This window comes from Rhizobium phaseoli, assembly GCF_001664385.1.
GTDB lineage: Bacteria > Pseudomonadota > Alphaproteobacteria > Rhizobiales > Rhizobiaceae > Rhizobium > Rhizobium phaseoli.
In genome coordinates this window covers 230,332-285,405 of sequence record NZ_CP013534.1, presented here as the reverse complement: position 1 = coordinate 285,405, position 55,074 = coordinate 230,332, and the positions used below count along the sequence as shown (strand labels likewise).

At 62.6% G+C, this 55,074-nt stretch carries 57 protein-coding genes, 1 pseudogene and 1 riboswitch (2 of these 59 cut by a window edge); of the genes and pseudogenes, 33 read left to right on the top strand and 25 right to left on the bottom strand.

All coding sequences use genetic code 11. The annotated features are described in order from the left end of the window. From AMC88_RS24680 to AMC88_RS24665, 4 genes are all read right to left on the bottom strand, one after another. Nucleotides 1–92 carry the 5' portion of a RidA family protein gene (locus AMC88_RS24680; RefSeq protein WP_037144659.1) on the bottom strand. The gene continues 421 nt to the left of window position 1, outside the view, so 92 of the gene's 513 nt are visible here — the first part of the coding sequence; the start codon lies at nt 90–92; its stop codon lies beyond the left edge, outside the window. Nucleotides 93–161: 69 nt separating this feature from the next. After that, nucleotides 162–1,031 (bottom strand): ABC transporter permease, encoded by an 870-nt coding sequence (locus AMC88_RS24675; protein ID WP_064823608.1) that lies wholly within the window; start codon nt 1,029–1,031, stop codon nt 162–164. After that, the gene (locus AMC88_RS24670) at nt 1,031–1,972 is read right to left on the bottom strand and encodes an ABC transporter permease (protein ID WP_064823607.1); all 942 of its coding nucleotides are present in this window, start codon (nt 1,970–1,972) and stop codon (nt 1,031–1,033) included. The genes AMC88_RS24675 and AMC88_RS24670 overlap by 1 nt, the downstream gene beginning before the upstream one ends. Nucleotides 1,973–2,194: 222 nt before the next feature. Further along, nucleotides 2,195–3,721 carry an ABC transporter substrate-binding protein gene (locus AMC88_RS24665; protein WP_064826223.1) on the bottom strand — a complete coding sequence of 509 codons (1,527 nt, stop codon included), beginning with the start codon at nt 3,719–3,721 and terminating at the stop codon, nt 2,195–2,197. A gap of 230 nt (nt 3,722–3,951) precedes the next feature. On the opposite strand from AMC88_RS24665, the gene AMC88_RS24660 reads away from it, so the two are divergent. From AMC88_RS24660 to AMC88_RS24605, 12 genes are all read left to right on the top strand, one after another. After that, nucleotides 3,952–4,536, top strand: a complete 585-nt coding sequence (locus tag AMC88_RS24660) for a DUF1349 domain-containing protein (protein WP_064823605.1) — start codon at nt 3,952–3,954, stop codon at nt 4,534–4,536. A 95-nt stretch (nt 4,537–4,631) separates the two neighbouring features. Continuing rightward, nucleotides 4,632–4,728, top strand: a riboswitch (TPP riboswitch). 41 nt (nt 4,729–4,769) lie between these two features. Beyond that, a complete protein-coding gene (thiM, locus tag AMC88_RS24655) occupies nt 4,770–5,573 on the top strand; it encodes a hydroxyethylthiazole kinase (protein ID WP_041683988.1) in 804 nt (267 codons plus the stop codon). Then, nucleotides 5,570–6,205 carry a thiamine phosphate synthase gene (thiE, locus tag AMC88_RS24650; protein ID WP_064823603.1) on the top strand — a complete coding sequence of 212 codons (636 nt, stop codon included), beginning with the start codon at nt 5,570–5,572 and terminating at the stop codon, nt 6,203–6,205. Before thiM ends, thiE begins: the two co-directional genes overlap by 4 nt. Continuing rightward, on the top strand, nt 6,202–7,035 hold the full coding sequence (gene thiD, locus AMC88_RS24645) for a bifunctional hydroxymethylpyrimidine kinase/phosphomethylpyrimidine kinase (RefSeq protein WP_016736701.1): 834 nt from the start codon (nt 6,202–6,204) through the stop codon (nt 7,033–7,035). The genes thiE and thiD overlap by 4 nt, the downstream gene beginning before the upstream one ends. Nucleotides 7,036–7,249: 214 nt before the next feature. Then, the gene (locus AMC88_RS24640; RefSeq protein WP_064812228.1) at nt 7,250–7,729 is read left to right on the top strand and encodes a GNAT family N-acetyltransferase; all 480 of its coding nucleotides are present in this window, start codon (nt 7,250–7,252) and stop codon (nt 7,727–7,729) included. Between the two features lie 24 nt (nt 7,730–7,753). Continuing rightward, nucleotides 7,754–8,776 carry a glycoside hydrolase family 3 N-terminal domain-containing protein gene (locus AMC88_RS24635; protein WP_064823600.1) on the top strand — a complete coding sequence of 341 codons (1,023 nt, stop codon included), beginning with the start codon at nt 7,754–7,756 and terminating at the stop codon, nt 8,774–8,776. A 42-nt stretch (nt 8,777–8,818) separates the two neighbouring features. Then, a complete protein-coding gene (locus AMC88_RS24630) occupies nt 8,819–10,465 on the top strand; it encodes an ABC transporter substrate-binding protein (RefSeq protein ID WP_064823599.1) in 1,647 nt (548 codons plus the stop codon). 108 nt (nt 10,466–10,573) lie between these two features. After that, nucleotides 10,574–11,551 carry an ABC transporter permease gene (locus tag AMC88_RS24625; RefSeq protein ID WP_064823598.1) on the top strand — a complete coding sequence of 326 codons (978 nt, stop codon included), beginning with the start codon at nt 10,574–10,576 and terminating at the stop codon, nt 11,549–11,551. Between the two features lies 1 nt (nt 11,552). Further along, nucleotides 11,553–12,431 (top strand): ABC transporter permease, encoded by an 879-nt coding sequence (locus tag AMC88_RS24620; protein ID WP_064808616.1) that lies wholly within the window; start codon nt 11,553–11,555, stop codon nt 12,429–12,431. Further along, on the top strand, nt 12,428–13,231 hold the full coding sequence (locus tag AMC88_RS24615) for an ABC transporter ATP-binding protein (RefSeq protein WP_064826221.1): 804 nt from the start codon (nt 12,428–12,430) through the stop codon (nt 13,229–13,231). Before AMC88_RS24620 ends, AMC88_RS24615 begins: the two co-directional genes overlap by 4 nt. Further along, nucleotides 13,228–14,127, top strand: coding sequence for an ABC transporter ATP-binding protein (locus tag AMC88_RS24610; RefSeq protein WP_010023431.1), 900 nt, complete (start codon nt 13,228–13,230; stop codon nt 14,125–14,127). The genes AMC88_RS24615 and AMC88_RS24610 overlap by 4 nt, the downstream gene beginning before the upstream one ends. A 69-nt stretch (nt 14,128–14,196) precedes the next feature. After that, entirely contained in the window at nt 14,197–14,874 is a 678-nt protein-coding gene (locus AMC88_RS24605; protein ID WP_064826220.1) for a spermidine synthase, read from the top strand. Nucleotides 14,875–14,880: 6 nt separating this feature from the next. On the opposite strand, the gene AMC88_RS24600 is transcribed toward AMC88_RS24605, so the two are convergent. Then, a complete protein-coding gene (locus tag AMC88_RS24600) occupies nt 14,881–15,675 on the bottom strand; it encodes an HpcH/HpaI aldolase family protein (RefSeq protein WP_012490628.1) in 795 nt (264 codons plus the stop codon). Between the two features lie 62 nt (nt 15,676–15,737). After that, a complete protein-coding gene (locus tag AMC88_RS24595) occupies nt 15,738–15,938 on the bottom strand; it encodes a hypothetical protein (RefSeq protein WP_010014035.1) in 201 nt (66 codons plus the stop codon). A 583-nt stretch (nt 15,939–16,521) separates the two neighbouring features. Here AMC88_RS24595 and AMC88_RS24590 point away from each other — a divergent pair. After that, nucleotides 16,522–17,454, top strand: coding sequence for a methyltransferase domain-containing protein (locus tag AMC88_RS24590; RefSeq protein WP_016736692.1), 933 nt, complete (start codon nt 16,522–16,524; stop codon nt 17,452–17,454). 123 nt (nt 17,455–17,577) lie between these two features. Here the strand turns inward: AMC88_RS24590 and AMC88_RS24585 are convergent, their stop codons facing one another. Further along, nucleotides 17,578–18,483 carry a choline sulfate utilization transcriptional regulator gene (locus AMC88_RS24585; RefSeq protein WP_064826219.1) on the bottom strand — a complete coding sequence of 302 codons (906 nt, stop codon included), beginning with the start codon at nt 18,481–18,483 and terminating at the stop codon, nt 17,578–17,580. A gap of 95 nt (nt 18,484–18,578) precedes the next feature. Between AMC88_RS24585 and betC the strand changes: the two genes are divergently transcribed. Continuing rightward, a complete protein-coding gene (gene betC / locus AMC88_RS24580) occupies nt 18,579–20,093 on the top strand; it encodes a choline-sulfatase (protein ID WP_064826218.1) in 1,515 nt (504 codons plus the stop codon). 15 nt (nt 20,094–20,108) lie between these two features. Here the strand turns inward: betC and AMC88_RS24575 are convergent, their stop codons facing one another. Further along, nucleotides 20,109–20,969 carry a sugar phosphate isomerase/epimerase family protein gene (locus AMC88_RS24575; RefSeq protein ID WP_064826217.1) on the bottom strand — a complete coding sequence of 287 codons (861 nt, stop codon included), beginning with the start codon at nt 20,967–20,969 and terminating at the stop codon, nt 20,109–20,111. A gap of 67 nt (nt 20,970–21,036) precedes the next feature. After that, nucleotides 21,037–22,407: an amidase gene (locus AMC88_RS24570; protein WP_064826216.1), complete on the bottom strand. Its 1,371-nt coding sequence runs from the start codon at nt 22,405–22,407 to the stop codon at nt 21,037–21,039. 270 nt (nt 22,408–22,677) lie between these two features. On the opposite strand from AMC88_RS24570, the gene AMC88_RS24565 reads away from it, so the two are divergent. Together AMC88_RS24565 and AMC88_RS24560 are read left to right on the top strand one after the other, a co-directional pair. After that, a complete protein-coding gene (locus AMC88_RS24565; protein ID WP_012490622.1) occupies nt 22,678–22,956 on the top strand; it encodes a hypothetical protein in 279 nt (92 codons plus the stop codon). A gap of 90 nt (nt 22,957–23,046) precedes the next feature. Then, nucleotides 23,047–23,484, top strand: a complete 438-nt coding sequence (locus AMC88_RS24560) for a DUF1810 domain-containing protein (RefSeq protein WP_064826215.1) — start codon at nt 23,047–23,049, stop codon at nt 23,482–23,484. Here AMC88_RS24560 and AMC88_RS24555 read toward each other — a convergent pair. Together AMC88_RS24555 and AMC88_RS24550 are read right to left on the bottom strand one after the other, a co-directional pair. After that, nucleotides 23,468–23,662, bottom strand: coding sequence for a hypothetical protein (locus tag AMC88_RS24555; RefSeq protein ID WP_004675828.1), 195 nt, complete (start codon nt 23,660–23,662; stop codon nt 23,468–23,470). The genes AMC88_RS24560 and AMC88_RS24555 overlap by 17 nt on opposite strands. A 66-nt stretch (nt 23,663–23,728) precedes the next feature. Beyond that, on the bottom strand, nt 23,729–24,349 hold the full coding sequence (locus AMC88_RS24550; protein ID WP_012490619.1) for a TetR/AcrR family transcriptional regulator: 621 nt from the start codon (nt 24,347–24,349) through the stop codon (nt 23,729–23,731). Between the two features lie 128 nt (nt 24,350–24,477). Here AMC88_RS24550 and AMC88_RS24545 point away from each other — a divergent pair, with 128 nt between their 5' ends. Beyond that, on the top strand, nt 24,478–24,693 hold the full coding sequence (locus AMC88_RS24545; protein ID WP_041683985.1) for a hypothetical protein: 216 nt from the start codon (nt 24,478–24,480) through the stop codon (nt 24,691–24,693). Nucleotides 24,694–24,975: 282 nt separating this feature from the next. Continuing rightward, a pseudogene (locus AMC88_RS34710) lies at nt 24,976–25,154 on the top strand (hydantoinase B/oxoprolinase family protein); the annotation flags it as partial. An 89-nt stretch (nt 25,155–25,243) separates the two neighbouring features. On the opposite strand, the gene AMC88_RS24540 reads toward AMC88_RS34710, so the two are convergent. Then, complete coding sequence (locus AMC88_RS24540; RefSeq protein ID WP_004675831.1) at nt 25,244–26,101, bottom strand: SDR family oxidoreductase; 858 nt, start codon at nt 26,099–26,101, stop codon at nt 25,244–25,246. A gap of 271 nt (nt 26,102–26,372) precedes the next feature. On the opposite strand from AMC88_RS24540, the gene AMC88_RS24535 reads away from it, so the two are divergent. Next, nucleotides 26,373–27,212: an IclR family transcriptional regulator gene (locus tag AMC88_RS24535; RefSeq protein WP_012490616.1), complete on the top strand. Its 840-nt coding sequence runs from the start codon at nt 26,373–26,375 to the stop codon at nt 27,210–27,212. A gap of 18 nt (nt 27,213–27,230) precedes the next feature. Here AMC88_RS24535 and AMC88_RS24530 read toward each other — a convergent pair whose 3' ends face one another. Both AMC88_RS24530 and AMC88_RS24525 read right to left on the bottom strand, forming a co-directional pair. Beyond that, nucleotides 27,231–28,439, bottom strand: coding sequence for an amidohydrolase/deacetylase family metallohydrolase (locus AMC88_RS24530; RefSeq protein WP_012490615.1), 1,209 nt, complete (start codon nt 28,437–28,439; stop codon nt 27,231–27,233). A gap of 242 nt (nt 28,440–28,681) precedes the next feature. Beyond that, a complete protein-coding gene (locus AMC88_RS24525; RefSeq protein ID WP_012490614.1) occupies nt 28,682–29,548 on the bottom strand; it encodes a sigma-70 family RNA polymerase sigma factor in 867 nt (288 codons plus the stop codon). Between the two features lie 108 nt (nt 29,549–29,656). Here AMC88_RS24525 and AMC88_RS24520 point away from each other — a divergent pair, with 108 nt between their 5' ends. Further along, nucleotides 29,657–30,115 (top strand): carboxymuconolactone decarboxylase family protein, encoded by a 459-nt coding sequence (locus AMC88_RS24520; protein WP_004675835.1) that lies wholly within the window; start codon nt 29,657–29,659, stop codon nt 30,113–30,115. 49 nt (nt 30,116–30,164) lie between these two features. On the opposite strand, the gene rhaI is transcribed toward AMC88_RS24520, so the two are convergent. Both rhaI and AMC88_RS24510 read right to left on the bottom strand, forming a co-directional pair. Beyond that, on the bottom strand, nt 30,165–31,457 hold the full coding sequence (gene rhaI, locus AMC88_RS24515) for an L-rhamnose catabolism isomerase (protein ID WP_012490613.1): 1,293 nt from the start codon (nt 31,455–31,457) through the stop codon (nt 30,165–30,167). Nucleotides 31,458–31,684: 227 nt separating this feature from the next. Next, nucleotides 31,685–33,781, bottom strand: coding sequence for a bifunctional rhamnulose-1-phosphate aldolase/short-chain dehydrogenase (locus tag AMC88_RS24510; protein ID WP_012490612.1), 2,097 nt, complete (start codon nt 33,779–33,781; stop codon nt 31,685–31,687). 198 nt (nt 33,782–33,979) lie between these two features. Here AMC88_RS24510 and AMC88_RS24505 point away from each other — a divergent pair, with 198 nt between their 5' ends. From AMC88_RS24505 to AMC88_RS24465, 9 genes are all read left to right on the top strand, one after another. Continuing rightward, nucleotides 33,980–34,792 carry a DeoR/GlpR family DNA-binding transcription regulator gene (locus AMC88_RS24505; protein ID WP_004678031.1) on the top strand — a complete coding sequence of 271 codons (813 nt, stop codon included), beginning with the start codon at nt 33,980–33,982 and terminating at the stop codon, nt 34,790–34,792. Between the two features lie 46 nt (nt 34,793–34,838). Continuing rightward, on the top strand, nt 34,839–35,834 hold the full coding sequence (gene rhaS / locus AMC88_RS24500) for a rhamnose ABC transporter substrate-binding protein (RefSeq protein WP_012490611.1): 996 nt from the start codon (nt 34,839–34,841) through the stop codon (nt 35,832–35,834). Between the two features lie 72 nt (nt 35,835–35,906). Beyond that, a complete protein-coding gene (locus tag AMC88_RS24495; RefSeq protein ID WP_012490610.1) occupies nt 35,907–37,442 on the top strand; it encodes a sugar ABC transporter ATP-binding protein in 1,536 nt (511 codons plus the stop codon). 10 nt (nt 37,443–37,452) lie between these two features. Beyond that, the gene (locus tag AMC88_RS24490) at nt 37,453–38,442 is read left to right on the top strand and encodes an ABC transporter permease (RefSeq protein ID WP_064826303.1); all 990 of its coding nucleotides are present in this window, start codon (nt 37,453–37,455) and stop codon (nt 38,440–38,442) included. Then, a complete protein-coding gene (locus AMC88_RS24485) occupies nt 38,439–39,449 on the top strand; it encodes an ABC transporter permease (protein ID WP_064823589.1) in 1,011 nt (336 codons plus the stop codon). The genes AMC88_RS24490 and AMC88_RS24485 overlap by 4 nt, the downstream gene beginning before the upstream one ends. Continuing rightward, on the top strand, nt 39,446–39,766 hold the full coding sequence (gene rhaM / locus AMC88_RS24480) for an L-rhamnose mutarotase (RefSeq protein ID WP_064823588.1): 321 nt from the start codon (nt 39,446–39,448) through the stop codon (nt 39,764–39,766). Before AMC88_RS24485 ends, rhaM begins: the two co-directional genes overlap by 4 nt. Continuing rightward, nucleotides 39,763–41,142, top strand: a complete 1,380-nt coding sequence (locus AMC88_RS24475; RefSeq protein ID WP_064823587.1) for an FGGY-family carbohydrate kinase — start codon at nt 39,763–39,765, stop codon at nt 41,140–41,142. The genes rhaM and AMC88_RS24475 overlap by 4 nt, the downstream gene beginning before the upstream one ends. Nucleotides 41,143–41,232: 90 nt before the next feature. Continuing rightward, complete coding sequence (locus AMC88_RS24470) at nt 41,233–41,991, top strand: fumarylacetoacetate hydrolase family protein (RefSeq protein WP_064823586.1); 759 nt, start codon at nt 41,233–41,235, stop codon at nt 41,989–41,991. Between the two features lie 134 nt (nt 41,992–42,125). Continuing rightward, complete coding sequence (locus tag AMC88_RS24465; protein ID WP_064823585.1) at nt 42,126–42,905, top strand: ABC transporter ATP-binding protein; 780 nt, start codon at nt 42,126–42,128, stop codon at nt 42,903–42,905. A gap of 10 nt (nt 42,906–42,915) precedes the next feature. Here the strand turns inward: AMC88_RS24465 and mmsB are convergent, their stop codons facing one another. The 8 genes from mmsB to AMC88_RS24425 form a co-directional block, all read right to left on the bottom strand. Continuing rightward, a complete protein-coding gene (gene mmsB, locus AMC88_RS24460) occupies nt 42,916–43,797 on the bottom strand; it encodes a 3-hydroxyisobutyrate dehydrogenase (protein ID WP_064823584.1) in 882 nt (293 codons plus the stop codon). 9 nt (nt 43,798–43,806) lie between these two features. Continuing rightward, entirely contained in the window at nt 43,807–45,402 is a 1,596-nt protein-coding gene (locus AMC88_RS24455; protein WP_064823583.1) for a GMC family oxidoreductase, read from the bottom strand. 134 nt (nt 45,403–45,536) lie between these two features. Continuing rightward, nucleotides 45,537–46,526: a branched-chain amino acid ABC transporter permease gene (locus tag AMC88_RS24450; RefSeq protein WP_037144562.1), complete on the bottom strand. Its 990-nt coding sequence runs from the start codon at nt 46,524–46,526 to the stop codon at nt 45,537–45,539. Nucleotide 46,527: 1 nt separating this feature from the next. After that, nucleotides 46,528–47,415 (bottom strand): branched-chain amino acid ABC transporter permease, encoded by an 888-nt coding sequence (locus AMC88_RS24445; protein ID WP_064823582.1) that lies wholly within the window; start codon nt 47,413–47,415, stop codon nt 46,528–46,530. Nucleotides 47,416–47,419: 4 nt separating this feature from the next. After that, nucleotides 47,420–48,121 carry an ABC transporter ATP-binding protein gene (locus AMC88_RS24440; RefSeq protein WP_064819884.1) on the bottom strand — a complete coding sequence of 234 codons (702 nt, stop codon included), beginning with the start codon at nt 48,119–48,121 and terminating at the stop codon, nt 47,420–47,422. Beyond that, a complete protein-coding gene (locus AMC88_RS24435; protein ID WP_064823581.1) occupies nt 48,121–48,903 on the bottom strand; it encodes an ABC transporter ATP-binding protein in 783 nt (260 codons plus the stop codon). The genes AMC88_RS24440 and AMC88_RS24435 overlap by 1 nt, the downstream gene beginning before the upstream one ends. Before the next feature lie 5 nt (nt 48,904–48,908). Beyond that, complete coding sequence (locus AMC88_RS24430) at nt 48,909–50,114, bottom strand: ABC transporter substrate-binding protein (protein WP_064826213.1); 1,206 nt, start codon at nt 50,112–50,114, stop codon at nt 48,909–48,911. A gap of 332 nt (nt 50,115–50,446) precedes the next feature. After that, on the bottom strand, nt 50,447–50,686 hold the full coding sequence (locus tag AMC88_RS24425) for a hypothetical protein (RefSeq protein ID WP_064826212.1): 240 nt from the start codon (nt 50,684–50,686) through the stop codon (nt 50,447–50,449). A 240-nt stretch (nt 50,687–50,926) separates the two neighbouring features. On the opposite strand from AMC88_RS24425, the gene AMC88_RS24420 reads away from it, so the two are divergent. Then, nucleotides 50,927–51,880, top strand: a complete 954-nt coding sequence (locus AMC88_RS24420) for a LysR family transcriptional regulator (RefSeq protein ID WP_064826302.1) — start codon at nt 50,927–50,929, stop codon at nt 51,878–51,880. Here AMC88_RS24420 and AMC88_RS24415 read toward each other — a convergent pair whose 3' ends face one another. Further along, nucleotides 51,881–52,219, bottom strand: coding sequence for a cupin domain-containing protein (locus tag AMC88_RS24415; RefSeq protein ID WP_064826301.1), 339 nt, complete (start codon nt 52,217–52,219; stop codon nt 51,881–51,883). A gap of 174 nt (nt 52,220–52,393) precedes the next feature. Between AMC88_RS24415 and AMC88_RS24410 the strand changes: the two genes are divergently transcribed. The 3 genes from AMC88_RS24410 to AMC88_RS24400 all read left to right on the top strand — a co-directional run. Next, a complete protein-coding gene (locus tag AMC88_RS24410) occupies nt 52,394–53,581 on the top strand; it encodes an acyl-CoA dehydrogenase (RefSeq protein ID WP_010020213.1) in 1,188 nt (395 codons plus the stop codon). A gap of 90 nt (nt 53,582–53,671) precedes the next feature. Beyond that, the gene (locus AMC88_RS24405) at nt 53,672–54,133 is read left to right on the top strand and encodes a hypothetical protein (protein WP_064826211.1); all 462 of its coding nucleotides are present in this window, start codon (nt 53,672–53,674) and stop codon (nt 54,131–54,133) included. Continuing rightward, nucleotides 54,130–55,074, top strand: the 5' portion of a protein-coding gene (locus tag AMC88_RS24400; RefSeq protein ID WP_064826210.1) for an FAD-containing oxidoreductase. The gene runs 417 nt beyond the window's last position; 945 of the gene's 1,362 nt are visible here — the first part of the coding sequence; it begins with the start codon at nt 54,130–54,132; its stop codon lies off the right edge, out of view. The genes AMC88_RS24405 and AMC88_RS24400 overlap by 4 nt, the downstream gene beginning before the upstream one ends.

The following is a 55,074-nucleotide window of genomic DNA, read 5'->3' as shown; positions in this document are numbered from 1 at the left end:
AGCTTGATGCCGAGGGCGGCTAACCGTTGGTAAGGCGAGTTCTCGACCTTGCCGGCGGCGTTGGGAAATTGATTCACGCAAACTCCTGTCATGCGAATTTTGGATTGGCGAATTTTCGATTGGCGAATTTCGATTTGGATTGGCCGATTTGGGTCGGCGGATTAAAGGTCTTTGCGAAGTCTCGGGTCGAGCATGTCCCTGAGGCCGTCGCCGACCATCTGCAGCGACAGCACCGAAAGGATGATGGCGACACCGGGAAACAGCGTCATCCAGTCGGCCTGGCCGATATATTGCCGGCCGCCGGCGATCATCGTTCCCCAGGTCGGAATCTCCGGGCTGACGCCGAGACCGAGGAAGGAGAGGCCGGCTTCGGCCAGCATGGCGCTGGCGAAGAGGAAGGTGGCCTGCACCAGGATCGGCGACAGCAGGTTGCGCAGCACATGCCGGGTCATGATGTGGAAGGTGGAAATGCCGAGCGCCTTGGCTGCCTCGACATAGGGCAGCTCGCGAATAACCAGCGTCGACGCGCGGACGATGCGGGCAAGACGCGGGGAATAGACGATCGACAGCGCGATGATGACCGTCGTCAATGACGGGCCGAGGGCAGCGACGAGGGCGATCGCCAGCAGAATATCCGGGAACGCCATCATCGCGTCGATCAGCCGGGCAATCGGCGCATCGAGCTTCTGGAAAAAGCCGGCGAGCAGGCCGAGCGTCACGCCGATCACCGCAGACAGGCTGACGACCGCCGCCCCGACCCGCAGCGACAGGCGGCCGGCAAAGATCGTCCGCGAGAAGACGTCGCGGCCGAACTCGTCGGTGCCGAAGAAGAAAGTGCCACTCGGCGGCTTCAGCCGGTTGACGATCGAAAGCTTGGACGGCGAATAGGGCGCGACAACGGGCGCGAAGACCGCCAGCAGCACGAAGATCGCCAGGATCAGCAGGCCGAAGGCCACCGTCTTGCGCTTCAGCAGGCGGCGGAGGAATTTGCTGCCCTCGCTCTCGGCGGGCTTGATTGCGATATCGGCCATCAGTAGCGCACCCTCGGGTCGACCAGCAGATAGAGCATGTCGATCGCAAAATTGATCAGCACGTAGAGGGCGGCGATGACGAGCAGCGCCCCCTGGATGACGGGATAATCGCGGCGCAGTACGGCCGAAACGACGAGATTGCCGACGCCCGGCAGGCCGAAGACGGTCTCGGTGACGACGGCGCCCGAAATCAGCACCGCCGCCGTCAGGCCGAGCACCGTCAGAATCGGGATCAGCGCATTCTTCAGCGCGTGCTTGAGGATGACCTTGCGCTCGACCAGCCCCTTGGCGCGCGCCGTGCGGATATAATCATCGCCGAGCACGTCGAGCATCGAGGCGCGGGTGAAACGCAGGATCAGCGCCGAGGAGACGATGCCGAGCGCAAAGGCCGGCAGCGTCAGATGATACATACGGTCGGCGAAGGTCGAGCCCGGCCCGGCATAGCCCGAGACCGGGAAGAGGCTGAGCCTGACGGCGAAGAACTGCATCAGGATGAGGCCGAGCCAGAAGCTTGGAATGCTGGCGGCAAACATGGCGAGCGTCGTTGCCGCCTGATCGACGAAGGAGCCCCGCCGATAGGCGGCATAGATGCCGATCGGCAGCGCGATGACGCTGGCGATGGCAAGCGAAAACAGCGTCAGGAAGAAGGTCGGCTCGGCCCGGTCGAGCAGTGCCGAGGTGACCGGCATGTTGAGGAAGATCGACTGGCCGAGATCGCCCTTCAGCAGCTGGCCGATATAATAGACATATTGCAGGCCGAGCGACTGATCGAGGCCGAGCCTGCTTCTGAGATCAGCAATATCCTGCGGCGTCGCATCCGGCCCGAGCATGACGGCGGCCGGATCACCCGGCGTCACACGCACGATGACGAAGACGATCGTGACGACGAGAAACATCACGACGATCATGCCGAACAGGCGCTGGAGGATGTAGCGGATCATCCGACTCTTGCTCCTAGGCTCGGTTCATGTGGCACTGTAGTGGAACTTACCGCTCCGCCCTCATTCCTGTGCTTGTCACAGGAATCCAGCCACGGCGCGTCTGCGCCGTGATTGACTTTTATCCGTTCAAGAAGTCCTCCGCGCCCAAGGACTTGGGCGCGCTGGATTCCTGTGACGAGCACAGGAATGAGGGAGCGAGTAGCGACCACCGAAATCACTCCATCACTTCTTGATCGAAGCGTTCCAGAAATACGGCCACGGGGCCGGATCGACGCCGTCGAGCTTGACCGATTTCGCCGAGACGGCGTTGAAATCGCCGATCTTCATGAACGGCGCGTCCGTATAAATGGCCTTCTGGACATTGGCCCAGAGCGCCACCCGCTTCTTCGGATCGACTTCAGCGGTGAAGGCATCGACGGCGGCCTTGCGGGCCGGCGTGTCCCACCAGCCGGGCGAGCTGGTCGAGAGCGAGCCGATCAAGGCCGGCTCCGGCAGGAAGGGGCTGTGGGTGATGTAGATATCCCAGAGTTTCGGATCGGTGCGGCGCTGCGTCAGCGTCGCCCAGTCCACCACCTGCATATCGACGGTGAAGCCGGCAAGCTTCAGATATTCGGCGGCCACCTGCGCCATCTTGTAGTGGAATTCGTACTGGCGGCTGGTCAGGATACGGATCGGCTCGCCATTATAACCGGCCTTCTTGGCGGTCGCCGCCGCCCCTTCCGGATCGGCGACATTATAGGCGCCTTCGACGCCGGCATCGGTCGACCAGGAGAAGGTCTTCGGGTAGATGGCGCCGTCAAGCGCATAAAAATCCTTGCTGCCGAAAGCGGCGGCCAGCATGTCTTCCATGCTGAGCGCCTGGCGGATCGCCTTGCGAACCTCGACATTCCCGGCGACACCTTCCTTCGTGTTGAAGACGAAAACAGGATAGCCGAAGGGCTTCAGCATGACCGGCTGCGAGGCCGTCGAGCCCTTCAGCTTGTCGTAGGATTCGACTGGGATCGAATCGACATAATCATACTGGCCGGAGATAGCGGCCTCGACGCGGGTGTTCGGATCCGGCACCGGCACGAAGCGGATTTCGTCGAGATATTGATGGCGGGCGCCGCCATAACCATTGCTGTCGCCTTCGCGCGACTTGTATCCGTCGAAGCGAACGAGCTGGATATATTGATCGGCCTTGCGCTCCTTCAGCATATAGGGGCCGGTGCCGATGAACTCCTTCATCGGTTCGTCCTGCTTTTCCGACGGGATGATGATCGCCGCCGAATTGTTGAAGGCGAGCAGCGAGGTCAGCGGCGCATAGGGCTGCTTCAGCGTGATGGTCACGGTCGCGGGATCTGCGGCAGCGATCTTGTCGATGAATCCGGCCACCTGCTTGCCGCGCGAGGCGATCTTCATCCAGCGGTTCAGCGAGGCGACGACATCATCCGAGGTCATATCGCTATTGTCGTGGAACTTGATGCCGGTCCGGAGCTTGATCGTATAGGTTTTGCCGTCGGCGCTAATCTCGGGCAGGCTTTCGGCCAGAAGCGGCGTGACATTCCAGCTCTTGTCGAAGGTGTAGAGCGTTTCGAAAATGTGCTGGGTGACGATGCCGACGAGATCGGCCGTCGACGACATCGGATCGAGCGTCGGCGGCTCGCCGATCGTCGCGACATTGATGACGCCGCCTTTTTCCGCAGCAAGCAGGGTCGAAGGCAGGGCGACGAGCGCAGTGCCGAGCAGGAATGCGACAAGCGTTTTCATGTGAGGGCTCCCGAGTTAAGTTCCACAATTATGTAATTCATATTTTTGTAAGAGAATAAGAGATGACGTGATCGTGTCAAGCGCAAGCCGTGGATTATGTCGTGAGACGAGGGTCGCAGCGGCGGAAATGGCATCGAACCGCAAGTGCGGCTGGCCGCCTGCGTGAAGCTCGCGCATTATGCGGCCGCGAAGAATCGGCAGCGCCACGGCTTCAATAGAGCGAGGATGGGATGAACATCGATTTCAACGACGGAAAGTGGCTGAACGAACCGGAAAGCTGGCACGCCGACGCAACCGGCCTGACGCTGACAACAGGCGAAAAGACCGATTTCTGGCGGGAGACCTATTACGGCTTCACCCGCGACAGCGGCCACTTCCTCGCTTTCCCCACCGCCGAGAGCTTCACCGCCCAGATCCGCATCCAGGGCGAGTTCCGCACCCTCTACGACCAGGCCGGCCTGATGGTGCGCCTCGACGAAAACCGCTGGGTCAAAACTGGCGTCGAATTCACCGACGGCGAAGCCTTCCTCAGCACCGTCGTCACCGACGGCCAATCCGACTGGTCGGTGTCGCAGCCGTTCAGGCAACTCGAGGACTTCCACATCCGCGTCACCGTCGCAGGCGGCGCCCTTCGTATCCAGGCCTCCCGCGACGGCAACCGCTGGCCACTGCTGCGGCTAGCGCCCTTCCCGGTTGCCGACCGATACGAGGTCGGCCCGACCGCCTGTACACCGGAGAGGAGTGGATTGACGGTGCGGTTTTCGGAGTTTTCAATCGGGCCCGCGATTGCGACGGATCTGCATGATTTGAGTTGAGGAGCGCTGTGATGCGTTCAACCAGTTTTGTCGGAGGGAACACGGAATGTCATTTTCGGGATGACAGCCGCGCCCTTCTCTGCGAAAAAGGGCGTGATGAGAGACAGGGGCGTTCGTCGACAGACGGGCTGAGAAGAACCCTTCGAACCTGAACCGGATAATGCCGGCGGAGGGAGTCGCTCGGGGATCGCCGTAGACGCCGCCCCGCGCCTGCCCCGCCTGAAAGGGGCGCTATGCAGAGCAAGACCACTTCGGGAGCCATGCTGGAGGCGATGCGCGAAAAGCCGCCGCTCGTCCACTGCATCACCAATTATGTCGCCATGAACATCGCGGCCAACGTCCTGCTGGCATCCGGCGCTTCGCCCGCCATGGTGCATGCGCCTGAGGAAGCCGGCGAATTCGCTGGCATCGCGAGCGCGCTGACCGTCAATATCGGCACGCTGTCGACGCAATGGCTAGACGGCATGCGGGCGGCGGCGAAGGCGGCTGCCTCATCCGGAAAACCCTGGGTGCTCGATCCGGTGGCGCATTATGCGACGGCCTTTCGCCGCCAGGCGGTTGCCGATCTGCTGGCGCTCAAGCCCACGATCATCCGCGGCAATGCCTCCGAGATCATCGCTCTTGCCGGGGGGGAGAGCCGCGGCCAGGGCGTCGACAGCCGCGATCCGGTCGAGCAGGCGGAGGATTCGGCCCGTCGGCTCGCGGAGCGGCAGCAGGCAATCGTCGCCGTCACCGGCGCCGTCGATTTCGTGACCGATGGTAACAGGGCGGTGCGCATCAAGGGCGGATCGGTGCTGATGCCGCAGGTCACTGCCCTCGGCTGCGCGCTCACCTGCCTTGTCGGCGCCTTTGCCGCCACCGCGCCCGAGGATCTGTTCGGCGCGACCGTCGCAGCGCTCGCGACCTTTGCCGTCGCCGGCGAAGATGCCGCGCTCGGGGCGGCCGGCCCCGGCTCGTTCGCCTGGCGCTTCCTCGATGCGCTGGCCGCGCTCGACGGCGAAGCGCTGGATGCGAGAGCCAGGGTATCGATCGCATGAAGGCTTTCGACCTTTCGCTCTACCTCGTCCTCGATCCGGATCTCTGCGCCCGGATCGGCATGGTCGAGACCGCCCGCCTCGCCGTTGCCGGCGGCGCGACGATGGTGCAGCTGCGCGACAAACAGGCGGGGACAGCACGCATGATCGAGACCGGCCGCGCCTTGAAGCAGGCGCTCGGTGGCACCGGCGCCCGCCTCATCGTCAATGATGACGTCGAGGCGGCCATCGCCATCAGCGCCGATGGCTTGCATATCGGCCAGGAGGACATGGATGCGCGCACGGCTCGGGGGTTGATCGGCCCCGACATGATCCTCGGCCTCTCGGTCGAGACCGAGGCGCTCGCGGCTGCCGTCGATCGCGATCTCGTCGATTATACCGGCGTCGGCCCGGTCTTTGCGACGCCGACCAAGGCCGACCACAAGCAGCCGATCGGCTTTGACGGTCTTGCCAGGCTGGTGCAGGTCTCGCCGGTGCCCTCCGTCGCCATCGGCGGGTTGAAAGCGGAGCATGTGGCCGACGTGTTTGCCGCCGGCGCCAAGGGGCTTGCCGTCGTCTCCGCCGTCTGCGGTACGCCGGATCCGGCGGCGGCCACCCGCCGCATCGCCGCAGAAATTCGAAAGGTCCCGGCATGATCCGCAACGTCCTCTCTATCGCCGGCTCCGATCCGTCCGGCGGCGCCGGCATCCAGGCCGACCTCAAGGCCTTTTCAGCCCGCGGCGTCTATGGCATGGCGGTGCTAACCGCGCTGACGGCGCAGAACACGCAAGGGGTCACCGGCGTGCATCTGGTGCCGCCGCAATTCGTTGCCGACCAGATCGATGCCGTCTTTGCCGATGTGCGCGTCGATGCCGTGAAGATCGGCATGATTGCCAATGCCGGCATCGCCGAAGCCGTCGCCGCCGCCCTTTCCGCAGCTCTGGCCGCAGCAACCGCCAAAGGACGCAGCATTCCCGTCGTCCTCGATCCGGTGATGATCGCCAAAGGCGGTGCCGCCCTGCTCGCGCCCGAAGCGGTCGACGTGCTGACGCTGCGGCTGCTGCCGCTCGCCACGATGCTGACCCCGAACCTGCCGGAGGCCGCCGCGCTGCTGCACCAGCCGGTCGCGACGAACCGGGTAGAGATGGCAGCGCAGGCCGAACGGCTGCGCGCCCTCGGCCCGGCCGCCGTGCTGGTCAAAGGCGGTCATCTCGACAGCGACGACAGCCCCGACGTGCTCGCCGCCGCCGACGGGCTGCATTGGTTCGAAGCCCAGCGGGTGCCGACGAAGAACACCCACGGCACCGGCTGCACACTCTCCAGCGCGCTGGCGGCCGAGCTTGCCAAGGGCGCTTCGGCGCGGCAGGCGGTCGCCATCGCCAAGGATTATCTTGCCGGCGCGGTCGCGGCGGCCGGACGCCTCACCGTCGGCTCAGGCCATGGCCCGGTGCAGCACTTTCATGCGCTCTGGAAAGACGGCGCATAAGTACTGAAATCGACGAACAGTCTCCATCGAACGGCCCGGTCTCCCCGGGCCGTTTTCGCCTGTGCCGGCCGCCCTGCGTAGCGAGCGCAGCCAGCGCGGCTGAATCACTGGCGCCGATTGAAAAACCCTGTTGACAAGCCCGGCGAGATGGCCAAGTCTATAACATAAGAGGGGTATATATTCCGTAACAACGGAATAACAGGAGGAATGTCGGGTGCCGGACCTGCTTGTGAGCCTTTACTCCACGCAGCTCGCCGAGCTGAAACAGAGAGCGGACAGCGTCGGCGCCTCCATCCGCCCGGCCCTCCCCCCGGAACTGCATCTCGTCGTCACCTGGGTTCGCGAACGGTTCAGCGAGAACTGGGCAAGCGAGGTCTTGGTCGCTTTCTCCCGCCAGCCCGTCGCCTGCCTGATCGCCATCGAAGGCCGTGAGCTGCTCGGCTTTGCCTGCTACGACACGACGGCGCGCGGCTTCTTCGGGCCGACCGGCGTTGACCCGCAAGTGCGCGGCAAGGGCGTCGGCCTCGCTTTATTTTCCGCCTGCCTTCAGACGATGAAGACGCTCGGCCATGCCTATGCCTTTATCGGCGATGCCGGCCCCGTCGATTTTTACGGCCGAACCGCCGGCGCCATCACCATCCCCGCCCCCGACAAGGGCATTTACGAAGGCATGCTGAGAAGCATGCCGAAATGACCATCTGATACCGGAGCACTAGACTTGTCCTCGACCCCGCTCGCCCTTTTTGTCGGCCTTCCCAATCCCGTACTTTCGGATGACGAATTTGCGTTGTTTCGTGAGACCAATCCGCTCGGCCTCTTCGTCGGCCGGCGCAATCAGCGCGAGCCGGAGCAGACGAAACGGCTGATCGAGCGCTTTCGCGAAGCCGTCGGCCGCGACGACGCCCCCGTCTTCACCGACCAAGAGGGCGGGCGCGTCCAGCACCTCGATGCCGGCCCCTGGCCGCTCTTCCGCAGCTTCGGGCAGTTTGCCGAGCTGGCGCGCCGCGATGTCGAGCTCGGCAAAAAAGCATTGCGCCTTTCCTCCCGGGCCATGGGCGCGATGATGACGGAACTCGGCCTTTCCAGCGGCTGCTCGCCCGTTCTCGACCTCGTCTTCGAGACGACGAGCGCGGTCATCGGCGCCCGTTCCTTCGGCCCCGATCCCGATGTCATCGCCGCCCTCGGCCGCGAGGTGGTCGACGGCCTGCTCGAGACCGGCAACATGCCCGTGATGAAGCATATTCCCGGGCACGGCCGTGCAACGCTCGACTCCCACAAGGAACGCCCGGTCGTCGACGCCAGCCGCGAAACGCTCGCTGCCACCGATTTCAAACCCTTCGTCGCCATGAAGGATACGCCCTGGGCCATGGTCGCCCATGTCGTCTATTCCGCCTACGACAAGGAGTTGCCGGCCTCTGTATCGCCGGTCATGCACGACGTCATCCGCAACGAGCTCGGTTATGACGGCGTGCTGATTTCCGACTGCATCTTCATGGAATCGCTCTCCGGCACCCTGCCGGAACGCGTCAAACAGGTGCTCGACGCCGGCTTCGACATCGCGCTCCATAGCCATGGCGACATCCGGCAAAGCGAAGCAGCCGCCAAGGCGGCGCGCCCGTTGACCGCCGCCGCACTGCAGCGGATCGCCGCCGGCAAGGCCCGCCTCGGCAATCTCAAGATCGACTATCGGGCCGCCCACGCTGAAGTCGAAGACATATTTGCAAGTGCGCTGGTCTCCTGACCGGCGCACCATCTCTCACTTATAAAAGAAGGGGAATAAAACATGAAAAAATATCTTCTTGCCGCCGCCACACTGACACTGCTTTCGGGCTCCGCCGTGGCGCAGACGGTCCTGACGGCCAATATCGAACCGGCGACGACCTGGGTGCGCAACTTCAATCCGTTCAACCAGACATCGGCGCGCCAGTCGACGCTCGATTTCATCTATGAGCCGCTTGTTATTTTCAATCGCTTCGACAGCAACAAGCCGGTCTACCGTCTGGCCGAAAGCTTTAAACTCTCCGACGACCTGAAGAGCATCGATTTCAAGCTGCGCCCCGACCTGAAATGGTCTGATGGCAAGCCGCTGACCTCAGCCGACGTCACCTTCACCTATGCCTATCTGAAGAAATTCCCGGCGCTCGATTTCGTCAGCATCTGGAGCTTCGTCACCGATGTCAAAGCTGTCGATGCCCAGACGGTGCGCTTCACGCTCGCCAACCCGAGCTCGCTCGCCGCCGAGCAGATCTCGCAGCTGCCGATCGTTCCGGAACATGTCTGGAAGGACGTCGCCGATCCCGTCACTTTCGCCAACGAGAACCCGGTCGGCAGCGGACCGCTGACCGAGGTCCCGCGTTTCACCGGCCAGACCTACGACCAATGCCGCAACCCGAACTATTGGGACAATGCGCATCTGAAGGTCGATTGCATGCGCTTCCCGCAGCTGGCCGACAACAATCAGATGCTGACGGCAACGGCCGACGGCACGCTCGACTGGGGCGTCTCCTTCATTCCCGATATCGACAATGTCTATGTCTCCAAGGATCCGGCGCATTTCCACTACTGGTATTCGCCGAGCAGCATGGTCGCCTTCCTGTTCAACCTGGAAACAGCAAACGAGAACAACAAGAAGGCCTTCAACGACCTGAAATTCCGCCGCGCCGTCGGCATGGCGCTCGACCGCAAGACGATGATTGACGTCGCCGGCTACGGCTACCCGACGCTGAACGAAGACCCCGGCCTGATGGGCGAGCTTTACAAGAGCTGGTCGGACCCATCCGTCAAGGCCGACTTCGGCAAGTTCGCGACCTATGACGCCGACGCCGCCAAGGCGCTGCTCGACGAGGCGGGCTACAAGGACAAGGACGGCGACGGCTTCCGCGACAATCCGGACGGCAGCAAGATCGCCTTCTCGATCATCGTCCCGAATTCCTGGACGGACTGGATCGACACCGTCAACATCGCGGTCGAAGGCATGCAGGCGGTCGGCATCGACGCCAAGATCGAGACGCCTGAGGAGGCTGTCTGGACCGGCAACCTCATCAACGGCAGCTTCGATGCGGCAATCAACAGCCTGCCGGCATCGGCCTCGCCCTATTACCCCTATAAGCGCGCCTTCAGCGCCTCGGACAGGGGCAAGACCCGTTTCACCGCGCAGCGCTGGTTCAACCCCGATGTCGAGAAACTCATGACCGAGTTCACCCAGACCGCCGACCTTGCCACGCAGAAAGAGGTGATGAACAAGGCGCAGCGCATCGTCGCCGAAAACATGCCTGTGATTCCGGTGTTCAACAATCCGAACTGGTATCAGTACAACACCAAGCGCTTCACCGGCTGGTCGACCAAGGAAAATCCCTTCGTCAATCCGTCGATCTCGCGGACCAATCCGGCACGCCTCTTGAACCTGCTCGCGCTCGAGCCGGTCAAGTAAGCGTCATTTCCCGGGAGCGGCGTCAGAGCCTGATGCCGAAAAGCGTAAGCGGTTTCGGATGAGATCATCCTCATCCGGAAGCGCCGCTCCCGTCACGACGGAGTTCCCATGGCTTTCCTGCTTCGCCGCCTCGTCTTCTACATGGCAGCCTTCATCGCGGCAGCGACGATCAATTTCTTCCTGCCGCGGCTGATGCCGGGCGACCCCGTGCAGATCATGTTTTCGAGCGCCGGCACCGAATTGCCGCCGGAAAGCCTGCAGGCGCTGAAGCTGACCTTCGGCTTCGTCGACGGGCCGCTCTGGCAGCAATATCTCACCTATCTCGGCAGCATCTTCACCGGCGATCTCGGCCGCTCGATCAAATATTTCCCGCTGCCGGTCACCTCGGTGCTCGGCCATGCCCTCGTCTGGACGGTCGCCCTGATGGGAACGGCGACGATCGTCAGCTTCGCGCTCGGCACCTTCCTCGGCATCCTCGCTGCCTGGCGCCGCGGCAGCCGGTTCGATGTCATCGTTTCCGTCGGCGCGATCTTCGCGACCTCGGTGCCCGCCGTCGTCACCTCGCTGATCGTGCTCTTCATCTTCGGCTTCACGCTCGGCTGGTTCCCGAACGGCTATGCCGCCGATCCCTCGCTCGATCCGGCCTTCAGCCTGCAATATATCGGCAGCGTCGCCTATCACGGCATCCTGCCGATGGTCACCCTCTGCACCGTGCTGATCGGCGGCTTTACCGTCACCATGCGCAACAACATGATCAACCTGCTCGGCGAGGACTATATCGTCATGGCCCGCGCCAAGGGCCTGTCCGACCGGCGTGTGATGCTCTGGTATGCCGCGCGCAACGCCCTGCTGCCGACCGTCTCCAGCCTTGCCATCGCCATCGGCACCATTCTCGGCGGCTCGCTGGTGACCGAGGTCGTCTATAACTATCCCGGCCTCGGCAATATTCTTTACCAGGCGATCCTCGCCCGCGATTATCCCGTCATCCAGGGCCAGTTGCTGATCATGACCGCGACCATGCTGATCGCGAATTTCATCGTCGACGTCAGTTATATCCTGCTCGACCCGCGGCTGAAGGGAGCGTGAGATGAAGAGCCTGCTGCGAAACCGCAAGGCGCTCACCGGCCTCGCCATCATCGCCTTCATCGTCATTGTTGCGGTCGCAGCGCCGCTGCTGACGCAATACGACCCCGCCGCCCGCACCGGGCGGCCGCATCAGCCGCCGTCGCTCGACCATATTCTCGGCACCACCCGCATCGGCCAGGACGTCTTCGCCCGGCTCATCTACGGCGCCCGCACCTCGCTTGCTGTCGGCTTCGGCGCCGGCCTGCTGATCACGCTCGCCGGCACCGCGCTCGGCATCATCGCCGGCTATCGCGGCGGCAAGACCGACGAGATCATCAGCTTCTTCACCAACATGGTGCTCGTCGTTCCCAACCTGCCTTTGCTGCTGGTGCTCGCCGCCTTCATCGGCCAGGCAAGCCCGCTCGTTATCGCGCTGATCCTCGGCGCCACCTCCTGGGCCTGGGGCGCCCGTGTCACCCGCGCCGAGACGCTTTCCGTCAAGCACAAGGATTTCGTCAAATCGGCCGAGATGATGGGCGAGCCGCAATGGCGAATCATGACCTTCGAGATCTTCCCTAATGTGATCTCCATCGTCGGCATCAATTTCATCGGCAGCGTCATCTTCGCTATTATCACCGAGGCGACGCTGGAATTTCTCGGCCTCGGGGATCCCCGCGCGATCTCCTGGGGCACGATGCTCTACAACGCGCAGAAGGCCTCTGCCCTCTCGGTCGGCGCCTGGTGGGACATCCTCACCCCCTGCTTCGCGCTCGCCTTCCTCGGCATCGGCATGTCGCTGCTGAATTTCGCCGTCGATGAGATCGCCAATCCGCGGCTGCGCACCGGCAATCATCTGAAGCGCTGGTCGCTGCTCGTTCGTTCCGGGGAGGGCCGCCTGTGACGCAGCCGCTGCTCTCGGTGAGGAATCTCACCATCGACTATATTGGCGAGGAGAAGGATTTCCGCGCCGTCGACGATGTCAGTTTCGATGTCGCGCCCGGCGAGGTCTTCGGCCTTGCCGGCGAATCCGGCTGCGGCAAGAGCACCATCGCCTTCGCCGTCAGCCGCCTGCACAGGCCGCCGGCGCTGATCCGCAAGCAGAGTCGCATCCTGCTCGACGGCCGCGACGTACTCGGTCTCGACCAGCAGGCGCTTGCCGCCTTCCGTTGGCGCCAGGTCGCCATGGTCTTCCAAAGCGCCATGAATTCGCTGAACCCGGTGCTGCGGATCGAGGCGCAATTCTCAGACGTGTTGCGGACCCACAAGAACATGAACCGCGCCGAAGCTCGCGAGCGCACCGCCGAGATGCTGCAACTCGTCGACATCGCGCCGGATCGCATGCGCGACTATCCGCACCAGTTTTCCGGCGGCATGCGCCAGCGCATCGTCATCGCCATCTGCATGGCGCTCGACCCGAAGCTCGTCATCATGGATGAGCCGACGACGGCGCTCGACGTCGTCGTCCAGCGCGAGATCCTGCAGCGCATCAACGAGCTGCGCCGCCGCTTCGGCTTCTCCGTGCTGTTCATCACCCATGATCTCGGCCTGATGGTGCAGTTCTGCGACCGCATCGGCATCATGCTGTCCGGCAGGCTGGTGGAGCAAAATACCGCCGAAGCGATCTACCGGACGCCGCGGCACAATTATACGAAGAAGCTCTGGGCCTCCTTCCCCTCACTGCATGGAGGCGTGCTGCTGTGACTGATGCCATTCTCGCACTCGACACGGTGACGAAGACCTTCGGTCATGGCGCGTCCGCCGTTCATGCCGCCCGCTCGATCTCCTTTTCGCTGCACGCTGGCCGAGCGCTGGCGCTGGTCGGCGAATCCGGCAGCGGCAAGACCACCTGCGCCCGCATGGCGATGCGCGAATATCTGCCGACATCGGGCCACATTCTCTACAAAGGCCGGCCGGTCGAGACGGCGAATTCGGCCGAGATCGCCCGCTACCGCCGCTCGGTGCAGATGATCTTCCAGGATCCCTTCGCCTCGCTGAACCCCGCCCATACCATCGCGCACCATCTCCGCCGGCCACTGAAATTGCATCGCCCTGACATCAAAGGGGCGGAGATCGACGTTACCATCGGCGAACTGCTGCAGCGCGTCCGGCTCGATCCCGATCTCGTCGCGCCGAAATATCCGCATGAACTCTCCGGCGGCCAGCGCCAGCGCGTCAACATCGCCCGCGCCCTTGCCATCAGGCCGGAGGTGATCGTCGCCGACGAGCCGACCTCGATGCTCGATGTTTCGGTCCGCCTCGGGGTGCTCAACCTGTTGAACGAGATGAAGCAGGAGATGAATCTCGGCCTGCTCTACATCACTCATGATATCGCCACCGCTCGTTATGTCGCCGAGGACATCGCCGTGATGTATGCCGGCCAGATCGTCGAATGGGGCAGCACCGCCCGGGTGATCGACAATCCGCTGCATCCCTATACCAGGCTGCTGCTCTCGGCTGTGCCGGATCCCGACGTCCGTTTCGACGATCCGAAGGCGCGGCTGAGGCCCGACGAGGTCGAGGGTATTCGCCGACGTTCGGCCGCGGCCCAGGACGATGTCGTCGAAGCGGAGCCGGAGCATTTCATGCGGATGGTCTGACGCTGGTTTGCTGGTTTCGCTCGCCTGCCTGTGCTAGGTGACGCTTTCTTCAGATGAGGCGAAACTGTCATGCTGCCCTGGATTCAACTCGATTCCGCGACCATTCCCGGCGAAGGCGGCGAACTCAGGCTGAAGCAGCGCGGCAGCGAGTTCTCGATCATGCTCGGCGCCAACGAGCTGATGAACAGCCGCCTCAGCGGCTCGGAAGAAGCGCTCGCCACGCTTTCCTGGGAGCGGATCAAGGGGCATCCGAAGCCGAGGATCCTGATCGGCGGCCTCGGCATGGGTTTCACCCTGCGCGCCGCTCTTGCCGTCCTTCCCGATGATGCCGGCGTCACCGTCGCCGAACTGGTGCCGGCCGTCGTCGCCTGGGCGCGCGGGCCGATGGCCGAAGTGTTCAAGGGCTGTCTCGACGATCCCCGCGTCGGCATCCATCAGGGCGATGTCGGCGAGGCAATCCGCGCCGGCAAGAGCGCCTATGACGCGATCCTGCTCGATGTCGACAATGGACCGGACGGACTGACCCGCAAATCCAACGACCGGCTCTATGATTTCGCCGGCCTGCGCGCCGCCCGCGAGGCGCTTCGCCCCGGCGGCTTGCTCGCCGTCTGGTCGTCCGGCCCCGATCCGGATTTCACACGGCGCCTCAAGGACAGCGGCTTTGCCGTCGATGTCGTCAACACCCGCGCCGGTCGCAAACGCGGCGTCCGCCACGTCATCTGGCTTGCGGTTAAACCGGCCCGCTGACGAAGATCAGCTGCCGGAAGCGATCCTGCGGGCGGCATTGATGGCGCGGCGGGCGCCGGCGCGCAGCTGTATGGTCTCGGCACCGGCGATGACCAGATCAAAGCCGAACTTCAGCAGCTCGCCGGCCCGCTCTCCATCGCCGGCATAGGCGCAGGCGAATTTGCCGTGGGCGCGGCAGCGCGCAACGGCGTGCTGCATGGCGCTGTCGATCTCGGCCGCATTCGGCGCCACCTGATCGCCATTCGACAGCGCAATCGAGAGGTCGGCGGGGCCGACGAAAATGCCGTCGATGCCGGTCACGCCGAGAATGCCGTCGATCGCATCGAGCGCCGCGCGGGTCTCGACCATGGCGATGGCGACGGTGAGGTCGTTGGCAGTCTTCAGATAGGCGTCGGCCGACAGGCCGCTATGGTTCAGCGCCAGGGACGGTCCCCAGCTGCGCTCGCCGAGGGGCGGATATTTCGTGGTCCTGACCAGGGCTCGCGCATCTTCGGCCGAGTTGATCATCGGCGCAATGATGCCCGAGGCCCCGGCATCGAGCAGCCGCGAGGCGGAGGCAAAATCGCCGACCGGAATGCGCGCGATGGCCGGCTTGCCGGCAAGGCGCGCCTGAGCAACGGCATTTGCCGCCGACTGCATGTCCCACATGCCATGCTGCATATCCAGCACGACGGCGTCGAAAGCTTCCTGCGCCAGGTGGTTGACGAGCATCGCGTCGGGGATGCCGACCCAGGCCGAGATCATACCGCCCTGGTGTTTCCTGATACGCTCGGCAAAACCGTCGATTTCAGCTGCGCTCATGCCATTCTCCTCATTTCGACAGGCCGCCAGCGGCCGGATTGCCGCCAAACGGCAGCAGCCATTCATCCTCTGCGGCGAAGCCGCCGGATGATGACCATCACGACGATGCCCGCCGCCACCAGCATGGCGCCCCAGAGCATCCAGATCTTTTGGACAATCATGAAACTCGACGCCGGATAAGGAAAATAGCCGCTTCCCTGCCCGATCCAGATCAGGCCGAACACGACCATGAGCAGTCCGATGACATATCCGATGGTTCGCATGCTTCAGCCGCCTTCGCTATCGATTCGCCCCACAATGTCGATCACCATCGCCGATGACAAGGCTTCTCCTGGGCACAAACGTCGGTGTTGAGGCGCGGTGAGCCGCAAGGCTGCTGCTAGCCACCCACATCGTCGGGCATCCATGTGGCGCTTTTTAAATCCCGATATAGACCAGGAGGACGAAAGACACCCGCCGACTTACCGAACGCCCTCTCTATGACTGATGTTGCATAGATCGCTAGCAAGCCACCATCCAGTACGGGAGGAAGAACGCCATCGAATCTCGCAAATCAGAAGGAATCACAACTCGCTGAAATCGCTCAATTCTTTTTTGAGGCAGCCTCTCATGCGCTTCAGCAACCCAGGCATGGTCATAGTGACTATTGCTGTACGTCCAATGAATGACTTTAGATTCGTGAGAATATCAATCACTATGAGCCGCGTACAACCCCGACGAACAAGTCCAAGGCCGAACCATATTGCTTGGCTTTTCTTTGGTCTCTGATGATGTTGCACGTGAATTCTGCCGGGTAGAGCACGCCGCACATTGCCGTGCTGGAGTTCCGATGAAAAAGGTGGCGCCATGACCCATATTGCACTTCGCTCCCTCGCCAAGGGAGTGGGTTCCTTTGTCCTTCCGCAACTGCGAAATACGCACGTAGAAGGGGGCACTGCTTCTGCGCGCCACTGTTATGACCTTTTCTTTCGCCACTACGGTCACCTAGCGCCTTGGCTGAACGGCAAAAGACCTGAAGTATTGGTCGAGGTCGGCCCCGGAAGTTCGCTCGGCGTTGGGCTTGCCGCACTGCTTGCGGGCGTCGACACGTATATCGGGCTGGATTTGCAAGACCATCGGAGCATCGAGCACGATCTTGAAGTCCTGGGCGGTTTGATCGAACTCTTCGGCGAGCGGGCCGCATTTTGGGATAACACCGTATCGGGCGACATCTTTTTTCCGCCGTCACCGACAAACTTCGCCTGGGATCGGATAGATGGGATCGTGCAACAGCGCCTCAGTGCGGAGGCAATCGACGCGCTGAAGGCGGACCTCGTGAATGGCAGCGAACGATTAAAGTTCGTCGCACCATGGACCGATTTCAACGTACTGCAGGCGGGTGCGGCGGACTGGCTGATGACGCATTCAGTCATGGAGCACGTGGACAACCTCGTGGATACCTATATCGCTATTGCCCGGTGGCTGAAGCCAGGAGGGTTTGCGACGCACCTGATCGACTTCCAATCGCACGGTCTGTCAAGCGACTGGAATGGGCACTGGGTTTTGAGCGCGCCCACGTGGACGATGATGCGTGGACGACGACCCTACCTGATAAATCGGAAGTGGCGCAGCCATCACATCAATCTGATGCAGGAGAGCGGCTTCGAAATCCTTGCGGAACTCCAGTACATCCGTACGGACGGACTAGGACGGAAGGAATTTCGAGCGCCGTTCACGTCAATGCCAAATGGTGATGAAAAAGTTGCGATGAGTTTCTTTGTGACGAGAAAAATCGGCTAAGAGTCGGACCCGAAAAGGCTTCAACTATATCCATATCTTGCGAAGCGTCTGGCGAGCATGCGGATGTGGCGATGGTTATCCGGAGTAACCGCCGTCAGAGCCTTTCCGCCATGCGGCGCGGCTCTAGCCGACCGTCCCCGCCTCATCCGACAGCCAGGTACTGAGCCTCTCGCTGTGGACGTTTGGAGATCGCGGCGGCACCAGCCAGTAACCCCGGTCTTGCGCCTCCAGTGGCGGGCCGGCTTCCAGCAGCATGCCTGCCGAAAGCAGTGTATCGACGAGCCCCATCCAGCCGAGCGCCACGCCCTGCTCGCTCAGCGCGGACTGAACGACCAATGAATAGGTGTTGAAACTGATATCACCGCGGCCGGCATGGGCGTCGCGCAGCATGGAGAATTCGGCAAAATAGGTGCGCCAGTCGAACCAGGGCGATGGCAGCGGCGCATCGAGATGGATCAGCCTCGCTCCGGCCAATTGCCTTGGATCGTCGAAGGGTCCGTTGCGATCGAGGAATCCCTGCGTGCAGACGGGCACGACCTTCTCCGGCAACAGAAGGGTGCCGACAGCGCCGAACTCCGCCCGCGTACCGAAAGCGACCGCGACATCGGCGTCGTCGCGAAATCCGGCTGCAAGCCTCTGCGTCGCGACGATCTGTATGTCGGTTTCCGGATGCAGGAGTCGAAAGCCATCCATGCGGGGGATCAGCCAAAGCGCCGAGAAAGCATAGTCGGTTCTCAGCCTGACGACCGGTCTCTGGGCCTCGGCGCGGAAACTGCGGGCGAGCGCATCGATGTCGCCGACCGCCCTGGCCGCGACCTCGAGAAGCCGCTCGCCTTCTGCCGTCAATTCGACGCCACGATGCTGGCGGCGCAGCAGGCTGGCGCCGAACTGCTGTTCCAGCCGGCGAATCTGGTAGCTGACGGCTGGCTGGGTCAGGCCGAGAAGCGTTGCGGCCGCCGAAAAACTCCCGAGCCGCGCAACCTCGACGAACAGCCGCATCCATCCGAGATCAGGTGGGTGATCTGACATAAATATACCTTTGAGCGGCCATCGAAAAAAGCAGTCTTTACAGCTCTCATAATAGGCGTTTCAATAAAATCCTCAAATAGCAAAAGGCATTGGACATGGCGCGCCCGAACATCCTCATCCTGATGGTGGACCAGTTGAACGGAACCTTCTTTCCCGATGGTCCCGCCGATTTTCTTCACGCGCCGCACCTGAAATCCCTGGCCGGCCGCTCTGTGCGTTTCGCCAATAGCTACACGGCAAGCCCGCTCTGCGCGCCGGCGCGAGCCTCCTTCATGTCCGGGCAATTGCCGAGCCGGACGCGTGTCTATGACAATGCGGCGGAATTTGCCTCCGATATACCGACCTATGCGCATCATCTGCGCGCGGCGGGATACCAGACGGCGCTGTCAGGCAAGATGCATTTCGTCGGTCCCGACCAGCTTCACGGCTTCGAAGAGCGGCTGACGACGGACATTTACCCCGCCGATTTCGGCTGGACGCCCGATTATACCAAGCCCGGCGAACGCATCGACTGGTGGTATCACAATCTCGGTTCGGTCACCGGCGCCGGCGTCGCCGAGATCACCAATCAGATGGAATATGACGACGAGGTCGCCTACCACGCCACCCGCAAGCTCTTCGATCTCGCGCGCGGCCATGACGAGCGTCCCTGGTGCCTGACCGTCAGCTTCACCCATCCGCACGATCCCTATGTCGCACGCCGTAAATTCTGGGATCTCTATGAGGACTGTCCGGCCCTCGACCCGGGCGTAGCGCCGATCCCTTTCGAGCAGCAGGATCCTCATTCTCAGCGGCTGATGAAAGCCTGCGAGCACGATGCTTTCGACATCAGCAGCGATCAGATCAGGCGGGCAAGACGCGGCTATTTCGCCAATATCTCCTATGTCGACGAGAAGATCGGCGAGCTTCTCGACGTCCTGGAACGCAGCCGCATGGCCGAGAACACCATCATCCTCTTCGTGTCCGACCATGGCGACATGCTTGGCGATCGCGGTCTCTGGTTCAAGATGAACTTCTTCGAAGGATCGTCCCGGGTGCCGCTGATGATCGCAGCGCCCGGCTGGACGCCGAAGCGCATCGACCAGCCCGTCTCGACCCTCGATGTGACGCCGACGCTTGCCGGTCTGGCCGGCATCGATATTGCGTCGTTGAAGCCGTGGACCGAAGGCCAGGATCTCGCGCCCCTCGCAAAGGGCACCGGCAGCCGCGGCCCGGTACCGATGGAATATGCCGCGGAAGGCTCCGAGGCGCCGCTCGTCTGTTTGAGGGACGGGCGCTACAAGCTGTCGCTCTGCGAAAAGGACCCGCCGATGCTGTTCGATCTCGAGGCCGATCCGCAAGAGCGCGAAAATCTGGCAGCCGACCCGGCGCATGCCGACATTCTGGCACGGCTTGTCGAGCAGGCCAGCCGGCGCTGGAACCTTGCCGCTTTCGACGCGGCCGTGCGCGAAAGCCAGGCCCGCCGCTGGGTGGTCTACGCAGCGCTGCGCAATGGCGCCTATTATCCATGGGATTATCAGCCGCTGCAGAAAGCATCGGAGCGTTATATGCGCAACCACATGGATCTGAACGTGCTGGAGGAAAGCCAGCGGTTCCCGCGCCAGGAATAACGGGAACGCTTCGGTTCAAGCCGTCCGGCGCGCCGGCGCCCCGCGCAGAAAATCCTCGATGAAGGTCTTTTGCAGCAGGATGCCGTCCCATTCGTCGGCGAAGAAGGGCGAATCATAGATCAGCGTGAAGGGACCGGCATAACCAGCCCTTTCGCACATCTCCAGGCACTGGCGGTAATCCTCCGCATCGAGGCCGCCGGCATTGTAATCGGCCTTGGCGTGGCAGATTTCCGCCCGGCCCATGATATCGGCCAGCCCCGCATATTTCGCGGGCGCCGACCAGTTGCCGAGGTCGCCGTTGAGGCCGACCTTGCCATCCAGCCGGTCGAGCAGCCAGTTCATCTCGACCGGCGACGGAAGCAAGTCGAACCAGTTCTCGACGACGACGCGCACGCCGCTGCCTTCCGCCTTGTCGGCCAGCCAACCGAGGTGGCGGGCGGCCCGGCCGAGATTTTCCTCGGTCGGCTTCTGTTTGCCGGCGATGACGCGCATTCTCTGCGCTCCAAGGGCGGCGGCAATGCCGATCCACTCCGCCATCCAACCGACGTCGCGCTCGGCCGTCCCGGCATGACTGGGATCACCATCCTCGACGAGCAGGGTCTGAAACAGCACGTTCGACGCCGTCATCGCCTCACGCAGTTCGCTGAGATAGGCGGCATCGAGGCTCGGCAAATGGAAGGAACAGATTTCCAGCCGGTTGATGCCGCGCGCCGTCAGCATCGCCGGCACGTCGATCAGCGCCGCGCCGCCGGGGCCGTAGGGCTCCTTCGGTGCCGCGCTTTTGTCGGGGTCGGGGCTATAGGCGTGGACGGCACCGAGCAAGCGATGCAACGACCATGTCGAAACCCCGAAGCGTCCGTTTTGCAAAAGCTGCATCTGCCGTCCTCCCCAGGATCTCCTGATGCCATCAATGGCAATAAACGCGCTTCGGTTCAATTGTCGATCAGGTGAAATCGCCGCGGATGACCGACTCGGCGGCAAGAGCTGCCCCGAGCAGCGCCTCGTCGCGGCGCGCCGTTGCCGACAACAGCAGGCCGACCGGCATGCCGGCTTCACCCATCCCGCAAGGGATGGAGACACCGCACCAGTCGAGGAAATTGCCGAACATCGTATTGCGCAGCGTCTTGTTGTTCGTGGCGAAGAAGAGTTCGTCATCCTGCTCCAGCGGCGCGATCGGCGGCGCCACATGGGCAACGGTCGGAAAGGCGATCAGGCGATCGCCGATGAAGCGGTCGACATCGGCGATCAGGCGGCCGCGAGCTTCGAGGAGTGCCATGTAGTGTGGCGCCGTCGTCCTCGCTCCCAAGCGGGTGCGCATGACGACGCGATGATCCATGCGGTCCGCTTCCGGCCCTGATAGCCGTTCCTGGTGAAGGGCATAGGCTTGCGCCGTCACCAGTGGGCCGTACTTCGTCAGCAGACGGATGATTTCATCGAAAGCGGGGATGGTGATGCGCGACATCCGGACACCGGCCCTTTGAAAGCGCTCCAGGGCCGCTTCGAACGCCGCGACAACACCCGGCTCGGCGCCATCGAAGACGATATTTTCAGGCACCAGCAATTCCAGCCCCTGCAAGGGCCGCTCCGCGACCTCGGGCGCCGTCAGGCCGCGCATCGCCGCATCGATCCAGACCGCATCCTTGACCGTGCGGCAGAGCGGCCCCAACGAATCCAGGCTTTTCGCCAGCGGATAGACACCATCCATGGCATGGCGGCCCCGTGTCGCCTTGTAGCCGACGATGCCGTTGAAGGCGGCGGGAACACGCACCGACCCACCGGTATCCGTGCCCATCGCGACCGGGACCAGTCCAGCGGCGACCGCAACGCCGGCGCCGGAGGAGGATCCTCCGGGGATGCGCGGGCGGTCGGAGTTTTGAGGATTGACCGGCGTGCCGTAGTGCGGATTGATGCCGAGGCCGGAGAAGGCGAACTCGCTCATATTGGTGCGGCCGATGGCGATCATGCCGGCATTCTTCAGCAAAGCGACGACGGCGGCGTCGCGCTCGGCCGGCGCATCTCCTGCCAGGACGCGCGAACCCGCGGTCGTCGTCACACCTTCGATGTCGAAAAGATCCTTCCAGGCGATCGGAATGCCATCCAGCAGTCCGAGCGAGCGCCCATGCCGCAGCCGTTCGGAAGACGCGAGCGCTTCTTCCATCGCCCGGTCTTCAAGCAGCATGGTGAAAACGGCCTTGTCGGCGTAATTCGCAATGCGGTCGAAGACGGCCTCGGCCACATCGACCGGATCGGCTGCGCCGCTCTGAATGAGGACGGAAAGCTGGGCGACCGACATGGCGCCGAAGGATTTGCTCATGGGACCATCCAGACCAACTATATCTCCGGATTAGCGCGGATCATTTCGATGAGCCAGAGCTTCACGATATTTTGCATTCATTAGTTCGATTTTTTGAACACTGCGTTTGCGGATCGCCCCTTCAATTGCCGCGATTGAAGACACACATGATGCTCGCATTTGGAGTGGGATTCGGCGCGGGGGTGAGGTTTGCTCTCGGGACGCTGCTTCGCATGTGTTTCAGGAGTAATTAGAATGACAGATTGTGAAACTCTAAACCGTCGCCAGGACATGGTGACCCTCCACGTGAAAGAGGACGAAACCGCCGGCGCCGGCGAGCGCGATTATGCGGAACATGTCAGCGCCCAGAAACTGTCGGGCTTTGAGCGCATTGTCGTTGTCGGCGCACTGCTTGTCTTGAGCTTTGCGGGTTTTGCCGCATATTCTTCCAGCAATACCGACCCGATGACGACATCGGCGATTGCCGCCCCCGCCGGCGACAACACGCCGCATCATCAGCCTTACGGCCATTGCCGCGACAGCAGCCCTTACGCTGAAAGGGTCTGCTGACGGCAAGCAGTTCCCCGGGCAGAAACGTTTCGCCGGGCATGGAGCCCCTTGGCCCAGGCTGCAAAGACAGCAGGAAAAGGGAGAAGGACCATGGCCGGTGATATCGACTTTAACCTCGACCGCTTCGTCGAAGCCCAGAACGGCATCTATCAACAGGCGCTCTCCGAGCTGCAAGCCGGGCGCAAGACGTCTCACTGGATGTGGTTCATCTTCCCGCAGATATCAGGTCTCGGCACGTCGGCGATGGCAGAAAAATATGCGATCCGTTCGGCCGAGGAAGCCGCCGCCTACCTCGCCCACCCCATTCTTTCAAGCCGGCTGCTGCGCTGCGTCGAGGCGATCTTATCGGTCGACGGCCGATCGGCGCACGACATCCTCGGCTCGCCGGACGATTTCAAACTGCGCTCATCGATGACGCTGTTTGCCGCGATCAGCGATCACGGCTCGCCCTTCCACCGGGCGATCGAGCGCTTTTATCAGGGAAAATTCGACGAACGGACGATGGAAATCCTCAGCGCCAGCGACTAGCCGGTCTGTTCTCCAGCGCGGCGATCTCGTCTGAGACCTCGCTCAATCGCTGACGGAGATCACTGTCGGTGCCGTCATCGACCTCTTCCTCGCCGAAACAATAGCGCGCATCGTGAAGCTCCAGCTTGGCTTCGAGCTCGGCGCGTTTGGCATATAGGCGCTTGAGATAGACATTCATCTCTGCCTCCACATCGCCCCTCCGGTGATGGAAAAACGGCAGGGAGGCGGTAAGGTTCCCCGGAGGTCAGGTGAAAGAGGCAATCGCCGCTCTGCAGGCCTTGGCGAAATGACCGCAACAGCTGGCCGCACCCATCGCCTGGCGACTGACGCGCGCGCCCTCGAGCAGCAGCGTCAGCGTATCGGCAAGAAGTTGCGGTTCGCGCGCACCGGCCGCCGAACAGAGCGCCGCCAGACGATCGCGCTGTTCGGCCTTGTGCCGCTCGATCATCTCGTGGGCAGGATGGCCCTCGCCCTTGAGTTCGATGGCGGCATTGGCGAGATCGCAGCCGGCGGGCTCGCCGTTCAGACACTGCGCCCGCATCTCGACCCAGGCATCCAGCTGGGCGCCGGGATTGCCGGGATGGGCTGCCTCCAGATCCCGCCATATGGCATCCGCCTTTTCGGAGGCGCGGCGCAGCGTCTCGCAGACGAGCTCGTCCTTCGACCCGAAATGCCGGTAAAGCGTCATTTTGTTGGTCGACGCGGCATCGGCGATGGCATCGACGCCGATGCCGCGAATGCCGTGCTCGCGGAAAAGCTCCGAGGCGGTCGAGACGATACGCTCCCGCGGCGGGATGCGATCTTCTGGGCCTGCGGAGATTTCATTCGAAGTTTCTGATTTTTTTGCGGACGAAGTCCTTGACATCAATGTGACCGATCGGTAACAACTGTATTGTTACTTACCGGTAACACCACACACTGCCAAAGTCAATGCCGAGAGCTTGGCGGCGCAAAGTGGAACACGGGCGACCGCCCACGAAAGGAGGACAAGCCATGAGAAAGACCAGAGACGACCTGACGATATCCGAAGCCCTTCGCGACCCCCTGATCGCCATGGTATTGCGCGCCGACGGCGTGAAGCTTGAAGATTTCAAGCAACTCCTGGAGGCGGCTGCCGGCAAACGCGAACCGCGCCCGACGCCGGTCGGCAAAATGATCGGAGCGCTCGCCAGCCGCGCCAACCTGCCGGCGATGCCCTGCTTCGGCTGAAACAACCGTCTGAATACCGGGGGATCTCTCCCTGCCCCCAACAAGGGCTGCCGTCATAAAGAAGCGGCGGCCCTTGTTGCTTGATCGTAGTGGCCGGAAAGCGCCCTGAGCGTCGCCGCCACCGCCGATGCCGCTGCCCGATCGAGCCCAAGCCCCTGACCGGATCCACCAGCAGCGCTTCGCGCACCGCGCGAGATTTCAGGCAGGTTTCATGGCCCTTGTCGGTGGCGGCGATCAGCTTCTCCTTGCCTGCCCGCGTGCTTTTCACGAGACCGCGCTGATCGAACGATCCGGCCTTGCGGCTTTTTCGGCGGGGAAGACGGGCAGTTGGGGAAAACCGAGATCCGTCGCGCGGACGGCAAAGTCGAAAGGCTGGAGGCTGCGACCACGCAATGCTCACCGCCGGCGACGCCGTTATCGTCACGACGCCGACCGGCGGTGGCTACGGCAAGCCGTACTGAAGCGCATCCAATCACAGTTGATCGATCCGCTCAGTTCCTTGTCTCATGCGTGTCTTTGACCCGGAACCGCCAATCCCGGGCGACCTGCATCAGAGGATCGGCTTGCCGCCGGTGACCGCAATTGTCGTGCCGGAGACATAGCTCGACAAAGGATCGGCCAGCATCACATAGGCTGTTGCAAGCTCGGCCGGCTGGCCCGGCCTCTTCATCGGCACCTGCTTGCCGAAATTGCTGACGCTGTCCTCGGGCAGCGTCGAAGGAATGAGCGGCGTCCAGATCGGACCTGGCGCCACCGCATTGGCACGAATGCCTTTCTCGGCCAGAAGCTGGGCGAGGCCGGCAGTGAAATTCTGGATCGCGCCCTTGGTCGTCGCATAGGCGAGCAGCGTCGGGTTCGGACTGTCGGAGTTGATCGAGGCCGTATTGATGATGGCGCTGCCGGGCTTCATATGAGGAACGGCCGCCTTGGTCAGGTAGAACATCGCATGGATATTGACCTTGAAGGTCAGTTCCCACTCCTCGTCGCTGATCTCGTCGATGCTCTTGAAGCTTGCCTGATGCGCGGCATTGTTGACGAGAATATCGATACCGCCGAGCTCCTTGACCGCCGTCTCGACGATCTGCCGGCAGAGCGCTGGATCCTGGATATCGCCGCTGACGAGCACGGCCTTGCGGCCGGCCTGCTCGACGAGCCGCTTCGTCTCATCGGCATCCTCATCCTCATCGAGATAGGAAATCACAATATCGGCGCCTTCCCGGGCATAAGCGATCGCCACCGCCCGGCCGATGCCGCTGTCGCCGCCGGTGATGATCGCCCGCTTGCCTTTCAAGCGGTCGGAGCCGCGATAGCTCTCTTCGCCGTGATCGGGCACGGGATCCATCTGCGCGGTAAATCCGGGCATCGGCTGTTTCTGGGACGGGAAAGGCGGTGTCGGATAATTCGTCATCGTGTCCTCCTGGGTTCAGGGTCAAAACTCAGGCTGAAGCATGTTGTTCCAGCCTTCTGACACGATGTCCTCTCAAGCAATTATTCGCGTCTCCCGCAGCTGACCGCGGACGACTGACCGTGAAAAAGCGCGTCTCCTCGCCTGATCTGCCGACGGGCATAAAAGCCGGCGCCGCAATCGCCCAAACTATCAAGCTATAAAATGTTGCGATTTGCCACAGGGACGACTATCCCATAGTAATGTAACATACTGGCAATTGTTCATGAGGTGCATGGAATTGGACGGAAAGACATCACCCGCAGTTTATTCCGAAGATGAGGGCCATGCCGACGAAGCCGCCGGCAAGGGTGCGCGCCGCGCGCGCGTCAGCGGCATCGACCGGGCGCTTCAGGTGATCGATCACCTCTATGAGACGGGATCGCCTGCCGGCGTCTATGCCATCGCCAAGGCGGTGAAGGCGCCGCTTTCGACCGTCTACGTCATCGTCGACGATCTGGTCGAGAAGAACATGCTGACGCGCCAGGCCGACGGCTCGATCTGGCTCGGCGCCCGGCTTTATCACTACGGGCTCGCCTATGCCCGGTCGTTGGATTTCATGAGCATCGCCACCCACGAGATGCACGACCTCTGCCGCCAGGCCGGCGAAACCGTGCAGGTCTGCGGCCGCGACGGCGATTATATGCTGGTGCTCGCCATGGCCGATGGCCCGAGCCACTTCCAGGTGGCGTCGCGCGTCGGCACTCGGGTGCCGCTGAACTGGACGGCGTCGGGCCGCCTGCTCGTCGGCCATCTGCCGGAAGAGGAGCGCATCGAGCTGTTCAAGCGCTGCGCCCGCTCGTCCCCGACCGGCCGCGCCGAGATCGATCCAAGCACGCTATCGGAAGCCGCCGCCAAGGCCTTTGAGGCGCGCCTGTCGATCCAGGCAGGCGAATCGGACTATGCGGTTGCCTGCATCGCCTCGCCGATCTGCGACCGCGACGGCCACTGTGTCGCCACCATTTCCATCGTGCTGCCAGAGCAGAAAGCCTTCTCCGACGAGAACCATTACACTGCGCATGTACGCAGTTCGGCGGAGCAGATCGAAAAGCTGATGGGCTGGCGCAACCGCTGACCTGCCGGTCGGTAGACTCTATCTGTAGGAATAGCCATGGCTATGCCGCACGAGCTTGCGCGCTCGCGGCACATAGCGGCTGGCGCTAACCGCGTCAGCGCCCATCACCGCATAGCGCGGCTCGAACAGCTTGTTCAAGACCGAGACATCGCCATTGGAATCCGTCGCTTCGAGGTCCGAATCGACCAGGTCGAAAATGGTGAACTCAGCCTGGGCGCCGACCGAAAGCCGGTTCTCCATCGACAGTTTGATGACGGATGCGGGCGCATGGGTGACGGCCTCGACCACCTTGTCGAAGGGCATGCCGACGCTGAGCAGCTTCGACATCGTCGTCGCCAGGTCCCAGACCGGAAAATTCATCGAATGGCCGTGCAAGTCGGTCGAGATCGAGAAGGGTAGCAGACCGCGGGCGATCGCCGCTTCAGCGACCTTGAAGGAGAAGGAGGCACCGCCATGGCCGATGTCGAGGCGGATGCCGTCGGAGGCGCAGCGCTCGGCGAGATTGAAGAGATCCTCATCCTCCATGATGCTCGAACCGGCCTTGCCGTTGAAGCAGTGGGTGACGACGTCGCCCGGGCCAAGAATTTCGAGCACTTCATCATAGAGCGCCGGCGGCTCGCCGACATGCACCATCATCGGCACTTTGAGGATCTTGGCAATCTTCTTGCCGAGCTTGACCGGGGTGACACCCCACGAGCCGGTGATGACGTGGCTGGCCCGCACCTTGATGCCGACGATGTGCTCGCTGTTTTCGGCATAGACTTCGAGGATGCGGTCAAGGTCGATGTCTCTGATATCCCTGAGTTCGGCGACACGGTTGCAGGCCACAAGTCCGATCGAGCCGAGGTTCAGAAAGGCCTTGATGCGCTCGCGCGAGGGTTCGATGATATATTCGCGGAAACCGTGGAAATTCGCCTCGCCGGCCGACCCGGCATCGACGAGTGTCGTCACGCCGCGCTCGAGACCGCATTCGGAGGGGCGGATCGAAATGTCGGTGCCGCCATGCCAGATATGCACATGCAGGTCGACCCAACCGGGCGAGACGAAGGCACCCTTGCCGTCGATGCGCCTGACATCTTGAGAGACCGCGAGCGACGGACCAATCTCGGTGATCCTGCCTTCGGCATCGACGAGAATGTCGATCACCCCCTCGCCCGTGCCGGCCCCGAAAGCCACCGGTTTGACATTGGTAAGGAGAAGCGGCTTCTTCGCCTGGTCGCCGGACATGATATGCTTTCCTTTCGAGGTCTCGAAAACCTGTCTGCAGGTTACGCTGAGAGGCAATGGGAGGTGGGGGACGGCGCCGCTGCATCACCTGCGATAATTCCACAATTATGATACATAAGGCCTTATAACAGAATAAGGCGGAGGGCTTCGCTGTCAAGAAAAATGACGCCCGCTTGCGGCCCGACAATCGGATGCGGCGCGCCTCCTGCGACGCGCGCGGGTTTCAAAGAACGGCATTTTGTTCAATCCCGTAGGATCGAAAAGTCGAGCCGCTCCAACTGATCGGGGTCGGCGACGGCGTCGATCGCGACGATCCTCCCCTCGTCGATCGTCAGCGTCACCGCGACGCGGATCTGGCCGTCAATGTGCACGACAAAGCCGAGCTCACCATCGACAATGGCCATTTCCGCCGCCTGGGCCCGGCCCTTGAAGGCTGCAGCGACGTCAGTCGCGCCGCGCGTGGCGCCGATGCCGTAGCGGGCAGCCGTCGCATCCGGCCGGAAGACGACGTCGGGGGCGAGCACCGCGATCAGCGCCTCTAGATCGCCATTGCGCGACGCCGTCAGAAAGGCCGCGGCAATCGTCCGCTTGCGGCCAAGATCGACATCGGGCGTTTCGTCCGTGCCCTGCACGCGGCGGCGGGCGCGGCTTGCGAGTTGCCTGGCGGCGGCGGATGAGCGGCCGATGATCGGCGCGATCTCATCGAACGGCAGATCGAACATGTCGTGCAGCACGAAGGCGACACGTTCGGCCGGCGCCAGCGTCTGCAACACCACGAGCAGCGCCAGACCGACGGAATCGGCGAAGGCTGCTTCGCGTTCGGGGTCGCCGGCCGGATCGGCGACCGCCGCATGCATAGGCATCTCCAGCGGCTCCTCGCGCCGGCTCTTGCGGGCGCGCAGCATGTCGAGGCAGATGCGCGCCACGACCGTCGTCAGCCAACCGCCGAGATTGCCGATGCCGGTCGCATCGGTGCGGTTGAGCCGCAACCAAGCCTCCTGAACGGCATCCTCCGCTTCGCTGCGCGAGCCGAGCATGCGAAAGGCCGCGGTCCTGAGATGCGCCCGGTTCGCCTCGAATTCATCGGCCAGCCATTTTTTCTCGTCCATGCGTCACATTCCTCCGCTGCGTTGCGTCAAGGCCATGACGAATGAAGCCCGGCCGGTGTGACAGCGCCGGCGCATCGTCGAAGAGCAAACACATCAAGGAGACATATCATGCAGGAGAGAATGGGAAATCCCGCCCTCGTCCTTCCCGCGGCCATGCAGGCGCTGACGGCGCTCGGCAAAGTGCCGGCAGAGGCCGGCCTTTCGCCGAAGCTGCTCGAACTCGTCAATCTGCGCGCCAGCCAGATCAACGGCTGCAGCGTCTGTATCGACGGGCATCCGCGCATCGCAAAGAAGCTCGGCGAGACGGATGAGAGGCTCTTTGCGGTCAGCGCCTGGCGCGACACGCCCTATTTCAGCGATGCCGAACGGGCAGCCCTGGCGCTGACCGAGGCGGTGACGCGCACCAGCGACCGCGCCGACCCGGTGCCCGACGAAATCTGGGACGAAGCGACCCGGCATTACGACGGCAGAAGCCTTGCGGCCCTCGTCGTCGCCATCGCCAATATCAATGTCTGGAACCGGCTGAACATTGCCACCCGCCAGATCGCCGGCGCCTGGAAGCCGTAAACGATGACTGCCGGCAGCGCATCACCCATGCGCTGCCGGCAACTCAAACTCAGATGATACCGCCGCCGCCGGCAACGGAGGCCGGGCGCTCGGCGGCCACCTTTTTGCGGTAGCCGCTGGCGCGATAGGCGGCAACAGGATCGATCGCACCGCCGGCTCTGCGCCGGGCCTCGGCAAGGATCGGCTCGACATCGGCGCGATAGGCGCGCTTCAACGTTTCCGACGCCATCAGCGCGTCATTGTCGTTCTGATAGCCCTCGAGCGCCTTGCGGTCGACGATCAGCGCCTGCGCATAGGCGCGGCGGATTTCGTTGGCGCTGTTGATCAGGCTCTCGATCGGATCGGTGACATTGTGCGACTGGTCGATCATATGGGCCGGGTTGAAGTCGTTGACGCCGCGCTGTTCGGCATCGACCAGCTCGTTGAAGACGAGGAACAGCCGGTAAGGATCGATCGATCCGGCGTCGAGATCATCATCGCCATATTTCGAATCGTTGAAGTGAAAACCGCCGAGCTTGCCGAACTGGATCAGCCGGGCGACGATCATCTCGATATTGGTGTTCGGCGCATGGTGGCCGAGGTCGACCAGGCAATGGGCCTTGGGGCCGAGCGTCTGGGCGATCAGGTAGTTGGTGCCCCAGTCCTGCACGATCGTCGAATAGAAGGCCGGCTCGTACATCTTGTGTTCGGTGAAGAGCTTCCAGTCGTCGGGCAGCGCCTTGTAGATATCAGTCATCGAGGCGAGGTAACGTTCGAATGCCCTGGTGAAATTGCTCTGGCCGGGGAAGTTCGAACCGTCGCCGATCCAGACTGTCAGCGCCTTGGAGCCGATCGCCTTGCCGATCTCGATACATTCGAGATTGTGCTCGACCGCCTGGGCGCGTGTTGCCGCGTCGGTGTGGCTGAGCGAGCCGTATTTGTAGGAATGAGCCTGGCCGGGCGCATCGGAAAAGGTGTTCGAATTCATCGCGTCGAAGCCGAGGCCGAGCGCATCGCCCTTGGCCTTCAATTCCTTGGCATCCGCCTTGTCCCAGGGAATATGCAGCGAGACGTTCGGCGTCGCCTGCGTCAGCTGGTTGATAACGGCGCAATCGTCGAGCTTGTCGAAGATGCCGCGCGGCTCGCCCGTGCCGGGGAAGCGGGCAAAACGCGTGCCGCCGGTGCCGACACCCCAGGAGGGAACGGCGACGAAAAATTCCGCGACCTTGCGGGTGATTGCCTCGATATCCACGCCGCGGCGGTCAAGGTTCGCACCCAGCGCCTCGTAGTCGGCTTTCAGTGCGGTCGCCCGCTTGTCGTTTTCTGTCGCGACCAGATCCTGCGCGATCCTGAACTCGGCCATTTCTACCTCCCAACCTACATCGCGGTCTTGGACGTCCGCTGTTGCATTCCTCATTCCTGTGCTTGTCACAGGAACCCAGCCACGGCGCGTCTGCGCCGTGAATGACTCACGTATGGCGAGGGGCGATGTTCTCCCGCGCCCAAGGACTTGGGCGCACTGGATTCCTGTGACAAGCAGAGGAATGAGGGAGGAGAATAGCGTCCCCGCAGCACTCCATTGACCAAGCCCTACCGCGTAAAACTCTGCACGTTGCCGGCATCGACGTTGATGATGTTGCCGGTCGATTTTGCCGAAAGGTCCGAGGCGAGGAAATAGATCGCCTCGGCGATATCTTCCGGAAAAACGTTGAGTTTCAGCATCGAACGCTTGCGGTAATGTTCCTCGAGATCATCCACTTCGATCTTCGAGGAGGCGGCGCGCTGCTCGCGCCATTCGCCGCTCCAGATCTTCGAACCGCGCAGCACCGCATCCGGATTGACCGTGTTGACGCGAATGCCGGCATCCGCACCTTCCAGCGCCAGGCAGCGGGCGAGATGGATTTCGGCGGCCTTTGCCGTGCAATAGGCCGACGCGTTCGGCGAAGCGGCAAGACCGTTCTTCGAGGCGACGAAGACGATGTTGCCGCCGAGCGCCTGGCGGCGGAACAGCCGGAAGGCTTCGCGCGACACCAGGAAATAGCCGGTCGCCAGAATATCGATATTACGGTTCCACGTCGCAAGCTCGGTGGCTTCGATCGGCGCGGAGGAGGCAATGCCGGCATTCGAGACGAGGATGTCGACGCCGCCGAATTCGACAGAGGCTTCCGCGAAGGAGGCGATCACCGCATCTTCCTTGGTGACGTCGAGCCGGAGGCTGCGCACGGCATCGGCGCCATATTTCCTGACGAAATCGGCCTCTGTGCTTTCGAGCGCCGCCTGGTCGATATCGGCAAGCACGACGCAAGCGCCCTCACCGACGAGGCGCGCGGCCGTCGCCCGGCCGATGCCACCGGCGCCGCCGGTGACGAAGGCCACCCGGCCGGCGAGGCTCTTCGGCTTCGGCATGCGCTGCAGCTTCGCCTCTTCGAGCAGCCAGTATTCGATATCGAAGGCTTCCTGCTCCGGCAGGCCCTGATATTCCGAGACCGTCGAAGCGCCGCGCATGACGTTGATGGCGTTGACGTAGAATTCGCTGGCGATGCGTGATGTCGCCTTGTCGCGGGCAAAGGACAGCATGCCGACGCCAGGAACGAGGAAGATGACCGGATTTGCGTCGCGCATGGCGGGCGAATTGTCATGCTTGCAGTCGTTGTAATAGCGGGCGTAATCGGCGCGGTAATCTTCCAGCGCCTTGTCGAGAGCAGCGACGATCGCATCGACATCCGGCTTTGCCGGATCGAAATCGATGATCAGCGGCCGGATCTTGGTGCGCAGGAAATGATCGGGGCAGCTGGTGCCCAGCGCGCCGAGCGGGCGCAAATCCTTCGAATTGACGAATTCAAGCACGGCGTCCTGATCGTCGAAATGCCCGAGCTTGCGCTCCTGCTTGCCGATGCGGCCGCGAATCTCCGGCATCAGCCGGGCGGCGATGGCGCGGCGTTCGGCAACCGGCAGGCTCTGCGTGACCGCGCCGCCGAAAATCGTCTTGCCTTCGGTCTTTTCGGCAAACCAGACGATCGCCTTGTTGATGATGTCGAGCGTCAATTCGTAGCAGGCCTTGGCATCATCGGCCCAGGTAAACAGGCCGTGGCTTTCGAGCACGACACCCTTGGCATTCGGGTTCGTCTTGACGAAGGCTTCAAGATCGAGGCCGAGCTGGAAGCCCGGGCGGCGCCAGGGCAGCCAGCCGATCTCCTCGCCGAAGATCTGCTGCGTCAATTCTTTCGAATTCTTCGACGCGGCAATGGCGATGATGGCGTCGGGATGCATGTGATCGACATGGGTGAACGGCACGAACCCATGCAGCGGCGTGTCGATCGAGGCGGCGCGGCCGTTGAGGTTGAAGGTGCAGTGCGGCAGGAAGCCGACCATGCGGTCTTCGTCTTCGACACCTTTATAGATGGATTTCAGCGATTCCAGCTTGTCCTGGTAGAGTGTGGCGAAACCGTCGAGCTTGATGGTGCCGACGTCGCCGCCGGAACCCTTGACCCAGAGCACTTTGACCTTGCCGCCATCAAGCGGATCGGTTTCCATCACCTTCGCCGAGGTGTTGCCGCCGCCGTAGTTGGTGATGCGCTTGTCGGCGCCGAGCAGATTGGAGCGATAGAGCAGCTTGCCGGGCTCGTCGAGGCCCGCCGCGTAACCATCATCCCACCGGTTTTCCAGAAGCCGGACGTTCGCCGCCATGTCATCCTCCCATATAAGGCTTGTCGGGGGCCGCGATCAGCGCGCCCTTTCGCTCACGGTATCGCGCATCAAAAGTGCGCTTGTCAATCGAAAACGATCAAAATCGATTATGCTGCATCGCAATATGAAAATTTATGATCGTTTGTGATTGACAGCCTTTAACGGATACGAAATAAATATGACGAGAGGAGGAGCCCAATGCACGAACGCGAACGCCATCGCATCATTTTAAGCGCCGTTCAGGAAAAGTCCGTCGTCACGATCCAGGACATTTCCGAATTGACGGAGGCTTCGGAAGCGACAATCCGACGCGATATTGCGGCTCTACACGTGCAGGGCAAGATCCGCCGTGTCCGCGGCGGCGCGGAGGCAGTGCATCCGCCGCAGCTCGGCAATCTTGCCGGCCGGCCTTTCCGGGTTTCAGAATCAGTCAACATCGATAAAAAGCGCGCAATTGCACGCGCCGCCGTCGATCTCTGCGAAGCCGGCGACGCCATCATCATCAATGGCGGCACGACGACCTTCCAGATGGTTCACTATATGGCCGGCCACCGCATGCAGGTCATGACCAACTCTTTTGCCATCGCCGAACATCTGGTGAAGCATTCCAAAAACACGGTAACGGTGCCGGGCGGCGCGATCTATCGCGAGCAGAGCCTGATCCTGTCGCCTTTCGACAATGACGCGATCCGCAATTTTTACGCGCGGCGCATGTTCATCGGCGCGCAGGGCGTCGGCCCGCTCGGCATCATGGAGGCGGATGCCCTCATCATCCAGAGCGAGCAGAAGCTGATGCACCAGGCCGACGAGCTCGTCGTCATGGTTGATTCAAGCAAATTCAATCGCCGGTCGAGCCTCATTCTCTGCCCGCTCGACCGCGTTTCTGTGGTCATCACCGATGACGGGATTTCGGAAGAGGCGGCCCGCATGGTCGAGAATGCCGGCATCCGGCTCGTTGTCGCAAGCCCGGTCGCCCAGCTTGTGAAGGAGGATTCCTCGTCGGTCGCATGAGGCGCCGCCGAGGTGTGGAAGTCTAATCTTTAAGGGAGGAAAGTACATGAAACTCGCAAAGACACTTGCGCTCGGCGTCGCACTCGCCGTCGCGATGATGGCCGGCACCGCCAGCGCCAAGGACATCAAGATCGGACTCGTCGTCAAGTCGCTCGGCAACGGCTTCTTCGACGCCGCCAACAAGGGCGCCCAGGAAGCCGCCAAGGAACTCGGCGGCGTCGAGGTCATCTACACCGGTCCGACGTCGACGACGGCCGAAGGCCAGATCGAAGTCATCAACTCGCTGATCGCCCAGGGCGTCGACGCCATTGCCGTTTCGGCCAACGATCCGGACGCGCTCGTCCCGGCGCTGAAGAAGGCCACCCAGCGCGGCATCAAGGTGATCTCCTGGGATTCCGGCGTTGCCAAGGAAGGCCGCATCCTGCAGCTCAACCCCTCCTCCAACGAACTGATCGGCAAGATGTGCCTGACGCTCGCCAAGGATCATCTGGAAGGCGGCAAGGGTGACTTCGCCATCCTGTCGGCAACAACCACCTCGACCAACCAGAACATCTGGATCGACCAGATGAAGAAGCAGCTCAAGGATTTCCCCGGCCTCAACCTCGTCACCACGGTTTATGGCGACGACCTCTCGGACAAGTCCTATCGTGAAGCCGAAGGCCTCTTGAAGTCGAACCCGAACGTCAAGGTCATCGTCGCTCCGACGACGGTCGGCGTTCTCGCCGCCTCCAAGGTCGTCGAAGACAAGGGCCTCGTCGGCAAGGTCTACGTCACCGGTCTTGGCCTGCCGTCCGAAATGGCCGGCGCGATCAAGTCGGGCGCGACGAAGGAATTCGCCATCTGGAATCCGATCGACCTCGGCTACTCCGCCACCCAGATCGCCTATCGCCTCGTCAAGGGCGAGACCGACGGCAAGCCGGGCAGCGAGATCAATGCCGGCCGCATGGGCAAGATCAAGGTCGGCGACAACGGCGAAGCCGCCATGGCCGATCCCTTCGTCTACAATGCTTCGAACATCGACCAGTTCTCCAAGGTCTTCTGATCCGGAGCAACGTTTAAAAGCCCGGCGGCCGACGGTCGCCGGGATTTCCCATTCGACACTGGTAGAAATCTGATGAACGCCGCCTTTCAACAACCCGTCACGGACAACAAAACCGGCGACGCGCCCGCCCTTCTGGAAATGCGCGGCATCTCCCAGATCTTTCCTGGTGTGAAGGCGCTCGACAATGTCAGCATCGCGCTTCATCCCGGCACGGTGACGGCGCTGATCGGCGAAAACGGCGCCGGCAAATCGACGCTCGTCAAGATCCTGACCGGCATCTACAGGCCGAACGAAGGCGAGATCCTGGTCGATGGCCACCCGGTGACCTTTGCCAGCGCCCAAGCCGCGATCGATGCCGGCGTTACCGCCATCCATCAGGAAACCGTGCTTTTCGACGAGCTGACGGTGGCAGAAAACATCTTCCTCGGCCACGCGCCGCGCACGCGCCTGCGCACCATCGACTGGCAGACGATGAACAGCCGGTCGAAGACGCTCTTGACGGCGCTCGAAAGCAATATCGACCCGACCATCCGGCTCAAAGACCTCTCGATCGCGCAGCGTCACCTGGTGGCGATCGCGCGCGCTTTGTCGATCGAGGCCCGCATCGTCATCATGGACGAGCCGACCGCCGCCCTTTCCCGCAAGGAAATCGACGATCTCTTCCGCATCGTCCGGGGCCTGAAGGAACAGGGCAAGGCGATCCTCTTCATCAGCCACAAGTTTGACGAACTCTACGAAATCGCCGACGATTTTGTCGTCTTCCGCGACGGCCGCGCCGTCGGCCAGGGGAGCCTCAAGGAAACGCCGCAGGACGAGATCGTCCGGATGATGGTCGGCCGTGACGTCGAGAACGTCTTTCCGAAGATCGATGTCGCCATCGGCGGCCCTGTGCTCGAGGTCGAAAAATACTGCCATCGCACCGAATTTCGTGATGTTTCCCTGACCCTGCGCCGGGGCGAAATTCTCGGTATCTACGGCCTGATCGGTGCCGGCCGATCGGAACTTGCTCAATCGCTCTTCGGCATCACCAAGCCGCTGTCGGGCAGGCTGACGCTTGAAGGCCGGGAAATTTCGATCAATTCACCACACGACGCCATCAAGGCCGGGATCGTCTACGTGCCGGAGGAGCGCGGCCGCCACGGCCTGGCGCTGCCGATGCCGATCTATCAGAACATGACGCTGCCGTCGCTGGCGCGCACCTCGCGCAAGGGCTTTCTCAAGGCGGCGGAAGAATTCGCACTTGCCCGCAAATATGCCGAGCGGCTGGATTTGCGCGCCGCAGCCCTCTCCGTGCCGGTCGGCACCCTGTCGGGCGGCAACCAGCAGAAGGTCGTCATTGGCAAGTGGCTCGCCACCATGCCCAAGGTCATCATACTCGACGAGCCGACGAAGGGCATCGACATCGGCTCGAAGGCCGCCGTGCATGGCTTCATCAGCGAACTCGCCGCGGAAGGCCTGTCGATCATCATGATCTCTTCCGAACTGCCCGAAATCATCGGCATGTCGGACCGCGTGCTGGTGATGAAGGAAGGCCTGTCGGCCGGGCTCTTCGAGCGCGATCAGCTTTCGCCGGAAGCGCTGGTGCGCGCGGCGACCGGAAATGCATGAGGTGATGGGCATGGTCAGACTGATTAGAAAACGCGAAACCCTGCTCTTTGCGATCATCGTGCTGATGATTGCCGTCTTCTCGACGCGAGCCGCCGACTTCGCCACGCCGGATAATCTCGCCGGCATCTTCAACGACACCGCGATCCTGATCATTCTGGCGCTTGCCCAGATGACGGTCATCCTGACGAAGTCGATCGATCTCTCGGTTGCCGCCAACCTTGCCTTTACCGGCATGGCAATCGCGATGATGAACGCCGCATTCCCGGGTCTGCCGCTCGTCGTGCTCATCCTTGCCGCGATCGTGATCGGCGCCGCACTCGGCACCATCAACGGCTTCCTCGTCTGGCGCCTTGAAATTCCGCCGATCGTCGTGACCCTCGGCACCCTCACCATCTATCGCGGCATGGCCTTCGTGCTTTCGGGCGGCGACTGGGTCAACGCGCACCAGATGACGCCGAACTTCCTCTCCGTCCCCCGCGCGCCGATCCTCGGCCTGCCGGTATTGAGTTGGGTTGCGATCATCATCGTCGCGCTGATGTACATGCTGCTGCGCTATAGCCCGTTTGGCCGCTCGGCCTATGCAACCGGCGGCAATCCGACCGCCGCCGTCTATGCCGGCATCGATACCGGCCGGACGAAGTTCTTCGCTTTCGTGCTGTCGGGCGCTCTCGCCGGTCTTTCCAGCTATCTCTGGGTGTCGCGTTATGCGGTTGCCTATGTCGATATTGCCAACGGTTTCGAACTCGACAGCGTCGCGGCCTGCGTCATCGGCGGGATTTCGATTGCCGGCGGCGTCGGCTCGGTCGCCGGCACCGTGCTCGGCGCGCTCTTCCTCGGCGTCATCAAGAATGCGCTGCCGGTCATCGGCATCTCACCCTTCACGCAGATGGCGATATCCGGAACCGTCATCATTCTCGCCGTCGTCTTCAACGCAAGGCGCGAGCGCAATCGAGGCCGCATCATCCTGCGTGACCGCGCAGCAGCGGAGGTCGCAGCATGAGCACCGTTTCTTCAACACCCGAAAAACGGGTCATTCCTGATCGACTCGGCACGCCGTTCAAGCGCATCATGTCGAGCTGGGAAGTGCTGCTCTTCGGTGTCGCCGTCCTGATCTTCATCTTCAATTCTGTGGCCTCGCCCTACTTCCTCGATGCCTGGAACCTCTCGGACGCCACCTTCAACTTCACCGAAAAGGCGATGATCGCCTTTGCCATGGCGCTGCTCGTCATCTCGGGCGAAATCGACCTCTCGGTCGCCGCGATTATCGCGCTCGCCTCGACGGCGATGGGGGCGGCGGCTCAACTCGGCGTCGGCACGCCGGGCCTGGTATTGATCGGCATCGGCACCGGGCTTGCCTGCGGCATCTTCAACGGCGTGCTCGTTTCGGTGCTGAAATTGCCGTCAATCGTCGTCACCATCGGCACGATGAGCCTGTTCCGCGGCATTTCCTATATCGTGCTCGGCGACCAGGCCTACGGCAAGTACCCGGCCGATTTCGCCTATTTCGGCCAGGGCTACGTGTTCTGGGTGTTCTCCTTCGAATTCGTGCTGTTCTTCGTGCTGGCGATCGCCTTCGCCATCCTGCTGCATGCGACGAATTTCGGCCGGCAGGTCTATGCGATCGGCAACAATGATTTTGCCGCCCGCTTCTCCGGCATCCCGGTCGAGCGCGTCAAATTCATCCTCTTCCTGCTGACCGGCGTCATGAGCGGTGTTGCCGCCGTCTGCCTGACCTCGCGCCTCGGCTCGACCCGGCCGTCGATCGCGCAAGGTTGGGAGCTCGAAGTCGTCACCATGGTCGTGCTCGGCGGCATCTCGATCCTCGGCGGCTCCGGCACGATCGGCGGCGTCGTCATCGCCGCCTTCGTCATGGGCCTCGTCACCTTCGGCCTCGGCCTATTGAACGTGCCCGGCATCGTCATGTCGATCTTCATCGGCCTTCTCCTCATCATCACCATCGCCATCCCGATCATCGCTCGCCGCATCAAGCTCATGAGCTCCCGATGACCTTGGAAAAACACGCCTTCAAGATGCAGCTCAATCCCGGCATGGAAGCCGAATACCGCAAGCGGCACGACGAGATCTGGCCTGAGCTCGTCGATCTCCTGCACCAGTCCGGCGCCAGCGACTATTCCATCCATCTCGACCGTGAAACCAACACGCTGTTCGGCGTGCTGACGCGGCCCGCCGACCACACGATGGCAAGCCTGCCGGAGCATCCCGTGATGAAGAAATGGTGGGCGCACATGGCCGATATCATGGCGACGAACCCGGACAATTCGCCCGTTCAAAGCGACCTCGTCACTCTCTTCCATATGCCATGACCGCAACCTTCTATCGCCGCATCGCCGTTCTCGACATCGGCAAGACCAATGCCAAGGTGGTCGTGCTCGACGCTGGGACAGGCGCCGAGATCGCCGTCCTGAAACGGCCGAACGTTACGATCAAGACCGGCCCCTACCCGCATTACGACATAGAGGCCCTCTGGTCCTTCGCGCTCGATGCGCTGAAGAAGCTGGCGCGGGAACCCGGCTTCGACGCCATTTCGATCACCACCCATGGCGCCGCCGCCGCTCTGCTCGGCGGCGATGGGGCGCTCGCCATGCCTGTGATCGACTATGAGCACGAATATCCCGAGGCGATCCGCGATGCCTATACGGCGCTCCGCCCCTCCTTCGGCGAAACCTTCTCGCCGCGCCTCGCGATGGGCCTCAATGTCGGCGCGCAGTTGCACTATCAAAAAAGCGCCTTCCCCGAGGAATTCGCCAAGGTCACTGATATCCTCACCTATGCGCAATATTGGACGGCGCGGCTGACCGGCGTTGCCGCCAACGAGCTGACCTCGCTCGGCTGCCATACCGACCTCTGGAATCCGAAGACCGGCAGCTATTCCTCGCTGGTCGACAGGCTCGGCATCCGCGGCCTGATGGCGCCGATCCGTTCCGCCTTCGATGCGATCGGCCCGGTTCTTCCCGAAATCGCCGCGGAACTCGGCCTTGGCGAAACCGTGCCGGTCTATTGCGGCATTCACGATTCCAATGCCTCGCTGCTGCCGCATCTCGTCCATCGCGAGGCCCCCTTCGCCGTCGTCTCCACCGGCACCTGGGTGATCAATTTCGGCGTCGGCGGCGATCTCGATCATCTCGATGCCGAACGCGACGCGCTCGCCAATGTCGACGCCTACGGCCGGGCCGTTCCTTCCTCGCGTTTCATGGGCGGGCGGGAATTCGAGATCCTTTCGGCCGAGATCGGCCCTGTCGATGAAAAAGCTGCCCAGGCGGCGATCGGGCCGGTCATCGACAAAGGTATGATACTGCTGCCCAATATCGCTCCCGGTTCCGGCCCTTTTCCGGGAAAGACCAGCCGCTGGATCGGTGCTGAAGATGCAAGCCGCGCGGAACGCCATGCTGCTGCCTGCCTCTATCTCGCTTTGATGACCGATGCCTGCCTCGGACTGATCGGCGCCAAAGGCCCCATCATCGTCGAGGGGCCTTTTGCCCTGAACGAAACCTATCTGAAGCTGCTTGCCGCCGTTGCCGGCCGCGAGGTCACGGCCCTTCCCGGCACGACCGGCACAAGCCAGGGTGCGGCCCTTCTGACCGGCATCCGGCCGGTATCAGGCGCCGAAACGCACGTTCCCCCGGCCGAGATCGCGGGGCTCGGCGCTTATCGCGATCGCTGGTACGCGGCGATAGAATAAGCGCTTTCCCCCAAGAACGGCCGAAGACCCACTTGTTCATTGCTGCTCTGCCGTTAGTGTGCCACCTCGAAATCAGCTCGAGGAGACAGCATGACAGAGGCATTCGATCCGCGCGCGCTCGCAGCCCGGCTTCACAATCTGCGCCAGGCCGGAAGACAGGAGGAAACCGGCACTTTCCCGCTGCCGGCCGATCTGCATCAGGCGATGGAGGCGCAGAATTTCCTGACTGCGGCCGACGGCATTTCCAGCAATGCCTGGAAGGTGACGGTTTCGCCGCAGGGTCAGGCGGTCACCGGTCCGCTGCATCCCTATGCCGAGGCCGTCTCGGGTGCTGATATTCCCTGGCATCCGGGCATGAAATTCGAGACCGAGATCGCCGTGCGTCTCGGCAAGGATCTGCCGGTCCGCACCGGCACTCCCTATAACCGCGCCGACGTGGTCGAGGCGATCTCCGCTGCCTATCTTGGCGCCGAGCTACTGGTCAGTGCGGTCAGGGAAAGCGGCAGCGTCTCCTTCCTGCTGTTTACGTCAGACCGCCTCGGCAATAGCGGCTATGTGCTCGGCCCAGAGCTCGACAAAAGCGTGGTCGATACCGCCGGCGGCACGCCGCTCAAGGTCACCCATGCCGGCCGCACGATCTATGATGGTCCGGCCCAGCATCCGAAGGGCGACGTTCTCACCTGGCTTGTCGAGTATGCCAATGACGGCTTGCGGCCCGAGACATCGCTGAAGGCCGGCGCGCTCATCACCACAGGCACGTTGAGCGGCGCGGTCGTCCTGACCGAACCCGGCGAGATCGACATCCTGTTCGGCGATGCCGGGCTGAATTTCTCGGTGTCAGAGGGTTGATTGGACGCCGGTCCTCCGCCGGCCGATTTCAACCGCATGCCGAAGCGTAAGTTGACAATTCCGGTTTAGTTTTGCAGGGAAAGGGAGGGCTCACCCTCCCGAGCCCGTTCGCAGCGCCGAACCTGGAGCAGACCATGTCTTCGCCTTTCCTTGCCCTGTCGGCAATCGAATATGCCCTGGGGCCAAAATCCATCCTGCATGGTATCGACCTGACGCTGGAGCAGGGCCGAATCTACGGCTTGGTGGGGCCGAACGGCTCAGGCAAGAGCACGCTCTTGAAGATCATCGCTCGCCAGGCCGCGCCGAAATCCGGCACCATCGCCTTCAATGGCCGGGCGGCCGGTGATTGGGGTGCCCGCGAATTTGCCCGGCACGTCGCTTACATGCCGCAATTCACGCCGGCGACCGACGGAATGACCGTGCGCGAACTCGTGTCGCTCGGTCGTTTTCCCTGGCACGGCACGCTCGGCCGCTTCAAAGCAACCGATCGCAACATGGTCGAGGAAGCGATCGCCCGCACCGAGCTCGAGGATTTCGCCGATCGTCTCGTCGCTAACATGTCCGGCGGCGAGCGTCAGCGCGCCTGGATCGCCATGATGCTCGCCCAGAACGCCCGCTGCCTGCTGCTCGACGAACCGACATCAGCACTCGACCTCGCCCATCAGGCAAGCGTCCTGTCGCTGGTCAAGGAACTCAGCCACGAACGCGGGCTGACCGTCGTCATCGTGCTGCACGATATCAACCTCGCCGCACGCTATTGCGATGCGATCGTCGCGCTCAACCGCGGCCGGATCACGGCCGAAGGCACGCCCGCCGAGATCATGCAGGCCGACAAGCTGCAGTCGATTTTCGGCGTCGGCATGGGCGTCTTTCCCCATCCGGTGCGAAACGAGCCGGTCAGCTATCTCTTATAGGTCTCGGCGCTCATGCCTTTTCCCGGAACATCTCGATAATCGCCGAAAAATCCCTGCCGCCATTGCCCTGTTTCTCGAACAGCGCAAAAAGCTGGGCCGCTTCCGCGCCCATCGGCGTCGACGCGCCGCTGGCCAGCGCCGCCTCCTGCGAGAGCTTCAGATCCTTCAGCATCAGCGCTGCGGCAAAGCCCGGTTTGTAGCCGTTATTCGCCGGCGAGGTCGGCACCGGGCCCGGCACCGGGCAATAGGTATTGATCGACCAGCACTGGCCCGATGAGGTCGAGGCGACGTCGAACAGCGCCTGATGCGAAAGGCCGAGCTTTTCGGCAAGCACGAAGGCTTCGCAGACGCCGACCATCGAGATGCCGAGGATCATGTTGTTGCAGATCTTCGCCGCCTGGCCGGCCCCCGCCTCGCCGCAATGGACGATCTTCTTGCCCATCGCCTCGAGGATCGGCTTGCCCTTGAGGAAGGCCTCATCCGAGCCGCCCGCCATGAAGGTCAGCGTGCCGGCGCTCGCCCCGCCGGTGCCGCCGGAGACGGGTGCGTCGAGCGACAGGCAGCCTGCGGCCTTGGCCATTTCATGCGCCTTGCGGCTGCTCTCGACGTCGATGGTGGAGCAATCGATGACCAGCGTGTCCTGCGCCGTCGACTGCAGGATGTCGGTCCAGGCCGTCAGCACATGCCTGCCCTGCGGCAGCATTGATATGACGATCTCCGCGTCCTTGACGGCCTGGCTGACATGGCTTGCGGGCTTGACGCCGCTCGCCTCCGCCGCCTTCAGCACCGAAGCCGCTAGATCGAATCCGAGGACCTCGTGACCCGCCTTGACGAGATTGGCCGCCATCGGCCCGCCCATGTTGCCAAGCCCGATGAATGCGATCCTTGCCATGGTCTTCTCCTATCGATTGTCTTCGAGGATCATCGCCGCCGCCTTTTCGGCGATCATGATCGTCGGCGAATTGGTGTTGCCCGAGGTGATCGACGGCATCACCGAAGCGTCGGCGATCCTCAGCTTACCGCACGCCCGGAACCGCAGCCGGGGATCGACGACGCTCTCCCTGTCGGCACCCATGCGGCAGGTGCCGACGGGATGGAAAATCGTCGTGCCGATATCGCCGGCCGCGCGCTCCAGATCGGCCTCGGTCTGATAGCTGGGGCCCGGCTTGAACTCTTCCGGCCGGAACCTCGCAAAGGACGGCTGCGCGACGATCTTGCGTGTCAACCGTATCGAACGGACAGCTATGTCACGATCGCGCTGCGTCGAGAGGTACTTTGGGCTGATCGTCGGCTGCGCGGCAAAATCCGGGCTCGACAGGTGCACCGTACCGCGGCTTTCCGGCCTCAGATTGCAGACGCTCGCGGTGATCGCCGGGAAAGGATGGACGGGGTCGCCGAATTTTTCGAGCGAGACCGGCTGCACGTGATACTGTAAGTCCGGTGTTTCGCGGTCCGGACCCGAGCGGGTAAAGATGCCGAGCTGGCTCGGCGCCATCGCCATCGGCCCGGAGCGGCGGACGAGATATTCGAGCCCGATCGCCGCCTTGCCGATCAGCTTTGTCGCCTTCTCGTTCAGCGTCGGAACGCCGGTCACCTTATAGGCCAGACGCAGCTGCAGATGGTCCTGCAGGTTCTCGCCGACACCCTTGACCTCGGTGACGACATCGATGCCCGCCCGCTGCAGCACATCACCCCTGCCGATGCCGGAGAGTTCCAGGATATGCGGCGAGCCGATCGAACCGGCCGAAAGGATGGTTTCTCTGCCCGCATAGGCGCGTTTCGCCACGCCCTGGTGCTGGAATTCAACGCCGGCGACCGACCCCTCCTCCACCAGCAGCCGCCGGACCTGCGCCTTGGTCAGCACTGTCAGGTTCGCGCGCTTGCGCGCCGGGCGCAGGAAGGCCTTCGAGGTGTTCCAGCGAATGCCGGAACGCTGGTTGACGTCGAAATAGCCGGAACCCTCATTGCTGCCGCGGTTGAAATCCACCGTCTCGGGAATGCCGGCTTCTCTCGCCGCCTGTTGGAAAGCGTCGAGCACGGCCCAGCGCACCCGCGCCTTTTCGATGCGCCATTCGCCGCCCGCGCCATGCATCTCGTCTTCGCCGCGATAAAAATCCTCGGACTTGCGGAAGTAGGGCAGAACATCGTCCCAGCCCCAGCCGGCGCAGCCCATCTGCCGCCAGAGATCGTAATCGCGCGCCTGGCCGCGCATATAAATCATGCCGTTGATCGAGGAGCAGCCGCCGAGAACCTTGCCGCGCGGGTAGCTGAGCGCCCGGCCGTTCAACCCCGCTTCCGGCGCCGTGGTGAAACACCAGTCGGTGCGCGGATTGTTGATGCAATAGAGATAACCGACCGGGATATGGATCCAATGGTAATTGTCGCTGCCGCCGGCTTCGAGCAGCAGCACCCGGCTCCTGTCATCGGCCGACAGCCGGTTGGCGAGCACGCAGCCGGCGCTGCCCGCCCCGATGATGATATAGTCGTAACGATCCATGTGCCCTGCACGAAGCTCCCGATGCTTGCCGCTCCCTCTCCCCGCAGGACGGGGAGAGGGACAATCGCAGCGCCGCCGCCCGCCCCTTCTTCCGGGAGAAACAGGCTCTTCCCGGGAAAGAGAGGTCCGCCCGTTCAGCGGCGATAGACGAAGCCCAATTTCCGCCCCAACCGGGAGGCGTAGAATTCGCCGATGATGCCGCGGCGGAAGATCAGCACGCAGACCATGAAGACGATGCCGGTGATGATCGTCACCGGGAATTCCGAGGTGGCGAGGTAGTTTTCCAGCGCCACCACCAGCCCGGCGCCGAACAGCGGGCCGATCAGCGTGCCGATGCCGCCGAGCAGTGTCATCAGGATCACCTCGCCCGACATCTGCCAGGCGACGTCGGTCAGCGTCGCGAACTGGAAGACGATCGATTTGACCGCGCCGGCGAGCCCCGCAAGTGCTGCCGACATGACGAAAGCGCCGAGCTTGTAGCGGGCGACGGAATAACCGAGCGAGATTGCCCGCTGCTCGTTCTCGCGGATCGATTTGAGGATCATGCCGAAAGGCGAATTGATGAAGCGCCAGATAATCAGGATACCAACGAGGAAAACGGCCAGCACGAAATAATACATGTTGGTCGAGTTGTTCAGGTCGATGAAACCGAAGAGATGGCCGCGCGGCACCGACTGGATGCCGTCCTCTCCCTCGGTAAACTTCGCCTGCAGGCAGAAGAAAAAGAACATCTGCGACAACGCCAAGGTGATCATCGCAAAATAGATGCCCTGGCGGCGGATGGCGAAGAAGCCCATGACGAGCCCGAGAAACGCAGCACCCGCGACGCCGATCAGGATTCCCAGCTCCGGCGGCAGGCCCCATGATTTCACCGTATAGGCGGTGAAATAGGCCGCACCGCCGAAGAAGGTGGCGTGACCGAAGGACAAGAGGCCGGTATAGCCGAGCAGCAGATTGAAGGCGCAGGCAAAAAGCGCGAAGCAGAGCAGCTTCATCAGGAAGATCGGATAGAAGAAGAAGGGCGCGAGCAGCAGGAGCAGCAGGCCTGCGAGCAGGAAGCCGGCCTGGACCGAGAGGGCGGTTCGACTCTTTTCGGTGCGGATGGTGTCGGTGATGTCAGCCATGTCAAGCATCCCGGCCGAAGAGGCCCGCGGGCCTGATGAGAAGCACGATCGCCATGATGACGAAGATCACGATGTTGGAGGCCTCGGGATAGAAGACCTTGGTCAGGCCCTCGGCGATGCCGAGCACATAGCCGGTGATGATCGCACCCATGATCGATCCCATACCGCCGACCACGACGACGGCAAAGACGACGATGATCATGTTCGAGCCCATCAGCGGCGAGACCTGGTAGATCGGCGCCGCCAGCACGCCGGCAAAGGCGGCGAGACCGGCGCCGAGCGCGTAGGTCAGCGTCAGCAGCACCGGCACGTTGACGCCGAAGACCTGCACCAGCACGGCATTTTCGGTGGCGGCCCTGAGATAGGCGCCGAGCTTGGTCTTCTCGATCAGCAGCCATGTGCCGAGACAGACGACGAGGGAGACGACCACGACCCAGCCGCGATAGATCGGCAGGAACATGAAGCCGAGGTTCGCCCCGCCGGCAAGGGCTGCCGGCGTCGCATAAGGCTGGCCGGACGAGCCGTAGAGGTAGCGGAAGGTGCCTTCGACCGCGAGCGCCAGCCCGAAGGTGAAGAGCAGGCCGTAAAGCGGATCGAGATCGTAGAGCCGGCGCAGGAACAGCCGCTCAACGATCGCCCCGGCAAAGCCGACGATGACGGGCGCCAGGATCAGCGACGGCCAGTAGCCGATACCGGCATAGGTGAGCAGCAGATAGGCGACGAAGGCGCCGAGCATATATTGCGCGCCATGGGCAAAGTTGATCACCCGGAGCAGGCCGAAAATGATGGCGAGGCCGAGGCTGAGCAGCGCATAGAACGAGCCGTTGATCAGACCGATCAACAGCTGGCCGAGCAGCGCCTGCAGGGGAATGCCGAAGATCATCGTCATCTGGTCATACTCCCAGAACCTTGTGCAGCGTATCCATGCGCTGCGGCAGTTCGCCGACCGGGAATTCCGACACCATCTGCCCATGATCCATCAGATAGAAGCGATCGGCAATACGGCTGGCGAAGCGAAAGTTCTGCTCGACGAGCAGGATCGTCATGCCGCGTCCTTTCAGTGTCTGCAGCACCTCGCCGATGCGCTGGACGATGACGGGGGCGAGCCCCTCCGTCGGTTCGTCGAGAATGAGCAGCCGGACACCGGTGCGCAGGATCCGGGCGATCGCCAGCATCTGCTGCTCGCCGCCTGAGAGTTTGGTGCCGGGGCTGGTGCGGCGCTCGTAGAGATTGGGAAAGAGTTCGTAGATCTCGTCGAGCGTCATGCCGCCCTTCGCTACGACAGGCGGCAGCAGCAGGTTTTCCGACACAGTCAGCGTCGAGAAGATGCCGCGCTCCTCCGGCACGAAGCCGATGCCGCGATGTGCCGTCTTGTGCAGTGGCACCTGCATCATGTCGCTGCCGGCAAAGCTGATCCGGCCCTTGCGGGTCCGCACGATGCCGGTGATGGTGCGCAGCGTCGTCGTCTTGCCGACGCCGTTGCGGCCGAGAATGGTGATCGTCTCGCCTTCGGCCACGCGCATGTCGACGCCGTGCAGGATGTGGCTTTCGCCATACCAGGCGTTCAGTCCCTGGACTTCGAGGAGATCGGCCATCAATGCTCCTCCGTGCCCATATAGGCGACGCGCACCCGCTCGTCCTGGCTGACCGTGGCATAATCGCCCTCGGCAAGAATCTCGCCACGCTGCAGCACCGTCACCTGCTGGCAGATATTGGCGACAACGGAGAGATTGTGCTCGACCATCAACACCGCCCGGTCGCGGGCGACATCACGGATGATCCCCGAGACGACGCCGACATCCTCCAGCCCCATGCCGGCCATCGGCTCGTCAAGCAGCAGCACTTTCGGATCGAGCGCCAGCGTCGTGGCGATCTCCAGCACGCGCTTGCGGCCATAGGAAAGATCGGCGGCGATATGATCGCGCTCCTTGGAAAGCCCGACGCTGGCGAGCAACTGCTCGGCCCGTTCGTTCAGCCGGTCGAGCGCCGAAAGCGGCCGCCAGAACTGGGTGGAAAGATTGTTCGGCCGCTGCAGCGCCACCCGCACATTGTCGAGAACGGAGAGATGCGGGAAGACCGCCGAGATCTGGAAGGAGCGCACCAGCCCCATGCGCGCCACCCTGTCGGGCGGCGTGTGGGTGATGTCGGTGCCCATCAGGGTGATCGTGCCCGCCGTCGGCTGCAGGAACTTGGTCAGCAGGTTGAAGACCGTGGTCTTGCCGGCGCCGTTCGGGCCGATCAGCGCGTGCACGCTCGCATCATGCACGTCGAGATCGACGTTCTTGACAGCGGTGAAGCCGCCGAAATCGCGGCGCAGGCCGCGGGCGGAGAGCACCACCCGCGGCTTTTCCTGCGTTTCAATCGCGGAAACCGCCATCGCGCTTACTTCACCAGATCGCAGCCGCTCTTGGCGGGATCGATATAGGCTTCCTTGCCGGGAATGGTGGCGAGCACGTTGAAGTAATCCCACGGCTCCTTGCTGTCGGCCGGCTTCTTGACCTGCAGCAGATACATGTCGTGGATCATCCGGCCATTGGCGCCGACCGTGCCGCCGCGGCCGAAGACGTCATCGACAGGCATTTCATGCAGCGTTTTGGCGACGGCTTCCGTCTCGTCGGTACCGGCCTTCTGCACCGCCTTCAGATATTGCGTCACTGCCGAATAGGTGCCGGTATGGATCATGTTCGGCATCTTGCCGGTGCGGGCGAAGAATTTCTTGGCGAAGGCGCGGCTTTCGTCGTCGCGGTTCCAGTAAAAACCTTCCGTCAGCGTCAGGCCCTGCGCCGCCTCGAGCCCGAGACCATGGACTTCGGCAAGCGTGAAGAGCAGCGCCGCCAGATGCTGGCCGCCCTGGGTGATGCCGAATTCGGCCGCCTGCTTGATGGCGTTCGAAGTATCGAGGCCGGCATTGGCAAGGCCGATCACCTTGGCGCCTGATGATTGCGCCTGCAGCAGGAAGGACGAGAAGTCCTGGGTCGACAGCGGATGGCGGACGGCGCCGACGACCGTGCCGCCGCTCGCCTTGACATAGTCGGTGGTCTGCTGCTCCAGCGAATAGCCGAAGGCATAGTCGGCGGTCAGGAAGAACCAGCTGTCACCGCCCTGCTTGACCAGTGCGCCGCCGGTACCGACCGCCAGCGCATGCGTGTCGTAGGCCCAGTGGAAGCCGTAAGGCGAGCAGGCCTTGCCGGTCAGATCCGTCGTCGCCGCACCGGTGACGATGTCGATCTTCTTCTTTTCCTTGGCGATCGCCTGCACCGCGAGCGCCACCGACGAGGTCGTCAGTTCCATGATCGCGTCCACCTGCTCGGTGTCGTACCACTGGCGGGCGATGTTGGAGGCAATATCCGGCTTGTTCTGGTGATCGGCATCGACGATCTCGACGGGAACGCCCAATACCTTGCCGCCGAAATCCTCGACCGCCATCTTGGCGGCCTCGACGGAAGACTTGCCGCCGAAATCGGCATAGACGCCCGACTGGTCGTTCAGAATGCCGATCTTGACCTTGCCGTCAGTCGCGCTCTGCGCGAGCACCGTTGTGCTGCTGGCGAGCAAAAATGCAACGGACGCGATGAGATTCTTTCGCATATTCTCTCCTCCCAGAGATTAGCCGGATTACCGATCTGTTCAAATTTGGCCGGTCGCACTCCTCAGAACGACGGGCCCTCGTCTTACGATCATGGAAATTCTCCCCTGAGGCAACGGGTGGTTTATAACTAATTCCAAACAGTATCTGTTCATTTTTGCACAGAAGGAGAGCTGCACAATGTCGATCCAAGCCTCAGGAAGCGCAAGAAGTGAGCGCTCAGCGGTAGAATTAGGGCGGTTTCGAGGGTTGTGCAGGGATGGCGGCGTTAGACGAAGGACCAATCATCTATTGCTCCTTCGTCTCCGGCATATTGGCGCGTTTCAGCCTGCTATTATTTCCATTGCGTCCCATTCTCGGCCGCGCAGCCATAGGGAGGCAAGGCACCCCTGAAGGTTTCCTTCAGCTTGGCGCAGCCCCAGGCATTGAGCGGGCCTGGCATGGATGTGTTGAGCGTGATGCCGACTTCGTCATAGGGGCTGTCGGTGTTGGTAACGTAACGATACCAGCGAAAACCGATGACGACGACGAACGCGATCGCGATCGTCAGCAGCAGGCGAACCAATTTTTTCATCAATAGTTCCTCAAAATACAAACGCGGCCGTGTAGCATTGGCGCATAGCGGCTGAAACCATCCCCGCCGAGGCATCACCAAGTTCTCACGGGGCGTGGTCTCGAATTCACAAGGCCGGCCTTCACCGGCCCGCGATTCCCATTCTTTATCTGATGTTAAAACATAAATAAAAACAATGAATTGTTTAAAAAACGCGAGACCATGCTATGGGTTATTGATTGTTGAACGAGAGAAATGGTGATGACCAATCCACCGCAGTTTACCTGGGACGATCTGCAGTTTTTTCTCGCCGTCGCCCGCACCGGGCAGCTGTCGACGGCCGCCCGGCAGCTGCGCTCCAGCCATGCCACCGTTTCGCGGCGCATCGACCGGCTGGAATTCACCCTCAAGGTCAAGCTGTTCGAGCGCAATCCGCGCGGTTACGTGCTGACCGCCATGGGCACACGCTTCGTCGAGACGGCCGAGCGGATGGAGCAGGAGACCGAGCGGCTGCGCGCCGACCTCGCCGACGGCTCGATGGCGCAGCGCGGCCTGGTGCGCCTGAGCGCGCCGGAAGGTTTTGCCAATTTCTTCTTCGCCACCGTGCTGCATCGGTTTGCCGCCCGGCATCCGCATCTGGCGCTCGAACTGGTGACGATCCAGCAGATCATGTCGCTGTCGCGCAAGGAGGCCGATCTGTCCGTCGTGCTCGACGAGCCGAAGGGCGGGCCCTATTTCGCCGAGAAGCTGACCGACTATCATCTGCAGATCTACGGCTCGCGCGACTATCTGGCGAAGGCGCCTGCGATCACCTGCCGCGACGACCTGCTTGAGCATCCCTTCGTCAGCTACATCGAGGAGATGATTTTCGCGCCGGGCCTGGATTACCTCAGCGATGTGCATCCGCGCATCAAGCCGCAGTTCCAGAGCTCCAGCATCTTCGCGCAGCTGACCGCCACCCGAAACGGCCTCGGCCTCTGCATCCTGCCCTATTTCTTCGCCAGCCGTTATCCCGAGCTGGTGCGGGTGCTGCCCGCCGAAATCGACCTCAAGCGCCAGTACTGGATCACCTGCCATCGCGACCTGAAACAGGCGCCACGCGTGCGCGCCGTCATCGACTTCCTGCGTGAGGCCGTGCGCGGCGAGGACGCGCGCTTCGTGCCGCCCTATGTCACCGCCGCCGGCCCGCAGCGCCGATCGGACGCCGAAACATGACTATTTGAGGAACTCGGCCCGGTGCGGCGTGAATGTATCGATCAGCCGGCCCTTTTCCAGCGCCTTGACGCCATGGATGAGATTGGGCGGCACGATGAAACTGCCGCCCTGCCGCAGCACCTCGGTCCGCCCGTCGATCGTCACCTCGAAGCTGCCCTCGGCGACATAGCTTGCCTGGATATGCGGATGCGAATGGGCCGCACCGACGGCGCCGCTCTCGAAAGCGACTTCCACCATCATCATCTCAGGCAGATAGGTCATGATGCGCCTGGTCACGCCCAGCTCGGGATTGACCCATTCGGCGCCTTCGGCCGATACGAACAGATCGCTTGACGACATTTCCGTCTCCTCGTTCCAGAATCGATCGGGGGCAAAGTGGAGCATGCCAGCGCTTTTGAAAAGATGGCGCGCCCTGTCTTTTCGATGGGGCCGCCTTCTGTTGACGCGGTCGGCTGGCGGGTCTATGCGACCTTGAGCGAGGCAAGCCTGAATCCTGGGTGAGGAGACGCCGACATGCAGCATACGCGCGAGGTTTTCGACTGGGCCGATCCGTTCCGCCTGGTGGAGCAGCTGACCAACGAGGAGCGCATGGTGCAGGACACCGCCCATGCCTATGCGCAGCAAAAGCTCGCGCCCCGCGTTCTCGACGCCTTCCGCAATGAAAGGACCGATCCGGCAATCTTCCGCGAAATGGGAGAACTCGGCCTGCTTGGCCCGACGATCTCCCCTGACTATGGCGGCGCCGGCCTTGGTTATGTCGCCTACGGCCTGATCGCCCGTGAGGTCGAGCGGGTCGACAGCGGCTATCGTTCGATGATGAGCGTGCAGTCCTCGCTGGTGATGGTGCCGATCGACACCTTCGGGTCTGAGGCGCAGAAGCTGAAATACCTGCCGAAACTGGCCGCCGGCGAATGGATCGGCTGCTTCGGCCTGACCGAACCCGATCACGGCTCCGATCCCGGCTCGATGGCGACACGCGCCAAAAAGGTCGATGGCGGCTACAGCCTCACCGGCTCGAAAACCTGGATCTCGAACGCGCCGATCGCCGATGTCTTCGTCGTCTGGGCCAAGACCGAGGACGGCCTCATCCGCGGCTTCATCCTCGAAAAGGGCTGGAAGGGGCTTTCGGCGCCGGCCATTCACGGCAAGGTCGGCCTGCGCGCCTCGATCACCGGCGAAGTGGTGATGGACGGGGTCTTCGTGCCCGAGGAAAACCTGCTGCCCGGCGTCACCGGCCTCAAGGGACCGTTCACCTGCCTCAACTCGGCCCGTTTCGGCATCGCCTGGGGCGCGCTCGGGGCTGCCGAGGATTGTTATGCCAGGGCACGGCAATACACGCTCGAGCGCAAGCAGTTCGGCCGGTCGCTCGCCGCCAACCAGCTCATCCAGAAGAAGCTCGCCGACATGGCGGCGGAAATCTCGCTCGGCCTGCAGGGCTGCCTGCGGCTCGGCCGCATGAAGGAAGAAGGCCATCCGCCGGTGGAGCTGACCTCGATCCTCAAGCGCAACAGCTGCGGCAAGGCGCTGGAGATTGCACGCGCCGCCCGCGACATGCTCGGCGGCAACGGCATCTCCGACGAATTCGGCATCGCCCGCCACCTCGTCAACCTCGAAGTGGTCAACACCTATGAGGGCACGCACGACATCCACGCGCTGATCATCGGCCGGGCGATCACCGGCATCGCCGCCTTTGCCAACTAAACTCCCGGCGCGGCAAGTCTAATTGCCACGCGCCTGACAATGTGCAACCTTCCCTCTCGCGGCACAAAGCCGGCAATGAGGGGATCGCGCATGTTTCTGCTTCTTGCATTGCTGATCGGTGTCATCTCCGGCCTTCGCGCCATGACCGCGCCCGCTGCCGTCGCCTGGGGCGCAGCGCTCGGCTGGTTCGAAGTGTCGCAAACGCCGCTTGCCTTCATGGGTTACCGGTGGACGCCGTGGATCTTCACGGTTCTCGCCATCGTCGAGCTGATCACCGATCAGCTGCCCTCGACACCGTCGCGCAAGGTGCCGGTGCAGTTCGGCGCCCGTATCGTCACCGGGGCGCTCGCCGGGGCGACGATCGGCGCCGCCAGCGGCCTGTTCTTCGGCGGCCTGATCGCTGGCGTGATCGGCGCTGTCATCGGCACCTATGGTGGCGCCGCCCTGCGCGGCAGGGTGGCCGCGTCCTTCGGCAGGGACCTGCCGGCCGCCCTGATCGAGGATGCCGTCGCCGTCATCGGTGCGGCGCTGATCGTGGGGGCCGTGTCATGAAAAGCTTCGACGCCATCGTCATCGGCGCCGGCCAGGCCGGCCCATTTCTTGCCGCCCGCATGGTCGAGAAGGGTATGAAGGTGGCGCTGATCGAGCGCAAATTCCTCGGCGGAACCTGCGTCAATGCCGGCTGCATGCCGACGAAGACGCTGGTCGCCAGCGCCCGCGCCGCCCATGTCGCCAGAAGCGCTGCCGCCTACGGCGTCAATATCGAAGGCGCCATCGCCGTCGACATGAAAGTGGTCAGAGCCCGCGCCGAAACGGTGACCATGAATGCCCGCAACGGTCTGATTGGCTGGTTTGCCGGGATGGACGGCATGAGCGTAATCTATGGTCATGCCCACTTCGAGGGTCCGAACACCGTCAGCGTCAACGGAGAGACCCTGACCGCGCCGCGCATCTTCCTCAATGTCGGGGCGCGGCCTGTCATTCCCGACCTGCCCGGCATCGATGACATCGACTACCTCACCAGCACCTCGATCATTCATCTCGACACGCTGCCGCGGCATCTGGCCGTCATCGGAGGCAGCTATATCGGGCTGGAATTTGCTCAGATGTATCGCCGCTTCGGCGCCGAAGTCAGCGTCATCGAGCACGGCCCGAAGCTCGCATCGCGCGAGGACGAGGATATATCCGATGCGATCGCCGAGATCCTGCGTTCGGAAGGCATCGACGTCCATACCGACGCCGGCAACATCGCGTTGGCTGTAAACGGCAATGGGGTGAGCGTCACCGCCGGCGCGGCGACGATCGACGCGAGCCACGTGCTGATCGCCACCGGCCGCAAGCCGAATACCGACGATCTCGGCCTCGATGCCGCCGGCGTTGCCACCGACAAGCGCGGCTACATCACGGTCGACGACAAGCTCGCCACCAATGTCGAGGGCATCTTTGCGCTCGGCGACTGCAACGGCCGCGGCGCCTTCACCCACACCTCCTAC

What these genes read in the sequence shown, in the direction of transcription:
- AMC88_RS24665 (WP_064826223.1), bottom strand. Translation starts at nt 3,721, where the DNA reads ATGAAAACGCTTGTCGCATTCCTGCTCGGCACTGCGCTCGTCGCCCTG.
- AMC88_RS24520 (WP_004675835.1), top strand. Translation starts at nt 29,657, where the DNA reads ATGCAGGAGAGAATGGGAAATCCCGCCCTCGTCCTTCCCGCGGCCATG.
- AMC88_RS24570 (WP_064826216.1), bottom strand. Translation starts at nt 22,407, where the DNA reads ATGAGCAAATCCTTCGGCGCCATGTCGGTCGCCCAGCTTTCCGTCCTC.
- AMC88_RS24425 (WP_064826212.1), bottom strand. Translation starts at nt 50,686, where the DNA reads ATGAAAAAATTGGTTCGCCTGCTGCTGACGATCGCGATCGCGTTCGTC.
- AMC88_RS24660 (WP_064823605.1), top strand. Translation starts at nt 3,952, where the DNA reads ATGAACATCGATTTCAACGACGGAAAGTGGCTGAACGAACCGGAAAGC.
- AMC88_RS24630 (WP_064823599.1), top strand. Translation starts at nt 8,819, where the DNA reads ATGAAAAAATATCTTCTTGCCGCCGCCACACTGACACTGCTTTCGGGC.
- rhaS (WP_012490611.1), top strand. Translation starts at nt 34,839, where the DNA reads ATGAAACTCGCAAAGACACTTGCGCTCGGCGTCGCACTCGCCGTCGCG.
- AMC88_RS24445 (WP_064823582.1), bottom strand. Translation starts at nt 47,415, where the DNA reads ATGACGATGATCTTCGGCATTCCCCTGCAGGCGCTGCTCGGCCAGCTG.
- AMC88_RS24405 (WP_064826211.1), top strand. Translation starts at nt 53,672, where the DNA reads ATGTTTCTGCTTCTTGCATTGCTGATCGGTGTCATCTCCGGCCTTCGC.
- AMC88_RS24415 (WP_064826301.1), bottom strand. Translation starts at nt 52,219, where the DNA reads ATGTCGTCAAGCGATCTGTTCGTATCGGCCGAAGGCGCCGAATGGGTC.
- AMC88_RS24575 (WP_064826217.1), bottom strand. Translation starts at nt 20,969, where the DNA reads ATGCAGCTTTTGCAAAACGGACGCTTCGGGGTTTCGACATGGTCGTTG.
- AMC88_RS24465 (WP_064823585.1), top strand. Translation starts at nt 42,126, where the DNA reads ATGTCTTCGCCTTTCCTTGCCCTGTCGGCAATCGAATATGCCCTGGGG.
- AMC88_RS24545 (WP_041683985.1), top strand. Translation starts at nt 24,478, where the DNA reads ATGAGAAAGACCAGAGACGACCTGACGATATCCGAAGCCCTTCGCGAC.
- rhaI (WP_012490613.1), bottom strand. Translation starts at nt 31,457, where the DNA reads ATGGCCGAGTTCAGGATCGCGCAGGATCTGGTCGCGACAGAAAACGAC.
- AMC88_RS24540 (WP_004675831.1), bottom strand. Translation starts at nt 26,101, where the DNA reads ATGACGAATTATCCGACACCGCCTTTCCCGTCCCAGAAACAGCCGATG.
- AMC88_RS24585 (WP_064826219.1), bottom strand. Translation starts at nt 18,483, where the DNA reads ATGTCAGATCACCCACCTGATCTCGGATGGATGCGGCTGTTCGTCGAG.
- AMC88_RS24595 (WP_010014035.1), bottom strand. Translation starts at nt 15,938, where the DNA reads ATGCGAACCATCGGATATGTCATCGGACTGCTCATGGTCGTGTTCGGC.
- thiM (WP_041683988.1), top strand. Translation starts at nt 4,770, where the DNA reads ATGCAGAGCAAGACCACTTCGGGAGCCATGCTGGAGGCGATGCGCGAA.
- AMC88_RS24495 (WP_012490610.1), top strand. Translation starts at nt 35,907, where the DNA reads ATGAACGCCGCCTTTCAACAACCCGTCACGGACAACAAAACCGGCGAC.
- AMC88_RS24550 (WP_012490619.1), bottom strand. Translation starts at nt 24,349, where the DNA reads ATGTCAAGGACTTCGTCCGCAAAAAAATCAGAAACTTCGAATGAAATC.
- AMC88_RS24670 (WP_064823607.1), bottom strand. Translation starts at nt 1,972, where the DNA reads ATGATCCGCTACATCCTCCAGCGCCTGTTCGGCATGATCGTCGTGATG.
- AMC88_RS24450 (WP_037144562.1), bottom strand. Translation starts at nt 46,526, where the DNA reads ATGGCTGACATCACCGACACCATCCGCACCGAAAAGAGTCGAACCGCC.
- AMC88_RS24410 (WP_010020213.1), top strand. Translation starts at nt 52,394, where the DNA reads ATGCAGCATACGCGCGAGGTTTTCGACTGGGCCGATCCGTTCCGCCTG.
- thiE (WP_064823603.1), top strand. Translation starts at nt 5,570, where the DNA reads ATGAAGGCTTTCGACCTTTCGCTCTACCTCGTCCTCGATCCGGATCTC.
- AMC88_RS24430 (WP_064826213.1), bottom strand. Translation starts at nt 50,114, where the DNA reads ATGCGAAAGAATCTCATCGCGTCCGTTGCATTTTTGCTCGCCAGCAGC.
- AMC88_RS24525 (WP_012490614.1), bottom strand. Translation starts at nt 29,548, where the DNA reads ATGGACGAGAAAAAATGGCTGGCCGATGAATTCGAGGCGAACCGGGCG.
- AMC88_RS24590 (WP_016736692.1), top strand. Translation starts at nt 16,522, where the DNA reads ATGACCCATATTGCACTTCGCTCCCTCGCCAAGGGAGTGGGTTCCTTT.
- AMC88_RS24535 (WP_012490616.1), top strand. Translation starts at nt 26,373, where the DNA reads ATGGAATTGGACGGAAAGACATCACCCGCAGTTTATTCCGAAGATGAG.
- AMC88_RS24470 (WP_064823586.1), top strand. Translation starts at nt 41,233, where the DNA reads ATGACAGAGGCATTCGATCCGCGCGCGCTCGCAGCCCGGCTTCACAAT.
- AMC88_RS24485 (WP_064823589.1), top strand. Translation starts at nt 38,439, where the DNA reads ATGAGCACCGTTTCTTCAACACCCGAAAAACGGGTCATTCCTGATCGA.
- AMC88_RS24440 (WP_064819884.1), bottom strand. Translation starts at nt 48,121, where the DNA reads ATGGCCGATCTCCTCGAAGTCCAGGGACTGAACGCCTGGTATGGCGAA.
- rhaM (WP_064823588.1), top strand. Translation starts at nt 39,446, where the DNA reads ATGACCTTGGAAAAACACGCCTTCAAGATGCAGCTCAATCCCGGCATG.
- thiD (WP_016736701.1), top strand. Translation starts at nt 6,202, where the DNA reads ATGATCCGCAACGTCCTCTCTATCGCCGGCTCCGATCCGTCCGGCGGC.
- AMC88_RS24455 (WP_064823583.1), bottom strand. Translation starts at nt 45,402, where the DNA reads ATGGATCGTTACGACTATATCATCATCGGGGCGGGCAGCGCCGGCTGC.
- AMC88_RS24435 (WP_064823581.1), bottom strand. Translation starts at nt 48,903, where the DNA reads ATGGCGGTTTCCGCGATTGAAACGCAGGAAAAGCCGCGGGTGGTGCTC.
- mmsB (WP_064823584.1), bottom strand. Translation starts at nt 43,797, where the DNA reads ATGGCAAGGATCGCATTCATCGGGCTTGGCAACATGGGCGGGCCGATG.
- AMC88_RS24505 (WP_004678031.1), top strand. Translation starts at nt 33,980, where the DNA reads ATGCACGAACGCGAACGCCATCGCATCATTTTAAGCGCCGTTCAGGAA.
- AMC88_RS24555 (WP_004675828.1), bottom strand. Translation starts at nt 23,662, where the DNA reads ATGAATGTCTATCTCAAGCGCCTATATGCCAAACGCGCCGAGCTCGAA.
- AMC88_RS24420 (WP_064826302.1), top strand. Translation starts at nt 50,927, where the DNA reads ATGACCAATCCACCGCAGTTTACCTGGGACGATCTGCAGTTTTTTCTC.
- AMC88_RS24510 (WP_012490612.1), bottom strand. Translation starts at nt 33,781, where the DNA reads ATGGCGGCGAACGTCCGGCTTCTGGAAAACCGGTGGGATGATGGTTAC.
- AMC88_RS24600 (WP_012490628.1), bottom strand. Translation starts at nt 15,675, where the DNA reads ATGAGCGCAGCTGAAATCGACGGTTTTGCCGAGCGTATCAGGAAACAC.
- AMC88_RS24675 (WP_064823608.1), bottom strand. Translation starts at nt 1,031, where the DNA reads ATGGCCGATATCGCAATCAAGCCCGCCGAGAGCGAGGGCAGCAAATTC.
- AMC88_RS24620 (WP_064808616.1), top strand. Translation starts at nt 11,553, where the DNA reads ATGAAGAGCCTGCTGCGAAACCGCAAGGCGCTCACCGGCCTCGCCATC.
- AMC88_RS24560 (WP_064826215.1), top strand. Translation starts at nt 23,047, where the DNA reads ATGGCCGGTGATATCGACTTTAACCTCGACCGCTTCGTCGAAGCCCAG.
- AMC88_RS24565 (WP_012490622.1), top strand. Translation starts at nt 22,678, where the DNA reads ATGGTGACCCTCCACGTGAAAGAGGACGAAACCGCCGGCGCCGGCGAG.
- AMC88_RS24490 (WP_064826303.1), top strand. Translation starts at nt 37,453, where the DNA reads ATGGTCAGACTGATTAGAAAACGCGAAACCCTGCTCTTTGCGATCATC.
- betC (WP_064826218.1), top strand. Translation starts at nt 18,579, where the DNA reads ATGGCGCGCCCGAACATCCTCATCCTGATGGTGGACCAGTTGAACGGA.
- AMC88_RS24625 (WP_064823598.1), top strand. Translation starts at nt 10,574, where the DNA reads ATGGCTTTCCTGCTTCGCCGCCTCGTCTTCTACATGGCAGCCTTCATC.
- AMC88_RS24605 (WP_064826220.1), top strand. Translation starts at nt 14,197, where the DNA reads ATGCTGCCCTGGATTCAACTCGATTCCGCGACCATTCCCGGCGAAGGC.
- AMC88_RS24475 (WP_064823587.1), top strand. Translation starts at nt 39,763, where the DNA reads ATGACCGCAACCTTCTATCGCCGCATCGCCGTTCTCGACATCGGCAAG.
- AMC88_RS24530 (WP_012490615.1), bottom strand. Translation starts at nt 28,439, where the DNA reads ATGTCCGGCGACCAGGCGAAGAAGCCGCTTCTCCTTACCAATGTCAAA.